The sequence below is a fragment of the Acidobacteriota bacterium genome (assembly GCA_009838525.1).
In the GTDB taxonomy this organism is placed as follows: domain Bacteria; phylum Acidobacteriota; class Vicinamibacteria; order Vicinamibacterales; family UBA8438; genus VXRJ01.
In genome coordinates, this window is record VXRJ01000003.1 from 1 (window position 1) to 57,671 (window position 57,671).

The following is a 57,671-nucleotide window of genomic DNA, read 5'->3' on the forward strand; positions in this document are numbered from 1 at the left end:
GCGGCGCCGTAGCCGCAGTAGCCCGGACCCCGGCGACACCCACCCGCCCCGGAGATCGGAGGAAAGCATGTCCACGAGGATCAGCACGCTGCTCGCTCACAATGGCAGCCTCGTCTTCCCCGGCGTCTACGACACGCTGTCGGCGAGGATGGCGGAGCGCGTCGGATTCGAGCTGGCGTTCGTCTCCGGCTACGCCGTTTCCGCCACCGCCATCGGCGAACCGGACATCGGTCTGCTGACCGGTAGCGAGGTGATCGACGCGGCGCGCCGGATCTGCCGTAGCGTGTCCATCCCGATCATCGTCGACGCCGACACCGGCTACGGCAATGCGCTGAACGTCGCGCGGACGGTGCGCGAGCTGGTCGACGCAGGGGCGGCGGGCTGCTTCCTGGAGGATCAACAGTGGCCGAAGCGGTGCGGCCACATGCAGGGCAAGAAGGTGATCCCGCGCGACGAATACCTGGGCAAGGTCCGCGCCGCCGTCGACACGAAATCGGACACGGACTTCTTCCTCGTCGCCCGCACCGACGCGATCGCCGACGGGGGCCTTGACGAGGCGGTCGCCCGGGCGGAAGCGGCGCGGGCGGCGGGCGCCGATGCGACATTCATCGAGGCGCCGCCCTCCCTAGAAGCCCTCGCCGAAGTGGGCCGCCGCGCGCCGAAGCCAACCGTCGCCAACATGATCGAACAGGGCCGGACGCCGCTGTTGCCACAGGAGGAGTTGGCGGGGCTGGGATTCAACCTCATCCTCTACCCTCTGACCGGCCTCTACGCCGCCGCCCGCGCCCTCGAGACGGTCTACGGCCGGATGCATGCCGACGGCCACACGGCGGCCTGCGAGGATCGACTGATCACGTTCGAGGGCTTCAACGACCTGATCGGAGCGGGCGATCGACAGGCGCTAGCCAAGCGCTACGAATGAACGGTATGGTGCACCGGGCGGACGATATAATGTCGGCCCTTGCCAGGAGGTGACGCGTGAGAGTTCCCGTCAGCATTACCGTCAACGGCCGCCTCTACGAACAGGAAGTGGAGCCGCGGCTGTTGCTGGTCCATTTCATCCGAGGTCTCGGCGGCCTGACCGGCACGAAGGTAGGGTGCGACACCAGTCAGTGCGGTTCCTGCACGGTGTTGATTGACGGCGTTTCCGCCAAGTCGTGCACAACCCTCGCGGTGCAGGCGGACGGTGCGTCCGTGACAACGATCGAGGGTCTTGCGGACGGCGAGCAGTTGCATCCCCTCCAGGAGAGCTTCTGGAACAAGCACGGCCTGCAATGCGGCTTCTGCACGCCCGGCATGATCATGGCGTCCCACGAGCTGCTCCGGACGAACAGCTCCCCGAGCGACGCCGAGATCCGCCACGGCCTGGAAGGCAACATGTGCCGGTGCACCGGCTACCAGAACATTGTGCGCGCCGTGCGTGACGCGGCGGAAACGACGGCGAATCAGTAGCCGGTCACGCGGAGGACAACGATGAGCACCAGAATCTTCGGCTCAGGTATCCGCCGCCGGGAAGACCCGCGGCTAATCACCGGGAGCGCCACCTACACCGACGACATCACACTCCCCGGCATGGTCCACGCGGCGATGCTCCGCAGCGAGCATGCGCACGCGAAGATCACCCGGATCGACACCAGCAAGGCCGCCGGCGCGCCCGGAGTTGTCGCCGTCTACACCGGCGCCGACATCGAAGGCGCGCTCGCGCCGATGCCGTGCGCGTGGCTGCTTCCCGACTCGGATCTCAAGATCGCGGCGTATCCCTGCATCGCGAAGGACGTGGTCCGCTACACCGGCGATATCGTCGCGACGGTCGTGGCGGAGACCCCCTACCAGGCGCACGATGCGCTCGCGTTGATCGAGGTGGACTACGAACCGCTCGAGGTGGTGATCGATCCCGAGGCGGCGCACGACGACGGCGCTCCGCAGCTCCATGACGACATCGAGGGGAACCAGGCGTTCCACTGGACAGTCGCGGGAGGCGGCGACGTCGACGAGGCATTCGCGGAAGCGGAGGCGAACGGCGTTGTCCTGAAGGAGCGGATCCTCCAGCAGCGCCTCATCCCCAACGCCATGGAGACGCGGGGGGCCCTCGCGCAGTACAACCAGGCGACGGGCGAACTGACGCTCTGGAACACCACGCAGAACCCGCACATCGTCCGGTTCCTCTGCTCCGTCGTGACCGGCGTGCCGGAGGACAAGCTCCGCGTCATCGCTCCGGAGGTGGGCGGCGGCTTCGGCTCGAAGATTGCCGCCTACCCGGCCGACTTCATCACCGTGTTCTGCTCGAAGACGCTGGGCCGGCCGGTGAAGTGGACCGAGACCCGGAGCGAGAACTACCAGGCGACGACGCACGGCCGCGACCACGTGCAGGACGTCGAGCTGGCGGCGACGAAGGACGGCAAGATCACCGGCCTACGCTGCACGGTGCATGCCGGCATGGGCGCGTACCTGTCGACGGCGGCGCCCGGCATTCCGACCATCCTTCACGGATTGATGCTGTCCGGCGTCTACGACATCCCGGCGATCAAGGAGGATGTTTACGGCGTCTACACGAACGGCGTGCCGGTGGAGGCGTACCGCGGCGCGGGGCGTCCCGAGGCGACGTTCATGCTGGAGAGGATGGTCGATATCCTCGCCGGCGAGCTCGGCATGGATCCGGCCGACGTCCGCCGGAAGAACTTCATTCCGAAGTTCGACGACGGCCATACGGTCGTCACCACTCTCAACTACGACAGTGGAGACTACCCCGGCGCCCTCGAGAAGCTGCTCGACCACACCGGCTACGCCGACCTGCGGGCCAGGCAGCAGGCCGGGCCGTCGAACGGCAAGCACCTCGGTCTGGGCCTGTCGACGTACGTCGAGATCTGCGGCCTCGGACCGTCGCAGGTGGCCGGCGCGATCGGCTTCCAGGGCGGCCTGTGGGAGAGCGCGATCGTCCGATTCCACCCCACCGGCAAGGTGCATGTCTTCATCGGCGCCTCTCCGCACGGTCAGGGGGAGGAAACGACCTTCGCCCAGATCGTTGCGAGCGAGATCGGCGTCGACGCGGGCGACGTGAAGGTCGTCCATGGCGACACCGACGCCACGCCGATGGGCTGGGGAACCTACGGCAGCCGGACCACGGCGGTCGGCGGCGCCGCGCTCGCCCTCGCGGTCCGCAAGATCCGCGAGAAGGCGAAGGTCCTCGCCGCGCATCTGCTCGAAGCCTCGGTCGACGACATGGAGTACGAGGACGGCAAGTTCTTCGTGAAGGGTTCCCCCGACAAGGCGAAGACGATTCAGGACATCGCGCTGATGGCGAACGTCGCGTGGAACCTACCGGAAGGCATGGAAGGCGGACTCGAAGCGACGACCTTCTACGATCCCCCCAACTTCGTCTTCCCGTACGGCGCGCATCTCGCGGTCGTGGAGGTGGACGCCAGCACGGGCCAGGTGGATCTGACCGGCTACACGGCGCTCGACGACTGCGGACCGCAGATCAACCCGACCATCGTCGAGGGCCAGGTGCATGGCGGCGTCGTCCAGGGCGTCGGCCAGGCCCTCTGGGAGGGTGCGTCCTACGACGAGAACGGGCAGTTAGCGACCGGCTCGATGCTCGACTACGCATTGCCGCGCGCCGACCTCCTGCCCGACATCGACGTCATCTCGACCGTCACCCCGTCGCCGCACCATCCGCTCGGCGTGAAGGGGATTGGCGAGGCGGGCACCATCGCCTCGACCGCCGCCGTCTACAACGCGGTGATGGATGCACTCCGGCCGCTCGGCGTCAAGCGTATCGACATGCCGTTCACGCCGGAACGGGTCTGGCAGGCGATTCAGGACGCGAAAGGGAACTGACCATGTTTGCTGCCAATTTCGACTACTACCGGGCCAGTTCGGTCGCCGATGCGGGCAGGCTGCTCGCCGAGCACCCGGGGGCGAAGCTGCTGGCGGGCGGCCACAGCCTGATCCCGCTGCTGAAGCTCCGACTGGCGGCCCCGTCCGCGGTCATCGACATCGGGCGCATCGCCGAATTGCGTGGCATCTCAGCCGGGGGCGACGGCCTGCGGATCGGGGCGCTGACGACCCACGCCGAGATCGCCGCGTCGTCCGACGTGCAGCAGCACGCCGCCGCCCTCGCCGAGGCGGCGAGTCAAATCGGCGACCCGGCAGTGCGTAACCGCGGCACCATCGGCGGCAACCTGGCCCACGCGGACCCCGCGTCCGACCTGCCGACGGTGTTGGCCGCGCTCGGCGCGACGCTATCCGTAGTCGGCCCGGGCGGCGAGCGGTCCATCGCAGCGGACGGGTTCTTCCAGGGGCTGATGATGACGGCGCTCGGTGAGAACGAGGTGCTCACGGCGATCACCGTTCCCGCAGCGGGCGGCGCCGGCAGCGCCTACGCGAAGTTCCCGCACCCGGCATCGCGCTACGCGGTGGTGGGGGCCGCGGCAAACGTCACGGCGAGCAACGGGACCTGCTCGGGCGCGTCGGTGGCGGTCGGCGGCCTGACGCCCGCGCCGGTGCGCTGTGCCGGCGTGGAAGGCGCGCTGTCCGGCCAGGCGTTGACGGCGGAGGCGATCGCGGCCGCCGCCGAGGCGGTGGCGGGTGACGTGGGCGAGGATCTGATCGGCGACGTGTTTGCCTCCGCCGAATACCGCAAGGCGGTCGCGTCCGTCTATGTTCGACGTGCGCTCACCGCCGCCGCGGAACGGGCCGGATAGGGCCCACCGTGGCCGCCGCAGCGCTACCAGACTCCATCGACGAGCTGCAGTCGCTCCTCTCTGAACAGCTCTACGTGGCCGACGACGGACTGGCCACGTCGATCTATCTGGCCCTGAAGTTGCAGCGTCCCCTGCTATTGGAGGGTGAAGCCGGTGTCGGGAAGACGGAGGTGGCGAAGGTGCTGGCCGGTGGGCTGGGCACCGACCTGATCCGCCTGCAGTGCTACGAGGGCCTCGATGTCACGCACGCGGTCTACGAGTGGAACTACGCGCGCCAGCTCATCGGGATCCGCCTGGCGGAAGCCTCGGACGGAGTGAAGGCCGGCACGAAGGGCGACGACAGGAAGAAGACGAGGCAGGGGCGGGAGGCACTGCGCGCACGCGATCTGTTCGGTCCCGACTTCCTGATTGAACGGCCGCTGCTACGGGCGTTGCGGGGCGGGCGGGAACGTCCGCCGGTGCTTCTGATCGACGAACTCGACCGGGCCGACGAGGAGTTCGAAGGCTACCTGCTGGAACTCTTGTCCGACTTCCAGATCACCATTCCCGAGTTGGGCGCCATCAAGGCGGAGGCTCCGCCGGTAGTCGTGATCACCTCCAACCGGACCCGCGAGTTGCATGACGCCCTGAAACGCCGCTGCGTCTACGCCTGGATCGATTACCCCAGCTTCGAGAAGGAGCTGCGGATCATCACCACCAAGCTGCCGGACGCGCCGGCGACACTGGCCGAGCAGGCAACCCGATTCATCCAGGAACTGCGAGAAGCCGACCTCTACAAGGTGACCGGCGTCTCCGAGACCCTCGACTGGGTCGCCGCCCTCGTCGCGCTTGACCGGCAGGAGCTCGACGCGGCCACCATAGAGCGCACGCTCGGCATGGTCCTCAAGACGCAGGAGGACATGCAGTCCATCCGCGGCGAACGGATTCAGCAGATGCTCAACCGGGCGAAGGCGCCCGGCGCACGAGCCGCCACCCCGGACGCACCCGCGCGCGGGTGAAGCCCCGCGCTTGTTTGCGTGGGGTGTCAGACCGCTCGCGACGGCCCCAGCAGCAGATTGACCTTGTGCAGAACCGTGGATACGGTTTGCCGCGGCAGCGCCGTGATCACCGCCGCGTTCCGCTTGCGCCAGTCCAGGCTCTTCACCTGGTCTGCGAGGATGACACCGGCGACACCGAGCCCGTTCGGGATGGCCACCTCGAAGGGGTATCCCTTGACCTGACTCGTGACTGGGCACAGCAGGGCCAGACCGACCTTGCCGTTGTACGCGGCCGGCGACAGTACGATGGCGGGCCAGCGTCCCGCCTGCTCCCTACCGGTCTGCGGGTTGAAGTCAATCCAGACCGCATCTCCGCGGTCGGGAACCGGCCCCGGTGGTGTCACCACGCTTCACCGCCCACGGGGGAGCCAGTCTCGACCTCACCGTGGAGATTGTCCTCGGTCACGCGGGCGAGGAGGTCATCCAGCGTCGCGGGGGATCGGTCCAGTACCGAGATGACAAGCTGCTCACCCCGCGAGGTCAGCTCTACCGTAGCGTTCAGGGTGATGCCCATGCTGGCGGCGACGGACTGCGGAATCCTGAGCGCCAGACTGTTGCCCCATTTACCGATGCGTGTCTCCATGTCGGCTCCCGATCCCACCACACGAGGAAAAGCGATGTAGATACAATGTATATACGCTTGCCCAGCGGCGGGCGTCAACCCCGCGCCGACACGCCGCTGCGCCGTCTGGGAGAATGTACCCGCAGATGTCTTTTCTGCTCCACAACCTGATCCACTTCACGCGGATGCTGCACAGGTTAGGGCTCGACGTGCAGGCCGGACGGACCCGGGACGTAGCGATGGCGCTCCGGTACGTCGACGTCGGACAGCGGTCGGAGTTCTACCACTGCCTCCGGTGCCTGCTGATTCATCGCGTCGACGACCTCCCGTTGTTCGATGAGGCGTTCCGCGTGTTCTGGCGGCGGCCGCATGGAGACTGGACCGAATCCGATCTCCGCGCGATGGGCGAGAAACGACGATCCGGTCAGCCCGAGTACGAGTCGGAACTGCCGCCGGACGCCTCACCCGGCGGCGACGGGGCCGCAGAGGCGCCGCCGCGCTACCAGGTGGAGCGGATGGCGGCGCTCAGTTACAGCGACCGCGACGGGCTGTGGGCGAAGGACTTCGAGCAGTTCACGGAAGCGGAGGTGGCCGAAGCCGAACGGATGATGGCCACCCTCGACTGGGAGCTGGGCGAGCGGCGCTCCCAGCGGTGGATGCCGGGGAAGGGTCCGGCCCTGGACCTGCGCCGCGCCGTCCGCAGGAACATGCGGCATGGCGGGGAGATCGTCCACCTGCCGTCGCGCCGGCGCAAGACGAAGCGGCGTCCGCTGATCCTGCTGTGCGACGTGAGCGGATCGATGGAACGCTACAGCCGGATGCTGCTGCACTTCGTCCATACGCTGTCCGGCGGCGGGCGCCTTGGACGCGTGGAGTCGTTCGTCTTTGCCACCCGGCTGACGCGTATCACGCATCAGTTGACAGCGCGCCGACCCGCCACGGCCGTGGTGCCGTCGCTCCCCCGGACGATCGGCGACTTCGGCGGCGGCACCCGCATCGGTGATTCGCTGCACACGTTCAACACCGAGTGGGCGCGTCGGGTGCGGGGCCAGGGTCCGGTCGTGCTGTTGATCTCCGACGGCTGGGACCGTGGGGAGCCGGGCCGCCTCCGCACCGAGATGGCGCGGCTGCATCGGTCGTGCCACCGTCTGATCTGGCTCAATCCGCTTCTCGGATCGCCGGACTATCTGCCTCTCACCCGTGGCATGCAGGCGGCGTTGCCGGAGATCGATGACTTCCTTCCGGTCCACAACCTCGCCAGCCTGGAGTCGCTGGCCCGGCACCTGAACAGCCTGCCGGCGCACCGGCCACCCCCGCGCCGCGCAGCCAGCCGGCCCGGCCAGCATCAGGTGAACGCGTAGCGTAGCCCGGGACCTCCGGCACCCGGGAGCCCTGGTCGCGCGGTATGCTCGTTACATGGGGAAGTTGCTGTTGCGCGTTCTGGCCGCCATCGTCGTGGTCGCGGCGTTCGCCGCGGGGGTCATGGTCCTGCTCGTGGTCGCGTTCGACATGCAGATCGAACTCGCCGGTAGCGGCATGCGACCGATCTTCTCGTTCGGCACGCCGGACGCGCACTACGCCGCTCTGGAGGCCGATCGCGACGAGCGCGTCGGGGCCGCCCAGCCCGCAAGCGCGTACGCGAGCGGCTCGGATGGCGCTTCGCCCGGACCCGGCGCCCCGGATCCGGCGCCCATCGCGGACGCCCAGGATCCCCCGGTCGCCGCGGCTGGCGACGCCTACTGGACCGACTTCCGCGGGCCGCACCGCGACGGCCTCTACACGGAGGCCGCGATCCGCACCGACTGGCCCGCCGCGGGGCTGGAACCGCTTTGGAGTCAGCCGGTCGGGGGCGGCTACGCCTCCTTCGTCATCGCCGACAGGCGGGCGTTCACCATTGAACAGCGCCGGGACGAGGAAGTGGTCGCGGCCTACGACATCGATACCGGCATCGAGATCTGGACCCACACCTGGCCCGCGCACTTTCAGGAGGCTATGGGCGGCCCGGGACCCCGCGCCACGCCGACGTGGCACGACGGCCAGATCTACGCGCTGGGCGCCACCGGCCAGTTCGTCAACCTGGACGGGGCCACCGGGGAGGTCCACTGGGAGCGGAACATCCTGACCGATGCGGGGGCCTCCAACCTTCCGTGGGCAATGTCCGGCGCGCCGCTCGTCGTCGACGACCTGGTCGTCGTGCAGCCGGGCGGCACTCGCGGCTGGTCGGTCGCCGCCTACGAGCGCCTGACCGGAGACGTCGCCTGGCACGTTCTGGACGATGTGCAGAGCTACACGTCGCCGATGCTTGCGACACTGGGCGGGGCGCGGCAGATTATCGTGGTGACGGCCGAGCGTGCCGCCGGACTGCGGCCGCATGACGGAGGCCTGCTCTGGGAGTACCCCTGGACCGTTCCCGTCGTCCCGAACATCGCCCAGCCGCTCGTCGTCGGCGACAAGCGGCTCTTCCTGTCGGCCAGCTACGGGAAGGGCGCGGCGCTCGTCGAGCTGACCCGGGACGGCGACGGTCTCGCCGCGGCGACGGTCTGGGAAACGAACCGAATGAAGAACGCGTTCAGCAGCTCCGTGCTGATCGACGGCTACATCTACGGTCTCGACGAGTCGATCCTCGCCTGCATCGACGCCGCCACCGGCGAGCTGATGTGGAAGGCAGGGCGCTACGGCCACGGTCAGCTCCTGGCCGCCGGTGATCATCTGATAGTGCTGACCGAGCGTGGCGAGCTCGTGCTGGTGCGGGCCACCCCGGACCGTCACGAGGAAGTGGCCGGATTCGGCGCCATCGAGGGCAAGACCTGGAACGTCCCCGCCATGGCGGACGGACGCATCCTCGTCCGCAACGCCCGGCAGATGGCCGCGTTCGACCTGTCGCCGTAGCAGCTTCTCGTCCCGGACAGCCACGGCCCACTACATCAACACGCTTCGTGCGCGGAAGGGCGCATCGCCGCCAGCGCGTCCTGGGGCGTCTTCAGCGGAATCGCGCGGGGGTAGCCGGACAGCAGCCGGGAGTTCCCCGCGGCGGCCTCGGCGCTCGCGAATTCCGGCGGATGCACGAGGCAGCCGACGGGTCGCCGTTGTCTCCGCGCGTGGTCGACGGTGATCATCGTCCCGTCGTCGCCTGGCGTTTCGACAACGACGACAAGTTCCGCCAGCGCGGACTGAATTCGATCCCGCTGACCGAACGCACGGCGGCGCGGCGGCGTGCCGGGCGGGTACTCGGACACGAGGCACCCGCCAGCGCCGATCAGCCGGTCCGCGAGATCCGCGTTCTCGGGCGGGTAGATCGAATCCAGGCCGTGCGCCAGTGCCGCGACGGTGATCCCGGCCGCGTCGATACAGCCCCAATGGGCCTCGGTGTCGCATCCGCGCGCAAGCCCGCTGACGACTACAAACCCCTCGGCGGCCAGATCGTGACCGAATGCTCGCGCCCGCCGGCGTCCGAACGCGGAGGGGGTACGCGTGCCGATCACGGCGACCGACCGGCAGTCGTTCAGCCCAGCAGCGGATCCCCGGCAGTACAGGAGTGGAACGTAGCCACCCAGCGCGGCGCCGCGGCGCTCGGGCCCCTGAAGCGCCGCCAGCCGCGTGGGATAGCGAGGGTCACCGTACGCAATGACCGTGATCGCCAGGTCGTCGCAGCGTTCCAGATTCCGTTCGGCGCGCTCCCAGGCACCGGCCGGATCCGTCCCGTCAAGACCGAGACGGTCCGCATGCCAATAGTCGGCGAACTCCCGACCGTCGTTTGGCAGACGTGCAGCGCCCAGCGCATCCACGACCCCGCGCGGCCGACACTTGAGCTCGCGCAAGGCCAGCGCAAGACAGGCACGACTCCGGTCCGCGTAGGTCACGACAGCACTTCGGGTCAGCCCCAATGTATCCTGTTTTGATGGTGAACGAGGTTTCTCTGGCAACCATCGCGCGGGCGCTGGATGCGATGCTCGACGGCGTTATGACGGCGCAGGCGCGCGTACTGTCGCACCTCGTGGCGGCGGGCGAGGCGGCCGGGAAGGATCCCGGGGACATCATCGCCATGCTCGATGGGGTGGCGGCGGAAACCGTGCTTGACGAATGCTGGGTCAGCAACGCGGACGGAGATGTCTACATTACGACCGTCCGCGACGAGGCGGGCGCGCCGCAGGCGTTCCGGTTCGATCCGGATCCGGCGGTCCAGCCACAGGCGTCGGCTTTCTACCCGCTGCTGTCGTCGAGCGTGGAGAGTGACGACGTCGTCGCGCAGGAAGCGCGCGTTCGCGAGATCGACAACGAGATCTTCAAGTACGTCGGCGTCTCCGGTGTAGACCAGCCCCGGATCGTGCAGGTAGGGAACGCACTCGCGTTCGAGGAGCAGGCGGCAGTCGGCGACACTTACGTGTCGCCCGTGATGACGGCGGTGACGGCGGCGTTCGACGAGCCGGACCTGCTGGAGTTCCGGAACACGAGCGCGTACGAGGAAATCCGCAGCGTCTTCGATGGAATCCTCGGCCAGCACATGATCGTGCAGGCCGCCCTCGCGGATCGGTTCCTGGCGAGCGCCGAGGCGGCCGGTTGGTCGGTGGACACCATCAACGGCCGCTTGCAGCGGATTGTTCGCTCGACGCCGATGGCGGAGGTTCACGTGGCCTCGCGGAGCGGTGAGGCGGTCTACTCCAGCGATCCATCAGGAAGGCGCCTGCCCGAACCGCCCTTCGCCGCAGACCTCGAGCGGCTTGCCGGAGAGACGCGGTCGGTCGACCATCCGACCCCTACGGTGGCAGATGGGCCGCTTGTGAAGCATGTCACGGCTCTGGGAGCCGACGGATTGCGGGTGATATGGATCGGCTATCCGATCGACGATGCTTCACCGGTATCGCCGCGATTCGGATCGTAGCGCGGGCGATGCAGCTCGATCTTGGGCACTGCGGCGTCCGGTCATTTCGCGATGCCGATGCCGCGCCGATCGCCCGGCACGCCAACAACCGCAAGGTCTGGGTCCAACTGCGGGATCAGTTTCCGCATCCCTACACCACCGACAATGCCCACGGGTTCATCCGATTCACGCTCGCGCAGGACAGGGAGACGGCGTTCGCCATCACGGTGGACGACCTGCCGGTAGGCGCCATCGGGGTCGTGCTCCGTGACGACGTGGAGCGTTGCTCGGCGGAGATCGGGTACTGGCTCGGGGAGGAGTACTGGGGCCGCGGGATCGCCACGAGCGCACTGGCCGGGTTAACGCGCTTCGCGTTCACCGCCTATGACCTCGAACGCCTCTACGCCCTGCCCCTCGCCTCGAACGCCGCGTCCTGCCGTGTGCTGGAGAAGGCCGGGTACCGGCTCGAGGGCCGCCTCCGCCGGAGCGCGATCAAGGACGGCGTTGTGCAGGATCAGCTGCTCTACGCGATCCTGCGGGAGGAGGCTGGCGTTGGAACCGCCGGTCGGGAGACCGGCGCACCAACCCGCGCACCGGCCGGCCCGACAAGCGGCGGCGGGGACGCCGACGCACGCTGACCGGCGCACCGCGACCGCGTGAACCACTACGGGTTCCGGGTCAGGTCGTAATACTCGAGGGCGGCGCCAAGAACCATCGCACCCCCACGGTCGTCGGCGCCGTTGACGGCGGGCCGATCCAGATAGTACCGCTCTGTCGGTCCCGCGCCGGTGCTGAAACAGACGTCGACCAGCGTGCCATCATCCGCGACATGCGCCAGCAGGGCGCGCCAGGCGCGATCGACGACCGGGAGATAGGAATCGTCGAGCCAGCCAAGCCGCATGCCGCGCGCCATGGCCGTCAGCGTCATCGCGGTGACGCTGGTCTCTCGGTAGCTCCCGGGCACGTCGACTATCTGTCGCCACATGCCGTCCGGGGCCTGCTGGGCACGCATCCCCTCCAGGTGCCGGCGGTGGACATCGAGGATGTCCGCGCGATCCGGATGGTCGTCCGGCAGAACCGTCAGGAGTTCCGAAAGGCCCAGCGCGCCGAAGCCGTTGCCGCGTCCCCAGGCGACCGGCGCGTCGGCGTCATGGTGGAACAGGCCGTTCGGCTGCTGCAGGCGGGCGGCGGTCGCCAGGACGAGGCGGACGGCGGCGGCCATCCCGTCCGGGTCGCCGGCGCGCACCGAGGCGATGGTGCCGAGGTAGAAGTCGTCGCTCCAGCCGGAAGCATGCTCCCCCACGCCCGGCGACGTTTCGGCCGCCGCGAGCGCCACGCCTTCCGCCGCAAGACGTTCGGCCGACTCTCGCAGGACATCGTCGTCCGACTGCCGGGCGATCTCCGAGAAGATCATCGTGCCGGCGATGGCGGCGTACGACACACGGTCACCGAACAGGACCTGCTCGCCCGAGAGCCACGGCTGGATGTCCGTCATCACCTTCTCACGCAGCGATGCGTCATCGTCCATGTCCGCTACGCGCAGCGCGTGAATCCAGGCGAGGGCCGGAATGTAGCCGATGCTGGCCGTGCCGGGATATCGCCGCGCCATCAGGCGCGCAACCTCAAGCGGGTCGCGCGCCATCCGGTCGAGGATGTTGGTCCGCAGTGTCGAGCGGCTGGCTGCGGCGCGGGCGAGCACCGCCCGCATGACTTCCGGTCCGTCCGGAGCGCGAGCGGTGACGAGCAACGTGTCGACCGGGCCGAGGCCTGGCTGGCTTGCGGGATCGGCCAGCGCCGCGGCAAGCGATCCCGGCGGGAGGTCATCGCCGTCGGCGCTCGAATAGACCTGCAGATCATCGCCGACCCGCACCTCCACCACCAGGTCCGGAGCCTGATAGCTGACCCAGCGCCAGACATAGCGGGTGCCGGGTCGGTCGGCGTGATCGAAGTAGCCATCGACCGGCGGGAACGCGTCGGGCGAGCGCAGCGAACCGTCGTTCGAGGGCGCCGCCAGGGGAAGCCCGCTCACCAGCCATGCGGAGCGGGCAACGTCGGACGCCTCGCGCTTGAACCAGTAGATAGCATTGCTCACGATGCGGGCGCTGTCAGCGTTGCCGTCGAGTCCGCCCACCAGCACGATGCGCGGTTCGGAGCGTGCCGGATCGAACGGCGCGCCATGCTCGAGCGTCCGGATCGGCTGGCCGTCGCGTGAGGTGCCGGCAGCGCTGACGATTCCGGGTTCGCCGGCTTCGGCGGCAATCTCGCCGAGCGTGGCCAGAGGCCTCTCTGGCGCGCATGCAGCCAGACCGAGACTCAGCGCCGCGACGGCAATAGCCGACGTGAGGCGACGGAGACGGCCGGCCCGGCGGCCGGCGCACCAGTTCATGGACGAGCGGCTACGGCTGATCGGTCGCCTGGTCCCTCGCGCGCTCGCCCGCCAGGATGTTCGTCATGCTGTAGTTCCCCTCGTGGCAGGCGTACTCGAACAGGTACGGCAGCTCGTCGGAAGGGAACGTGACGAACGGGAACTCGCCAGAGAAGGACTCGGTCCAGTGCGTCGGGTCCTCGACGCTGAACTCGTAGTTCACGGTGTCGGCATCGACGCGGGTGAACCGTTCCGTCACCGCAATCGTGTCATCCGCCCGGCCGTTCGCCATCCGGAGGAGCACCGGGTCGCCCCCAACCGCGCCGGCATTCGCCGTGGTCCGGCGGATGTTCGTGGTCTCGACCACCAGCGTGTCACCCTCCCACCGGCCGCGCGCGTCGCCGTGCCACTGGCGCACGCTCTCCGGCAGATGGTCGCGCCCGTCGAGCGGAATGATCCGCGTGTCATGGATCATCTCCGCGTAGATGACGACGTGGGTCGGCGTCTGCAGGATGATGAAGTTGTTGTTGTAGGCGCTCGGGAACATCGGCGGACCCGCCGACCAGACCAGGCAGCGGTCGTTCAGCTCGAGGTCCTCCCAACTGTCGAACGGCCCCTCGACCGGGTAGGCGGCATCGTGCGCCACCTTGCGATCCGCTGCGTCCGCCGTGCGCGCCGGCAGCCTGCCGTTGGGCGGATCGGTGATTAGCGACGTCCGGTTCGTCGGCCGTGTCCCTCCGTCCAGCCAGAAGTTGTTGTAGCCGCCAACGTTTCCACCGGCGACGGTCCGCCGCGGCGGCGCCACCAGCAGGTCCTGGTTGCGCTGCACGCGCGCCGCTTCCTGTTCCGCGACTTCCTCGTCGGTCAGGAACACCTTGTCACCGACTGAATCGGGGCGCTCGAGCGGCGTGATCGTCTTGTTCGTGTATGTCCCCTGCAGATCGGGATCACCCCAGGGGGTCCGGGGACCGTCCTGCGCCGCCGCAGCCGCCGGCAGCAGCAGCACGCAGGCGAACACACCCGCCAGCGCGGCAAAAGTTGGCCGAGTCATCTCACACCTCCCGTATCGCTTTGGGTACCGTCGCACGCGTTGTTCACAAGGACAATCAGTGCCCCAGTATACGCCCGTCACCGGACCGCTGGTAGTTGCAATCGCCGCGCAGGACGGCGTCGGAGTCGCAGACTGGCGCGCGGCATGCTATAAGCGTGTGCGGTGTTCGACGCCGCCAGTCTGCAAGTCGCCATGGATGCCCGCGCCTACGCCCGGCCCTCACGGGAAAGCGCCGCCGATCTGGCGCGGACGACCGATCTTCGCGCCTTGATGCAGCGGGCCGCGTCGCTGCGTGACGCCGGCTTCGGGCGCCCCGTCAGCTATTCGCGCAAGGTCTTCATCCCGCTTACGAAGCTCTGCCGCGACGTCTGCCACTACTGCACGTTCGCACAACCGCCGCGCCCGGGCGAGCGTGCCTATCTGACGCTTGACGAAGCGGTCGACATCGCCCGCAGCGGCGCCGCGGCCGGTTGCCGGGAAGCCCTCTTCACGCTGGGCGACAAGCCGGAGCTGCGCTACCCGCAGGCGCGCGCGGAACTTGCGGCGCTCGGCTACCCCACGACGGTGGCGTACCTCGTGGCGGCCGCACGTGCCGTCTTCGAGGCGACCGGCCTGCTGCCGCACGCCAATCCCGGCGTGATGACGCGGTCGGAGTTGCTCGCGCTGCGCGAGGTCTGTCCGTCCCAGGGGCTGATGCTCGAAAGCGTCTCCCGGCGGTTGCTCGAGCCCGGCGCGGCGCACCACGGATCGCCGGACAAGGACCCCGGCGCCCGGCTGGAGACGATCCGCCTCGCCGGCGAACTGGCCATCCCGTTCACGTCCGGCATCCTGATCGGCATCGGCGAAACCCGCCAGGAACGCGTGGACTCGCTCCTGGCGCTGCGCGATCTGCACGACGCCCACGGACACCTGCAGGAGATCATCGTCCAGAACTTCCGCGCGAAGCCGGGGACGCGGATGGTTGATGCGTCCGAGCCAACCCTTGAGGACCTGCAGTGGACGATTGCCTGCGCACGGATCCTCTTCGGTCCCGAGATGGCGATTCAGGCGCCGCCCAACCTGACTCCGGAGACCTTCCGCGAGCTGATCCGGGCCGGCATCAACGACTGGGGCGGCGTCTCTCCCGTGACGCCGGACCACGTCAATCCCGAGGCCCCCTGGCCGCATCTCGATCGCCTGGCGTGCGAGACCGCGCGCGAGGGAAAGGTGCTCACCGAGCGGCTGACGGTCTATCCGGCCTACGTGCGCAGGCTGGACACCTGGGTGGCGGAACCGCTGAGAACGGCCGTGCTGCAGGCATCCGACGCGGAGGGATTCGCCCGCGACAGCCGATGGGCGCCCGGCGACCCGGAGGCCGTGCTACCCACGGGGCTGCTCGATGAACTGAGTGAGCGGCCGGCCACGGCGACGCCGATCACGGAGTCGGCCACCGCGTCAATCTGCGCGAAGGCGGCGCGCGGCGACCGGCTGGACGAGACGGAGATCACGCACCTCTTCACGGCCCGCGGCGACGATCTGACGACCGTCGTGCGGGCCGCCGACACCCTCCGGCGGGAAGTGAACGGCGAGACGGTCACCTACGTCGTCAACCGCAACATCAACTACACGAACGTCTGCTACTTCCGCTGCCGGTTCTGCGCCTTCTCGAAGGGCAAACTGAGCGAGAACCTGCGCGGCGCGCCGTACGACCTGGACCTGGACGAGATTGCCCGCCGCACGCGCGAGGCGTGGGAGCGCGGCGCCACTGAAGTATGCATGCAGGGAGGCATACATCCCGACTACACCGGCGCGACGTACCTGGCGATCTGCCGAACGGTGAAGGAAGCCGTCCCCGCAATCCACGTCCATGCCTTCTCGCCCCTTGAGGTGTGGCAGGGAGCGGCGACCCTCGGCCTGCCGCTCAAGGCGTTCCTCCAGCAGTTGCGCGACGCCGGGCTCGGCACGCTACCGGGCACCGCCGCCGAAGTGCTCCACGACGAAGTCCGGCAGGAACTCTGTCCCGACAAGCTCAATTCCGAGCAGTGGCTCGAAGTCATGGAGACGGCGCACCGGGTCGGCTTCCGGACCACCGCGACGATCATGTACGGGCACATCGACCACCCGCATCACTGGGCAAGGCATCTGGCCGCGGTCCGGGACCTCCAGACGCGGACCGGCGGTTTCACGGAGTTCGTGCCCCTCCCCTTCGTCCACATGGAGGCCCCGATCTACCTCCAGGGACGCGCCCGGCGCGGGCCAACGTTCCGGGAGTCGCTGCTGATGCACGCGGTCGCGCGGCTGGCCCTCCATCCGGTCATAACCAACATTCAGGCATCCTGGGTCAAGATGGGACCGCGCGGCGTTCATGCCCTGCTGAACGCCGGCGTCAATGACCTGGGAGGCACCCTGATGAACGAGAGCATCACGCGCGCCGCCGGCGCCGGTTTCGGTCAGGAACTGCCGCCGGAACGGATGGAGGCGCTGATCATTGAGGCGGACCGGACCCCGCGTCAGCGGACAACGACGTACGGCGTACCGCCAGCGGAACAGACGGACCGTTCGTACCACGCGGAAGGCCTGTCGCCCGTGATTCAGACGCCGGCGCCGGCGTGGGCCCACCGCGGTCCGCGCGAGGCCCTCGTACGGCCGGGCCTGGGAACGGACATGGGCGAGACCGTGGTGGACCACGCGGGATAGCCCGGTGAGACAGGAGGGAAGTCGATGTCGAAGTTGACGCAGCGTACGGCGCTCACCGCGGTCGCCGTCGTCGTGATCGTGCTCGCCGCCGGGTTCGTGGGCTGGTCGGCCACCTGTCCGTGCGAACGGACGCCTGGCGGCTGGCTGTTCGGCACGGCGCATGACGACGCGGTGGACGACTGGACTTTCGCCAACCAGGTGACGCTCTGCCAGATTCAGATTCGTACCGGGCTTCTACCGCACGCGATCAATCTGAACTGCTTCGCCAACCGCGACGGCCACCTCTATCTGAGCTGCTCGAACTGCGACGGCAAGCGCTGGTCCGGCTACGCGGTGGACGACGGGTGGGCGCGGCTGCGGCTCGACGGCACCGTCTACCCGGTGACCCTGACCCGCGTGCTCGACGCGGCAGAGCTCGATCAGGCATGGGAAGCGCGGCTCGACAAGCTGCACAGCCTGGAGGAGCCGGCCAACCCGCCGGCGCCGCTCGGCTCGCCGCGCCCCGACGGCTGGTGGACATTCCGCGTCGTCTCGCGCGGCTAGCGCGCCTGCGGGCGCAGGCGGCGCAGGTCCCAGGAGGACGGCATGGTGATCACTCGACGACAGTTCGTCCGCACCGCCGCCGCCGCGGCGGCGGCGGTGGGAGCGCGACCCGCGGACGTGGCCGCCCAGAGCCCGGATCTCGTCGTCAGGGGCGGACGCGTGCTCGATCCGTCACAGCACCTCGACGCGATCCGTGACGTGGCGATTTCCGCCGGCCGCATCACCGCGGTTGAACCGAGCCTCGGGACCAACGGCGCCCAGGTAATCGACGCCCGGGGACGGTTCGTCGTACCGGGCCTGCTCGACGTCCACACGCACTACGCGAGGGACGCCGAGGGTCAGCGAATCTGTCTCGAAGATGGGGTCACCGCGTGGGTGGACGCCGGTTCGGCGGGCGCCGACTCGCTCGACGACCTGGCCGCCCTCGCGCGCTCGTCGCCGCAGCAGGGCCGCATCCTGATCAACATCGGCCGGGCCGGGATTCTGCGCGACGGCGACACCATGGACCTCGCGCTGGCCGATGTCGAGGTCGCGAAGGAGGCAGTGGGCCGCAACCGCGATGTCGTCGTGGGGGTCAAGGCACGGCTGACCGAAGGTGTCGCGGCCGACGACGTGGAGGTGCTGCGCCGGACGCAGGAGGTCGCGTCATTCTTCGATCTGCCCGTGATGATCCACATGGGGCAGACCGCCTCGCCAATGTCGACGATCCTGGACCAGCTCAAGCCGGGCGACATCGTCACGCACATGCTGGCCCCGCCCCCGAACGCCATCGTCAACGACGACGGCCGGATCGACCCGAGCGTGCTCGCAGCGCGACGCCGCGGCATCTGGTTCGATGTCGCCAACGGCCGGACCGGCCACGTGCGATGGGACACCGTCGACCAGATCATGGCGGCCGGCTTCTGGCCCGACACCATCTCGACCGACGGCAACACCACGAGCCGCAGCGTGCCGGGCGTGGTCGACCTGCCGAATGTCATGTCCAAGTTCCTGAACTTCGGAATGACCCTCGAACAGGTAGTCGCCTGCGCCACCGTCAACGCGTCGCGCGTCTTCCCCCACCTGAACGACCTGGGCACCCTGCATGTCGGCGCCCGCGCCGACGTGACGCTGCTCGAGCTCCGCGTCGGCACATTCGAATTCGTCGACAATTACGAGAACATCCGCACCGGACCGCAACGGCTCTTCCCGGCCGGCACCATCCATGGCGGCGAGTGGATCCCGCGCGCCTGACGGCTAACATGACTGCACTGGCTCGAGTCGCAACGCCAGCCGGCGCGCTGCTCGCGCTGTCGATTGCCGTGGCCGCGCCGTTCGTGGCGCCGGCAACCGCGCCGTTCGCGGCGCAGGACGCGCAGGTGGATGTCCATCGGTTCGTCACGCACACCATCGCCGCCGAAATGACGAACGGCTATCAGCCGATCGTGGTGGACCTGAACGCCGACGGCCGGCTGGACGTGATTGGCCTCTCGACCCGGCTCCCGGATCTGGTCTGGTTCGAAAACCCCGACTGGCAGCGGCATGTCATCACCACCGGCCTGAACCGATCCATCAACCTGGCCGCCCGCGATCTGGACGGCGACGGCATACCGGAACTGGCAATCGCCCACGCCTTCGGCACCACGCACCCCAACAGCCTCGGGATCCTGTCGCTGCTGACCCATCAAGGAGACCCGACGCGCCCCTGGCGCGTCCGCGAACTGGACCGCACGCCAACCGTCCATCGACTGCGCTGGGCGGACATCGACGGTAGCGGCCGGCCGGTCCTGATCAGCGCTCCGCTCTCAGGTCCCGCCGCGACCGCACCCGACTACCGCGACGACGTGCCGCTCTACTGGTACCGCCCGGACGACTGGACGCGCCGCACCCTGGCCGAGACGGGCCAGGGCGTCGTCCACGGCCTGCAGGTGAAACCGTGGGACGACCCGGAACGGGACGCCGTCTTCAGCGCGAGCTTTGGTGGCGTGCAGGTGCACCGCTACATCGACGGCGAATGGATTCCTGAACTGCTCGTTTCTGGCGATCCCGCGCCGTGGCCGGAGAGCGGCGCCAGCGACGTCGATACCGGCCGCCTTGGCGAGCGCGCGTTTGTCACCACCATCGAACCGTGGCACGGCCCCCAGGTCGTCGTCTATCGCGAGGACAACGGCGGCTGGACACGCCAGGTAATCGACACGATCGGAAGCGGCCACACCATCGTGACCGCCGACTTCGACAACGACGGTCGGGACGAAATCGTGACCGGTGACCGTGGCGACAGCGAGATGCTGTACCTCTACGCATCAACGGACCCGAGCGGCGCCAACTGGTCCCGTCAGACGCTCGACGACGACATGTCCCCCTCCGCCTGCGTGGTGGCCGATCTCGATGCCGACGCCGACACGGACCTCGTCTGCATCGGCGGCCGTACTGCCAATCTCAAGTGGTACGAGAACGTCTCACCCTGACCGCCTGCCCTGGCGGGCGCGTTGCTTCTACTGGCTCCGGCGAACGGCGGTGGCGCGATCGGCGATGGAGACCAGTGTTGACACAACCAGTAGCCACGCCACGGCGCTGGCGAGGAACAGCAGTGGTGACGTCAGGACGGGTACGAGATCCAGGCGCGCCGTGGCGATGATGACCAGCGGGGCGAAGTAGGCGATACCGTTCCACCGGCCAATCCGGCTCATGCGGAGGCGCGCCTGACGCTGAATCCAGTACGAGTCGACGACGTACTGCGCGAACGCGATCGCAATCAGGACCGGTAACAGCCATGGGACGTGGCCGGCGACCGCCGCCCCGCCCAGACAGGTCGTGACGAAGAAGCAGTCGACGGCATGGTCGAAGAGCTGTCCGCGAGGTGAAGCGGTGCCCTGCCGGCGGGCGACCATGCCGTCAAAGTAATCGCTCGCAAGCGCTACCGCGAGCAGGAGTCCGGCCAGGCCGGCGTGGAAAAAAGTCGGACGCGCGAAGGCGACGGCTAACGGAAGCGTCAGGCCGAAGCGGAGCGCGGTCAGGAGATGGGCGATCACCTAGCAGTCCGTGGTGAAACCCCGCGTAGCACCGAGAGCGGCGAGGCACCCGGCTGACAAGGCGCGACGAGGGAGCATATTGGCCATATGGCGACCGCGGGCTGACGCAGTCCGTGGAGCAACGCCGTTCAGCCGGGATGCATCGCCGCTCGAATGTAGCGGGGGTTTCACCACGGGCTGCTAGCCGAACAGTTCCCGCTGGGCGCGGGGCCAGAACGCAGCGCCGATGAGGGCGTTGAAAAGGATGAAGAAGTTGTGCTGCACGAAGCCGAATGCGGCCATCTGGCCCTCGTTCTCGGGGAACAGAATGACCCAGAAAGTGATCGCGGCGGCCCGCATCGGCGTAGGTACGGCGGCGGCAAAGAAGACGACCGGGAGGTAGCCGAGCAGCGACAGAAACGACGCATCCACGCCGAACAGCCGAAGCGCGGTCGTGTAGACGAGTACGGCGGCCAGCAGCGCCGGTGACCGGAGCGCGAGGAACAGGAGATAGTGCCGCAGCGTCGCGACCCGAAACGCATGGAGGATCCGCTTGCTCCGCAACGGGTTGCCGGCCAGGATGGCGCCGCGGAAGTAAAGAAGCCAGACCGCGAGGACCGGCACCGCGGCGCCGGCCAGCCACGGCATCAGGCCGAATGCCGCGGGCAAGTCGCCGCCGCTCGCGCCGTACCCCACCGTTGCCCAGAACAGCAGGTAGAAGACCTCGCAGAACATGATGAACAGCATCACCGATCCCACTTCCCAACCCGGCACCTGATGCCGCCGGTGGAGGTAGTAGGCCATCGCGCCCTTGCCGATCTGCTCGTTGAAGATGGAGATGATGTAGGCGCTCGCCCGTACCGGCAGGAGATCGCGGTACCGGATGGACGTTACGAACCAGTTGAGGGCGCGGGTCACGACGAGCGTGTCGATAAGGAAGTAGAAGCCCGAGTAGGCCATCATCAACACGATCCATGAGATCCAGTCGACACCGCTGAAGACGCGCGTCATGTAGTCGACGAGGGAAAGCCCCTCGCGTGCCGCGGCGCCGTTCAGCCGCACGTAGAGGTACGCGAAGCAGGCGATGCTCAGCGCCAGGAACGCGGCGCGGCCGGCGCGGCTCGCACCGGGCCGCCCGGGGGGCGGCGGGGCGGCGGAGTCAGCCGGTTCGACAGCCGGCGTGCTCATGCGGAACCCTCCCGTGACGCGGCAGCCTTGCACAGGCGGTCGATCGATCCCGCGAGCGGCGTCAGCGTCACGCCCAGCTCCCCGTCGGCATTCCGGTCGACCGCCTCATCGGAGGTGATCACGTCGATCACGTCCGGCGTGAGACCACCGCTGCGAACCAGACCGGCGAGGCGCGAGACAAGCCTGGCCAGCCAGACCGGCGTCGATCCAATCGCAACCTCGCGTCCCAGTCGCCGCGCCGTCTGCTCCACCAGATCACGGTAAGTGACGGTGGTCGGTCCGACCAGCTCGCAGGTCCGTGCGCCGTCCTCGGGCCGCCGGCAGCAGTTCAGGATCGCGCGGCAGAGGTCATCAACGTCCAGCGGACGCAAGTGATGCGTCCCGCCGCCCAGCAGCCGGGTCGACGCGCCCGAGGCGTCGCGGAGTAGCGCCCGGCCGCCCGCCGTGCCGGGACCGAGCAGCAGCGGCGTCCGCACGTTGGTGGCGCCGATGCCCGCCTCGGCCACCAGGCGTTCCGCCTCTCCCTTGGACCGGAAGTACCCGTTGGGGGATGCAGGATCAGCGCCTACCGAGCTGATGAAGACAACGTGCCGAACGCCTGTCGCCCGGGCCGCCGCGACGACCGCGCGCGTCGACTCGACATTTCCCCGGCGGTAGTCCGACGTCGGGGTTTCGAACAGGATGCCGGCGAGATGCACCACGCAGTCGGCGCCGTCGAACGCGGTCTGCAGGCTGGCCGGATCACCGTAGTGAATGACGTGCGGCGTGATGCGGGGCGACCGCGGCAGAACGTCGACCGCCTCCGGGCGCCGCACCGCCGCGGCGGCCCCGAGGGTGTCGTCCAGGGCGACCTGCGCCAGCAGCTCGCAACCAACGGCGCTGTTGGCGCCGGTAACGGCGAGTTTCCTGCCAACACGCGCGTCGACTGCCTGCGGGTCCGAGGCCATGCCGTGGTATGCTACGGGAATCCTTCCGTACTGTGTGTCACTGGAGGTCATGAGATGACAGGTGAACGCTCGGCAACAAAGCTCTTTACCATCGCGCTGGCTGGCCTGCTGGCGCTGCCCGTCCTCGCGATCGCGCAGGAAGCTCCCGAGACCGCATGGGGCGCGCCTGACCTGCAGGGGGTCTGGGACTTCCGGACCATTACGCCGCTCCAGCGTCCGTCGGACCTGGGCGACAAGGCGTTCCTGACCGAGGAAGAGGCGGCGGAACGCGAGGCGCGGGCGGTTCAGCGCGACCTCGATCTGTTGGAACGGGACGCCCAGCGGACCGAAGCGGGCGGGAGCATCGGAGCCTACAACAACTTCTGGATGGACCGCGGCACACGTGACGTCGGAACGCGGCGGACCTCGCTCATCGTCGACCCGCCGAACGGCCGCCTGCCAATCGCGACCGAGCGCGGACAGGCGCGCAACGCCATGGGCCGCGGTTCCTTCGGCGCCTACATCCCGGCGTCCTACACCGCGCTGAGCAACGCGGACCGCTGCATGATGGGCTTCAACGCCGGTCCGCCGATCACGCCGGGCGGCTACAACCAGAACGTGCAGATCTTCCAGACTCCCAACGAGGTCGTGCTCCTGACCGAAATGGTCCACACCGTCCGCGTCATCCCGATCGAAGACGGACGCCCGGCCATTCATGACGAGCGGCTCGCCCAGTGGTCCGGCGTATCGCGCGGTTACTGGGACGGCGACACCCTGGTGGTCGAGACGACCAACTTCGACGAGAAACGCAACTGGCGCGGCACCAGCTCGACCATGCGGCTGGTGGAGCGATTCACCCGCATCGACGAGGGGACCCTGGAGTACGAGTTCACGGTGAACGACCCGATGACCTGGGTCCGCCCCTGGACGGTGAACCTCCCGATGGTCAAGAACGACCTGCCGCTCTTCGAGTATGCCTGCCACGAGGGGAACTACTCGATGGAGACGATGCTCACCGGCGCGCGCGCCGATGAAGCCCGGTAGGCGCCGACCGCGAGTTCGGTTTTGGTTTCGTCAGTCCGTGCAGTCAGGCAGTTGAGGGAGAAGTGCAATGGCGCGTAGGTATTCGGCACTGTTGATCATCACGTTGGCTGGCCTGCTGGCGCTGCCGGCGGCGTCTCTGGCGCAGGAAGCGCCCGAGACCGCATGGGGCGCGCCCGACCTGCAGGGGGTCTGGGATTTCCGCACCATTACGCCGCTCCAGCGTCCGTCGGACCTGGGCGACAAGGCGTTCCTGACCGAGGAAGAGGCGGCCGAACGCGAGGCGCGGGCATTGGAGCGCGAAGTCGAGCTGTGGGAAGCGGATGCCCGGCGCACCGAAGCCGGTGGGAGCGTCGGCGGCTACAACAACTTCTGGATGGATCGCGGCACCCGCGACGTCGGCACGCGGCGGACCTCGCTCATCGTCGACCCGCCGAACGGCCGCCTGCCCATCGCCACCGAGCGGGGACAGGCGCGCAACGCCATGGGCCGCGGCTCCTTCGGCGCCTACATCCCGGCGTCGTACACCGCGCTGAGCAACGCGGACCGCTGCATGATGGGCTTCAACGCCGGCCCGCCGATCACGCCGGGCGGCTACAACCAGAACGTGCAGATCTTCCAGACTCCCAACGAGGTCGTGCTCCTGACCGAAATGGTCCACACCGTCCGCGTCATCCCGATCGAAGACGGACGCCCGGCCATTCATGACGAGCGGCTCGCCCAGTGGTCCGGCGTATCGCGCGGTTACTGGGACGGCGACACCCTGGTGGTCGAGACGACCAACTTCGACGAGAAACGCAACTGGCGCGGCACCAGCTCGACCATGCGGCTGGTGGAGCGATTCACCCGCATCGACGAGGGGACCCTGGAGTACGAGTTCACGGTGAACGACCCGATGACCTGGGTCCGCCCCTGGACGGTGAACCTCCCGATGGTCAAGAACGACCTGCCGCTCTTCGAGTATGCCTGCCACGAGGGGAACTACTCGATGGAGACGATGCTCACCGGCGCACGCACCGATGAGGGAGGCCGGTAGCTGGAAGTTTCCGCCAGCTACACGTTCGACGCCCCGCGGCAGCGGGTTTGGAACCTTCTCGTTGACCCTTCGGTAATCGCCTCGTGCCTACCCGGGTGCGAGGCGATGGAGCAGACCGCGGAAGATACCTACCGCGCGAAGCTCACCATGGGAATCGCCTCGGTCACCGGTCAGTACGAGGGGACCGTCCGGATGAGCGAAAAGAACGCCCCGGCCGGCTACACCTTGCTGGTTCAGGGAAGAGGCTCGCCCGGCTTCGTAAACGGGTCAGCCACCGTCACCCTCGCGGAATCTGACGGCGGGGCCTCAACGCGGGTCGACGTCATCGGAAAGGCGCAGGTCGGGGGAACTATCGCGCGCGTCGGCCAGCGCCTTCTGGGCGGCGTTTCGAAGATGATGATGGACCGCTTCTTCGCCTGCCTGCAGGAAAAGGCGGCACAGTAGAGCCGCCGGCGTGACTACGCGCGCTTCCGCCTGCGGGCTGGAGCGGCGCGCCCACTCCCCGACGACGCGCGGGCGCCCCGCCGGGCTGACGTCTTCGCCGCGGAGGACTTCGCCGCCGCCTTGGCCGGCTTCTTCTTGCCGGCGCTCACCTGCTCGAGGCTCTTGCGTAGAGCGTCCATCAGGTTGACCACCTTGGCGGGCGTCTCCAGCTCCTGGACCACCACCTCTTCGCCAGCGATCTTCGCATCGATGATCCGGCGCAGTTCCGCCTGGTAGTCGTCGGTGAACTCCGACAGGTCGAGCTCGCCGGCAAAGGTGCCGATCACCTGCCGGGCCAGCTTCACCTCGTCCTCGTTCACGGTCTCCGGCAGATCGTCCAGCTCCTCGATCGCCGACATCCGTCGAAGCTCCCGGGCCTGACGGAGCGTGAACATCACCAGTCCGTTGTCCCGCGGCTGCACCGCCACGACGTACTCCCGTCCCAGGAGGGCCAACTTGCCGATTCCGGCCTTCCCAACCAGCGCCTCGCGCAGCACGGCGAAGGCGCTCGCCGCCACCTTGCCGTCGGGGGCCAGATAGAAGGGCCGCTCGACGTACATCGGATCGATGGTCTCGATGTCGGCGAACCGAAGCAGGTTGATGATACGGGTCGATTCCGGCCGCGCCTTTGCTATGTCCTCGTCGTCCATCACGACGTAGCGGCTTTTCTCGAACTCGAAACCCTTGACTATCTCGGTCTTGTCCACCTCGCGGTCGCACGACGAGCACCACTTCTTCTGCTGAATGCGAGTCTGGCACTCGCCGCACAACTGGTTGAAGCGGACCTGCCCGGTCGTATTGGTCGCCGGAAAGACTCGGACCGGAACGGTCACCAGGCTTACCTTCAGATAGCCCTTCCACGTCGGACGTGCAGCCATTCTCTCCCTCTTGCCTCGTGAATTCGCTCCCAGTCTATCGGCACGACACGCCGACTGCCATATGCTGGTTGGCCGTGGCGAAACGGACGGCGGGAACGGGCGCGCGGCCGGCACGAACGCCAAACGCGGCGATCTGGCGCGAAGACCCGCGGGACGTCCGCCCCATGCTGGCGGAACTGGCGCCGCCCGAAGCCCACTTCCGCCTCCTGCGGAACGAGCGGCTGATCTTCGAACCGAAGTACGACGGCATCCGTGCCCTCGTCGCGCTCGACGGCCCCGCCCCACCCGCGATCTATACCCGGCTGGGACGCAACAAGACTCCCGAATTCCCCGATCTCTTCGATCCGCTCCGGCGCCTCGCGCGCCGACTGCGCCGCCCCGTGCTGCTGGACGGCGAAGTCGTGGCAACCGGGGACGACGGCGCTCCCCTGGCGTTCCAGTACCTGCAGGATCGACTGCAAAGGACGGGCGCGGCGGCGGAAGCGGCGGCGCTCAAGGTGCCGGTCGCACTCATCCTCTTCGACCTGCTGCGCGAGGGCGACGAGGACCTGCGGCCCCTCCCCTGCCATGAGCGGCGGAAGCGGCTCGAACGCCTGTTGCGGGGACGGCGGCGCGACCTTCAACTGATCCGTCTGGCCGACAGCCAGGTCGGCGACGGTGAGGCGCTGGCCGCCGACGGCGAGGAGCGCGGTTGGGAAGGCGTGATCGCCAAGCAACCGGCGAGTCGCTACTCCTCCGGCCGCCGGAGCGCGCAATGGCAGAAGCTGAAGTTCACCAGCTCGGAGGATTTCGTGGTCGGCGGCTGGACCGCGCCGCGCGGATCGCGCCGGCACATCGGCGCCTTGCTCCTCGGCTACTACCCCGCCGACCGGCGTTGGACCCGGGCGACGCCGCTCATCTTCGCCGGTCAGGTCGGATCCGGCTTTACCGATGCCGAGCTCGACCGGCTGGCCAGTCGGCTCACGCCGCTCGTCACGGAGTCGTCGCCGTTCGCGGAAGTGCCGGCGCCGCACCGCCCCGAGAAGCGTGGCTGGGTCAAGCCGGAGCTGGTGGCGCGCGTTGCGTTCACGCAGTGGACGCGGGACGGCATCCTCCGCAACCCCGTCTACCACGGTCTGCGCGACGATGTCCGTCCCGCCGCGGTCCGCCATGACGACCAGCGGCCGGACACCGGCCCGCCACCGTCCGCCCCGCGCCGGCGCGTCGCACCCGAAGCGGGGCCGGAACCGGCTGCCGCGGATCTGTTGGCGGAGCTGAACGCGCTTGAAGCGAGCCGCCGGAAGGGCACGCTCGTCCTGGCCGGCGGCGCGCGCGTGCCGGTCGGCAATCTCCACAAGGTGTTCTGGCCCGAACCGGAACTCACGAAGGGCGACCTGCTCCGCTACTACCTGCGCGTTGCGCCCTATCTGCTTCCGGTGGTGGCGGGCCGGCCGCTCGTCATGAAGCGCTTTCCGAACGGCGTGGACGGGAAATCGTTCTATCAACACCGTGCGCCGGATCCGATCCCGGACGGCGCCCGGGTCGCGATCGTGGCGGAAAAGCTGGGCGCCGGGGCGGATCGATCGGCCGACTCCGAGGTGCCCTACCTGATCGGCGGTCAACTTCAGACACTGATCTACATGGCGCAGCTCGCCGTCATCTCGCAGGATCCGTGGTTCTCGACGCTCGACCGGATCACGGAGGCCGACATGACGGCGCTCGACCTCGACCCGATGCCGGACGCGCCGTTCACGCGCGTGCTCGACGTAGCCCGCTGGCTGCACGACGAACTGGAGCGGCTCGGTGTCCCGTCGTTCGCCAAGACGTCCGGTTCCGAGGGTCTCCACATCTTCATCCCCCTGCCGGCCGGGACGCCGTACGAGGCGGGAATGATCTTCTGCCAGATTGTGGCGACTGTCGTCGCCGCGCGCCATCCGGAAGCGGCAACCGTCGAGCGGACCGTCCGCCGACGCCCGGCCGATGCGGTTTATATCGATACCCTGCAGAACATCTACGGCAAGACCCTGGCCTGCGCCTACAGCGCGCGGGCCAGTCCGTTCGCCGGCGTCTCCGCGCCGCTCACCTGGGCCGAGGTGCATGACGGTCCGAAGTCCGGCCTCCAGCCGCGCGACTTCACGATGCGGTCCATCCACGCGCGTCTCGACGAGGTGGGCGACCTCTGGGCCGGCACGCGGTCGGCGGCGCCGGCGAACCTCGAGGACGCCCTGGCCAAGCTGGAGGCGGCAGTCAGCGGGGGGTAGGACGCCGTGGTGAATCCCCCGCTACATTCGAGCGGCCGCGCCACCCGGGTGGTTTGAACTCTACGGCTCGACGAAGTGGAAGTCCGCCGGCCCGTCCCGGCGCGCGAGGAGCACCACGTCCGCGTCCGCGTGCGTGTACCAGGCGTGGTGCGCACCGCCCGGGATAATCACGTAGCTGCCCGTCGTCGCCGTGTAGCGCGTGCCGTCCATGACGATGTCGACGGCGCCTTCCAGCACGACCACGGTTTCGGTGTGGGTGTGCCAGTGCATGGCGAATTCCGATCCGGCCGGAAACCTTGCGAAGTAGGTCGGACCGCCGGTGGCCGGGTCCGTTGCGACCGCCGCGTTGCGCAGACCGGCGGGAAAGCCCGGCCGGTCGGATGGCGGTCCCCAGTCGGCCTCTTTCCACGGCAGCACGAGCGGTGATTCGCCGTGCCGCACCGCTTCCTGCGCCAGGGTTATCGAGGGAACTACCGCCAGGAACATCGCCGCCAGCAGACACAGACGCATCCAGTTCATTGTCCTCACCTCACGAAACCACACTCATACGCGACCCATCAGTCGTCGAACGGACTCCATGTCCGCTCGAATCCAAAGTCCTGAAAGTCCCTCACGTTAGCGGTTGCAAACTCGGTAACGCCCTGCCGCCGCAGCGTGAAGGCCAGACGGGCATCGTAGACACGGCGACGCCCGAAGACGGACTCGGCCGCTCGGGACCACAACTCTTCGTGCACCGCCACGCTGTCCGTGTCGAAGCCGAGCAGCATCCAACGCGGGTGCCGCCGGTAGGCCTGAACGACCTCGACCGCCTCGCGCGCCGACAGAGGTCGGGCGAGCACGGCGGGGTTCCGGAGAAGCGTATAGAACTCCACCAGTACGAGTTCCGAGACTGCGACGTCCTCACGCGGAGTCCAGTCCTCCAGCAGGCTGCGGGCGCGATTGTGAAAGGGACTGTCCCGACTGAAGCCGTAGAGCAGGATGTTGGAGTCGAACGACGTCACGGGCGCCGCACTCCTGACAGCCCCTGCCCTTCATCGGAACGACTGACGCCAGTCGGCTCGACGTCATCGTGAGCAGCGTCGCGAACTGCTTCGTGGCTCAGTCCGCGCCAACCCACGGCGTCCGACACTGGTGGACGCCAGGGCGGATACGCCGGCCCCGCGGCCAAGGGATACCGGGCAAGGAACTGCTCCGACGCGCGCCGGATGGTCTCCGCGAGCGACCATTCTCGAGTCGCCGCCAACCGCTTGAGATCGCGATATAGAGCGTCAGGAAGCTGCACCTGCGTCTTTATCATGCCATCATATTTACATCTACATCATAATGATGTCAATCAGCAAAAAAGCCAAGCCAACTCCCATTCCCTGAACCCGCGACGGCCATCGATGCGAGTAACGGCTGCAAGGATCGGGCTACTCCACGATGATCTGCCCGATCGTCCATGGATGCTCGGTGCAGATGTACTCGTGCTCGCCGGCCGCATCGAGGACCACGGAACCGGAAGCCCCCGGGCCGATAGGACCGGTGGTCCACGAGCCGTCGCGCGCCGAGAGGGTGTGGCTCAGCCCGGTCGGATTCGTCCAGGTCACCTCGGTTCCCGCGGCGACGGACGCCCGCGTCGGAGTCAATCCGTAGTCGTCGTGCCACTCGTCGTTGCGCCCGGTGTTCTGGTTGCTCTGGGTGATCACGCGCTTGAGCTCGATAGTGTCGGTTTCGGCGACCGGCCCCTCGAACGGCAGCACCGTCGGCGGCGGCTCCGGCGCCGGCCGCGGCGGAACCGTCCCGCCGAGCTTGAAGCCCCAGACGAGGCGTCCCATGGTCAACGCCACGTACTGCTCGCCGTCGATCGCGTAGGTCACCACTGGCCCGCCCCCGAAGCCGTTCGAGCCAAAAAGGCCGATCTGGCCGGTCTGGAACTGCCACAGCACCTCGCCCGTCCGCTGATCGAAGGCGCCGAGGTTGCCGTCCGCTTCGGTGTGGAACATCAGGCCGCTCGCCGTAGTCAGGGCGCCGCTGCTGTTGCAGTCCGACCAGGGCACCTCGTGCTGCCAGACAATCTTGTTGGTCCGGCTGTCGAGCGCCACGTGGAGGCCGTGCTGCTTCAGGCCGGGCGCCCGGACGGTGGTGCCGGTGAAGAACCAACCGTTCTCGGGGCGCTTGATCCAGCGAGGATAGACGCATGCCATGCCGTAGAAGTACCCGGTGACCGGGCTGTAGGACATCGGTGCGAACCGCATCGTCATGTAGGGAATGAACTTGTTCGGCAGATCGGGACCGATCGGGTCGTAGTAGCAGCCGGCCTCGAACCCCGGCGGAATCATGTCCGGGTCGACGCAGTCGGAGCCGACCTTGTCGGCGCCGACCGGGAAGGGTTGCGTCGGCGAGGTCCGCAGGAACTCGTTCTGCGGCACGGGCCGTTCTTCGATCTCGAACACCGGTTCGCCGGTCTCGGCATCGAACGCGAAGAGATACCCGTCGGTACGCATCGCGGCCAGCGCCTTCCGGGTCTCCCCGTCCACCTCGGTGTCGTAGACGATGAGCGGCGTCGCCAGGTCGTGCTCCCAGAGTTCGTGGTGCACGAGCTGCTGGTGCCAGCGGTATTCACCCGTATGGAGGTCGAGCGCCACCACCGACGAGGTGAACAGGTTGTTGCCCGGCCGCAGCTCGCCGCCCCACATCGGGACCGCATTGCCGGTGCCGACGAAGAACAGGCCGAGGTCGACGTCGACGGTCGGCGTCATCCAGACGCCGCCGCCGCCGAATCGCCATACGTCGCTGTCTACCGGCCACGTTTCCGAGCCGAGGGCGCCCGGCTCGGGAATCACGTCGAAGAGCCACCGCCGCTCCCCGGTGCGGGCGTCCACCGCCACGATCCGCCCGCGCAGATAGCTGTCGCCGTTCGCCATGCCGGTTATCACCAGCCCCTCGGCGTAGGTTGACGGGGAGGAAATCCACTGGCCGAACTGGCCCTCCACGCCCACCAGGTGCTCCCAGACCTGCTCGCCGGTCCGCTGATCGAGCGCGATTAGGCGCGAGTCGCTGAGCCCCGCGAAGACCAGCCCGGATCCCAGGGCCACGCCCTTGTTCATCCGGCCAACCGGTGCGAGCACTCGCCACTGTTCCTCGCCGGTGGCGGCGTCGAGGGCTCGGATGCTGCTTCCGGTGTTCAGGAACAACAGCCCGTTGCGCACCACGACGGTGGAGCGGGACACTTCGCCTCCGCCCAGCTCGGTGACCCAGGCCCCGCCGAGCTGCTCGACGTTGTCAGGGGTGATCTGCGTCAGCGACGAATGCCGAGTCTGGCCGAAGTGGCCGCCCGCGAGCGGCCATTCGTCGCCCGGGTAGCCGCCCCAGTCTTCGTTCTGGGCGTCCGCGGCGCCCGTCAGGAGGAACGGCAGCAGACAAAGGGAAACGGCCGGAACGCGGATGCGACGAAGGAAGTCAGCCATGCCGCGAGCTTAGCAAACCCGGGAACCCGTAGCGTCACTGATCGTCGGCCCGGTACCAGATGGGCGAGGTCCAGGCGCGCTCCTGGATCCTCCACGGCAGGTCGGGATTGGAACACGCCGCCGGACGCTCCTCGGCGGGCAGCGCGGCGCACTGATAGCCGTTCCAGCGGCAGCTTGGATTCTCCACCACCCGGGCGTAGTAGACGGCGGAACGGGACGGATCGAAATCGGGATCCGTCCAGACCGTGCACAACGACGCCGCGCCCTCCCCACTCAGCGCGCAGGTTTCCCGAGAGACGCCGGCGCCGTTGTCCGGATCGCCGGCTACGTCGTAGATCGCTTCGTGAAACCGTCCGTCATCCCCCACCCAGCCCTTGATGATCTGGATACGCTGAAGCGGGGTCCCCGGACGTTCCGGCGTGCCCGGATCGGCGAGGGCGGTCACGAACAGGCGGGGCGCGCCGGAGCCTTCGCGGGCCGGCAGCACGCTTCCCATCGGCACGCCGGTCTCGTACGCCTCGGCGATCATGTCGTTGCTGGAACAGAGATCCGGCAGGTCCCAGCCGCCGAAGAGCCGCGCCTGGATCCGGACGCCGCTCGTGCCGAACGTCTCCTTCCGCTGCATCGCGTCGAACAGCGAGTCGCGCGAGTTTTCCTCGGCCCAGACGCCGATCAGCCCACCGGGATTCCGGAGCGGGTGCGGGGCGTAGGCCTGGGTCGTGAGCCGCTTCTCCAGGTCCGAGTCGACGTTCGAGTTGTGACCCTGGTAGTCGTACTCGTCCGTGTCGCCCGGCAGGCCGTTGTGTCCGTCGGTGCTGGCAATCAGACCAAGCTGGATCGGGTTGATCCCGAGGCGTTCTTCCTGGGCGATGCCTTCGATGAGCGCATAGCGCACGAAGTCGAGGCGCGACTGGCACCCCTCGCCGCGGAGGCCGCCCTCACCCGTGCCGTCCTCGCAGTCGGGGGGGCGCTGGCCGTCGATGTAGCGGACCTTCTCGAAGTCGCACAGCTCGTCCTCGCCGCCGACCACGTCCCACATGCCCCGCCGGCACTCGGACTCGCCCTTGGCCTGCATCATCTCCACCAGCGGCTCCATCTCGCTGCGCAGCGCGGCGCGCTCCCGCTGTTCGTCGATGGGCAACCCGCCCCAGTCCAGGGTGAACATCTGGCCGTTGGAGATGTTGGGATTGTGGGGAATGGTGAGCGCCTCGCAGCCGGTGCCGGTGTCGTTGCAGCGCGCCTTCAACCGGGTCCACAGGTCGCGGGGCTGGTCCGCGTCAATCCAGGAGATCGGCAGTTCCGGTCCGATCTCGTTGCGGAGAATGACGTTGCGGTGCACCTTGGAACGGCCCGGCGCGCGAGTGTACTCCCAGGCGTGGAACGTCGTGAACGAGCAGTCGCTGGAGCGGTCGTAGTAGCGCTCGGCCGCCTCGCGGGTCGCCTCCCACGCGGTGAGGAGGCCGTCGCGGCAGTCCCGGCCGTCGTCGCCGCAGACCACCGGGCCCCGTCCGGCAAGCCGGTCCGCCTGCCAGGCTGCGCGTTCCTCCGGTGTGCCGCCCGGTCGCAGGCCGCGGCAGGCGGCCGAGTCGTAGACGGGGGAAGACGGGTTGGTGCAGACCGCGACCTCGCCCAGCCATTCGGAATGATCCGTGACCGCGGCGAAATCGAGGGGGCGGACAAGCCGCGCGGCCCGCGCCGGCCGGCCGTCGGCGTCAAGCGGACTGAGGCCGATCTCCTCCCCGCGGGCGAACCGGTAGGCGTCGTCGGGCGTCTGGAATCCACCGCGTCCGAGGGCGTCGAGGGAAAAGGCGGTGTGGGTGTGCAGGTCGCCGAAGAACGCCTGCCGGAGCGGATCGTGATGGGTGCACGGCTCCCGCGTGACCAGGTCGGCCGGCTGCGCGGGGGCGCTCGGCGGGTTCCACTCCTGCACGACGCGGCCTGGCGCGGGCGCCGCAGGCGACGGCGTCTCCCCCGCGGGCTCCTCCGCCGCTCCGCAGGCGAGCATCGTCGGGATCAACAAACACGCCGTCAGCCGTGCTGTCATGCGAGACTCCCCACGCGTCCGGGACGCGTCTGTTTCACTTCAGTCGCTCGCTGCTTCCCGCAGGTAGCCGCACCTCGTAGCTCTCGCGCAGTTCCTCGTAGCCCGCCAGGCTTCGCTCGCGGCGGCGCTCCTGTCGCAGATCCGCGACGACGCGGTCGCGCAGCTCGGCAAGCGCCGGCGCGCGGGCAGCGGTTCGGCCGTTCACGCGCACCAGATGCACGCCGTAGGTCGATACCACCGGACCCTTCCAGTCGCCGGTGGGCAGGTCGGCTACGGCTTGCGCGAAGTCCGTTCCGAAAAGCCCGGCGATCTCCTGATCCGAGCGCTCGACGTACGACCGGGCCAGCATGAAGGGATCGCCCAACCGTTCCCAGCCATCATTCCCGTCGGCGCGCACCGGGTCGAGCAGGGCCCGGGCGTCGCGCGCCGCGTCGGTCCGGCGATCGCCCGAGAGGAAGACGTGATCGAAGCTCGTCCGCGCCGGCCTCCGGTAGCGTTCGGACTCTCGCGCGAAGTACTCCGCGATCTCCTCCTCGGTCGGCGCCACCGCGTCGCCGGCGTCCTCCAGCAGGAACGTGAGCTTCTGGGCGAGGCGGCGGCGCACGATGGCGTCGTCCCGGCCGAGCCCCAGCCGTTGCGCCTCGCGGTAGAGGATCTCCTCGTCGACCGCTTCGTCCACCAGCCCCTGCAACTCCTCCGGGTTCGGCGCCCTGCCCCACTGCGCCATCCAGCGCACGCGAAGCTGCTCCACCTGATCCGCGGTCACCTCGACGACCGGGCGCTCGTCCGCGCGGTCGCCCAACCAGTAATCGACGGCGAACACTGCCGCCCCCAGCAGCAGGAAGGTCAGCAGCAGGGGATCACGCACCGGATTCGAACTCCTCGTCCTTCAGGCGGAAGCCGTCCGCCAGCTCGGGTTCGCGATCGTCATCGAGCACACGGTGCGCGATGTAGTCCCCGAGCACCGGCCCGAACTTGAAGGCCTCGGCCGATCCGCCGCCGGCCAGCCAGACGTTGTCCAGATCCGGGTGGACATCGATGATGAAGTTCCGATCGACGCTGCTCTCGTAGTGGCAGGCCCGGGTCTCGTTGATGGGCGCACCCACCAGATCCGGAAAGTGCCGCGTCAGGATCTCCCGCGGGCGGTCGTGATACTCGGGGGCGATCCAGCGATCCGAGAAGTCCGGATCCTCCGGCGGGCGGCCGCCGGTGCGCACGCGGAATCCCCGGTGGTCGGGCGGCAGGGCCGGCCAGCCGGTGCACCCCGGCACGCCGTAGCTCGGCATGTAGGGATACGAGAAACGGGTATCGGCCGATGGGACCGCGAAGTAGAAGACGTGACCCATGGCGATGCGGACCCGCTGCCCCATCAGCCCCGGCAGGACCTTGGGGAACCAGGGGCCGCAGGCGAGGACGACTGTCCCCGCCGACAGGCGCTCGCCCGAGGCGAGTTGCAGCGAGCCGAGCGACCGCCCGTTCCGCGCGCCGAACTCGGCACGGTCTATCCTGATCGTCCCGCCTTCGTCCTCGAACACGCGGGCCACCGACTCTATCGCGCGTCGCGCCCGAACCACGCCGGCGCCCGGTTCGTAGAGGGCGACACCGAGATTCTCGAACCGGATCCACGGCCAGCGGTAGGCGACCTCGTCCGGCGCAAGCACTTCGTAAGGGGTGCCGAGCGCGTCCCAATGTTCGCGGGTCTCCGTGAAGTACTGGTTGGTCTCCTCACGCAGAATCAGGTCCCCGGTCCTGAAGAAGAGGCGCGGCAGCAGCCGCGCGCGGTGGTCCTCGTCCCAGGCGAGCCAGCCCTCGATGGCCCTCTGCGCCCAACCCGTCCACTGCCGCCCGTGGGGCCGGTCGCCGTACGACGTACGGACCCCGCGGGTCTCGCCACCCGAGGTCTGCCGGGAATTCCCCGCGCCGTAGGCGTCGACCACCGTGACGCGGGCGCCGAGACGCTGCAGGTAGAGCGCCGTCCACATGCCGAACGTTCCCGCGCCGACCACCACCACGTCGGGCGACGCCTGCCCATGAACCGCGTGGGCCCGCCCGGAGGCGCCTGCGGCCAACGTGGCGCCAGCGCCCAGGAGCTGCAGGAAACGGCGCCGACCGACGCGTGCGACGGATTCCGGCTGGCGAACCGGAGTGCGGGTTGGGTTGCTCAACGCGTCTTCCTTTCGGCTGAACAATGAAGAACCGCCACGCGCTCTGGCCGGCCATCATAGCGCACCGGGTCTGTCGTGCCATGATGGAGAGAATGCTCCGAGACCTCCGCCAGGCGGTGCGCGCGCTCCTCGGCCAACGCGGCTTTACCCTGACCGCGTTGGCAACCCTTGCCCTGGGCATTGGCGCGAACGTGGCGATGTTCGGCATCGTCTACGCCATGCTGCTCCGGCCGCTGCCCTATCCGGATTCCGACGCGATCGTGCGTATCGGCGAAATGGTCGGCCCGGCGGCCCGAGCGTCGCTGTTTCTGAGCAATGCGACGATGCCGCGGATCCAGGAGGAAGCCGATTCGTTCGAACAGGTCGCCGGCTATCGAGCGACGGAGATGCAGTTGGCAGGTTCGGACGGCGCGACTGCGACGCGCCTCCGCGGCGCGGAGGTCTCGCCGTCGATGTTCCCGCTGTTGCGAACGCGGCCCCACCTCGGCCGGTTCTTCATCGCGGATGAAGCTTGGGAGGGCGAGGATCAGGTCGTCGTGCTGAGCTACGGCGCCTGGGCCCGACGATTCGGGTCGGATCCGGGCATCGTAGGGGCCGTCCTCGACCTCAACGGCAACCCGCACACAGTCGTCGGAGTCACCGCGGAGGACTTCTATTTTCCCACCCCGGAGACCGAGGCCTGGACACCATTCGTGATAACGCCCTTTACGTCGCCGGCGCCGCCGGAGCCGGGCGAAGAGGCGCAGGGTGCCGTAGTCGTTTTCTTCAACGCACTGGGGCGTCTCCGCGCCGGCGTCTCGCCGCAGCAGGCCGCCACCGAGGTTCGCACGATTCTGCAACAGGGGAGCACTCCGTTCTTGCGAGCCCTTGCCAGGACCGGCACCAGCCAGGGAGGTTCAGGCGCGGGAGACACGCCGGAGATCGACGCGGTGGTGATTCCGTTGCGGGAGGACCTGGTGGCCGAGTACCGGCCGGCGCTCCTGGCGCTTACGGCGGCGACCGCGCTCGTCTTGCTCATCGCCTGCATCAACGTCGCGGGGCTGCTGCTTGCGCGAGGAGTGACACGGCAGCGGGCGCTGGCGGTCTGCGCGGCGCTCGGGGCGGGTCGCGGCCGCATGGTTCGGCAGGTCCTGACCGAGAGTATCGTGCTCAGCCTCAGCGGCGGGGCGATCGGACTGGCCGTGGCAACCGCCGTGTTGCGGGCTGTGCCGGCGCTGGTGCCAGGCGACATCGCGCGCCTCGACGAGGCGGGCGTGGACGACGTGGTGCTGGCGTTCACGCTCGGGTTGTCGGTGCTGGTGGGCTTGGTGTTCGGCGCCGTGCCGGCCTTCCAGTGGTCGCGCGTGCCACTGTTGCGGACACTGAACGAAGGAAGCCTGCAGTCGACCGGCGGTTTCCGGCTGCTGCGAGCCGGCCGGACCCGCGCCGCGCTGGCAACCGCGCAGGTGGCCTTGGCCCTGGTCTTGCTGGTCGGGGCCGGACTGCTGCTGCGCAGCTTCGTGGAGCTGGTGACGGTCGACCGGGGCTACGACCCCGCCAACGTCGTCACCGCCCTGACCTGGAACCCGGACCTGCGTCTTGAGTCCGGCGCGGTCGATGCGGAACGGATGGAGCTGATCAGGTCCGGAGGCCAGAGCTTCGCCGAGCCGCTGCTCGACGCGGCGGACCGGTTAACGGCTCTGCCGGGGGTGGAGGCAGTCGGCCTCTCGACCGGACTGCCGCTGGTCAACAATGCCTCCGGGTTTGCGAGCGTGCATGTCGAAGGCCGCCCGCCGGCGAGCGATCCGGCGGAAATGCCCTTTGCGTCAGTCCGGGTGGCGAGCCCCGGTTATTTCGACGCGTTGCGGCTACGCCTGCGTAGCGGACGCTTCTATACCCGTCGCGACAGGGCGGGCAGCCCGCAGGTCTGCGTGGTCAACGAGACGTTCGCTCGTGAGGTCTTTCGCGGTGAGCCCGCGGTTGGGCAACGGATCCGGTTCGGTCACGCCGAGGCGGGGGGCGAGCCGTGGGAAGTGGTCGGGGTGGTGGCGGACATGCGGTACGAGGGTATCGCGGTCACCCCGTCGCCGGCCGAGGTGTTCGTCCCCACCTACCAGATGGCGGGTGTGCCTACTGTCTTCCTCCACCAGTTCGTTGCCGTGCGGACGACCGGTGACCCGCTGCCCGCGGTCCCGTTCCTTCGCGAAGCGGTGGCCGAGGCACACCCGAGCGCGACCATCGACAACGTCTCGACCCTGGCCGCGCGGCTGTCCGCCGCAGTCGCTCAGCCCCGCTTCTATGCCAGCATCGTCGGCTTCTTCGCGGCGCTCGCGCTTTTCCTCGCTGCATTCGGCTTGTACGGCCTGCTCAGCTATGTCGTAGCCCAGCGGCGGCGGGAGATCGGTGTCCGGATGGCGCTCGGGGCGCAGCGCGGCAGCATCGTGGCGCTGGTGGTCCGTCAGGGGGCGATGCTCATTGCGGCCGGGGCCGTCGCCGGCCTGCTCGCGGCGGCCGCTTCGAGCCGCGTGCTGGAGGGCTTCCTGTACGGGGTCAGCACGGGCGACCGCCTGACATTCGCCGTAGCGCCGCTCGTGCTGGTGGCCGTCGCGCTCGTCGCCTGCTGGCTTCCGGCCCGGCGGGCGACGCGCATCGAGCCCATGAACGTCCTCCGCGTGGAGTAGGAGCCCGTAGCAGACCGAAACAATCCCCCTTGACGTATCGTCTGAACTCTTGACGTAATCGTTCAAGGCACGGGATCCGCATGGTCGAGTCCCTCGTGACCCAGGAGGCAAGATGTTCCGACGATTCCAATTCCTGATGGCGCCCTGCGTCGTCGGCATGTTGGCGGCCACGGTGGTTCCGGCCGCCGCCCAGACGAAGCTGCTCCGTTTCCCCGACATCCATGGCGACCGCGTGGTCTTCACATACGCCGGCGATCTCTGGCTGGCGCCGACCGCGGGCGGCCAGGCGACCCGGCTGACCGCCCATCCGGGGCTGGAACTCTTCGCGCGGTTCTCACCGGACGGATCCCGCATCGCGTTCACCGGGCAGTACGACGGTGACGAACAGGTCTACGTCATTCCGGCCACCGGCGGCGTGCCGCAGCAGATCACCTACTACCCCGCCCGCGGTCCGCTGGCGCCACGCTGGGGCTACGACAACCAGGTCTACGACTGGTCGCCGGATGGGCAGGCGGTGCTGTTCCGGTCGCTGCGCTACAGCACCGACCTTTCCGACAGCCGGCTGTTCCTGGCGTCCGTCGACGGCGGATTGCCGATCCCGCTGGAAATGCCCGAGTCGGGCGCCGGCGATCTCTCCCCGGATGGAAGCCGCGTGGTCTACTCTCCTCTCTTCCGGGACTTCCGCACGTGGAAGCGCTACGAGGGAGGATGGGCGCAGGAACTCTACATCTTCGACCGCGAGACCCACGTGGTCGAGCGGGTGACGACCCACCGGCGGGCCGATCGCGACCCCATGTGGATCGGCAACGCGATCTACTTCACGTCGGACCGGGACGGCACCCTCAACCTCTACCGTTACGACGTCGGCTCGCGCGAGACAACGCAGTTGACGGAGAGTGACACCTGGGACGTCCGCTGGCCGGGGGATGACGGCGCCAACCGCATCGTCTACGAGCTGAACGGCGAACTGGAGATCTACTCCATCGACGCGGGGACATCGCAGCCCATCGCGATCACCGTGCCCGACGACGGCCTCGCCATGCGGCCTTCCCGCGTGGCCGCGGCGGCCCTGATCGAGGACGCGGAGCTCAGCCCCGGGGGCGAGCGCGCGCTCTTCGTGGCCCGTGGCGACGTCTTCACGGCGCCGATCGAGAACGGCCCGACCCGCAATCTGACGCGCAGCTCGTCGGCGCACGACAAGTGGGCGCGCTGGTCCCCGGACGGACGGCGCATCGCCTACGTCTCCGACGCGAGCGGCGAGGACGAGATCTACCTCGTCGCCCAGGACGGCTCCGGCGAGCCCGAGCAGCTTACGACCGGCGGGCAGGCGATGCGCTATGCGCCGGAATGGTCGCCGACCGGCGACCACCTCGCCTTCAGCGACAAGGACGGCAGGCTCTACGTCATCGACGTCGAGACCCAGGAGGTAATCGATGTCGCCGATGAGGAACGCGGGCTGCTGCGCGACTACGTCTGGTCGCCCCGCGGCGGTTACCTGGCGTTCTCGATGACCGACGCGACGGGCTTCAGCTCCATCTACGTCTGGAGCCTGGCCGAGGGCGAGCTGCATCGCGTCACCGGCGAGTACTTCCACGAGTGGAACCCGGCATGGGACCCGGACGGCGACTTCCTGTACTACCTGTCCGACCGGCAGTTCACGCCGCAGCTCGGCTCGTTCGAGTGGAACTACCTGGTCGATCGGGAGACCGGGATCTACGCCGCGGCGCTGCGTCGCGACGTGGAGCACCCGCTGCCGCCGGAAAGCGACGAGGTCGAGCTGAGCGGCGACGATCCCGACGCGGACGAGGATGACGGCGAGGGTGACGATCCCGACGCGGATGACGAGCACGAGACGGCGGATCCCGACGATGACGCGGAAGGCGCGGGCGAGGGCGGGCACGAGAACGGAGACGAGGACGAGGAGGGGCCCATCGCGATCGACTTCGACGGGCTCGCCCAGCGCGTCGTGCGGCTGCCGGTCCCGTTCGACAACTACGTCGGGCTGAGCGGCGCTGATGACGGCGTCTTCTTCATCCGTGGCGGCCCGCAGTACTACGGGCGCGGCAGCAGCGTTCAGCCGGCGCTCCGGCGCTTCACGTTCGCCGACCGGGAAGCCGAGACGATCGCCGACGGCATCGGCGGCTACGCGGTGTCGCGCGACGGCGAGAGGGTGCTGGTGCGCGAAGGGAACGCCTGGAACGTCTATCCGGCGGGCGGCGGCGACGCCACGCGAGTCTCGACGAACGGCCTGATGGTGGATCGCGTGCCGGCCGAGGAGTGGGCGCAGATCTTCGACGAGGTCTGGCGGCGATTCCGCGATTTCTTCTACGTCGATAACATGCACGGCTACGACTGGGACGCGCTGCGCGACCGGTACCGCCCGATGCTGGAGCACGTCGGGCACCGGTCGGACCTGAACTACGTCATCGGAGAGATGGTGGCGGAGCTCAACGTCAGCCACGCCTACATCGCGGGCGGCGACTGGGAAACGCCCGACCGACCAGAGGTCGCCCTGCCCGGCGCGGTCTTCGAGCTCGACGCCCAGGCCGACCGCTATCGCATCGTCGAGATCTTTGCCGGCCACAACGAGGAGCCTCGCTACCGGTCGCCGCTCACGGAGATCGGCGTCGATGCGCGGGTCGGCGACTACGTGCTCGCGATTGACGGCGAGGATCTGCTGGGATCGGACAACCCCTATCGCGTGTTGCGCCATCGCGCGGATCGGCCGGTCCGGCTGACGCTGCACGCCGAGCCGACGTTCGAGGGGGCGCGGGAGGTCTCGTACACCCCGGTTACCCAGGAGCGGAGCCTGCGCTATCTGACCGAGGTGGAAGCCAACCGGCAGAAGGTGGCGGAGATGACCGATGGCCGCGTCGGTTACCTGCACGTTCCGGACATGGGCGCCGAGGGGATCCAGGAGTTCATCAAGTGGTTCTACGGGCAGATCCGCAAGGAAGGCCTGGTGATCGACGTCCGGGGGAACGGCGGCGGTAACGTCTCGCAGATGCTCATCGAACGCCTCCGCCGGGACGTTCTCGGCACCAGCTTCTCGCGAACCTACGACACTCCGGAGACCTACCCCCAGTGGGCGTTCCACGGGCACCTCGTCTGCATCCTCGACGAGGACTCCGCCTCCGACGGCGACATCTTCCCCTACCGCTTCCGCGAGGCCGGGCTGGGGCCGCTCATCGGCAAGCGCTCCTGGGGCGGCGTCATCGGCATTACCAGCCACGGGCCGCTCATCGACGGCGGCTCGGTCAACGTGCCGCAGTTCGGCACGAACGGCGCCGACGGCAGTTGGGTGGTGGAGAACGTCGGCGTGGAGCCGGACATCGAGGTCGAGAACGACCCGCGATCGGTCATCGCAGGGCAGGACCCGCAGCTCGAGCGGGCGGTCGAGGAAGTGCTGCGCATGATGCGGGAGGATCCGAAGGCGCTGCCCCAGCGGCCGGCCCCGCCGGTCAAGACGCCGTAGCGGGCGCGGGAGGCAACAAAACATGTTCGACACCGGCACGCTCGACAGGGCGGTCCGGGAGCGGCGACGAAGGCTGGCGGCGGAGCAGGCCGAACTGTTGCGGCGTGTCCGTGGCGCCCTGGCGGAGCTGCGGGAACCGCTCGGCGTGAAGGCTGCCTACGTCGTGGGATCCTTGCGATCACCGGAGCTCTGGCGGGAGTCATCCGACATCGACGTGGCCGTGGCGGGTTGCTCGAGCGTGGTCCTGGAGGTGATGAAGGCGCTGGAGGATGCGACCGGCAGGGAGGTCGACGTCATCGACCTCGATCTCCACCCCGACCCGCAGGCCTTCATCCGATCGGGAGTCAGGGTGTATGGATGAAGCAGCCTTCGCCGTTCTCGATGCGGAGTTGCGCGCGCGCCATCGGGACATCCAACGCATCGGCGACCGCATCGAGGAGCGACGGGGGTCGTTCGTCAGCGGAGCCGAAGCTGTCGACAGCCTGGGCTACCAGCTTCACAATCTCTACGGCGCCGTCGAACAGCTCTTCGAAGAAGTCGCACGCTCGTTCGAGAACCGCATCGAGGCAGCCGGCTATCACGTGAACCTGATCCGGCGGATGCAGCTCGACATCCCGGGTATCCGCCCGGCGCTCCTGTCCGAACGAACTGCATCGGATCTGGACGAATTGCGACGATTTCGCCATCGCTTCCGCCACGCCTACGCCGCGGAGCTGGATTCGGAGAAGATCGCGGCGTTGGCAGGCAAGACCCGGCAGATCCGGGAAGACTTCGCCCGGGACCTCGAACGCTTTCTGGCGCGGCTGCGGCCGCAATAGCTGACTTTCTTCATCGGCACGCGGAACGCCGCGCGCCTTGCCAGCACTCCGCGCAGGCGTCCGGCGCCTGCACGCGACGGAACACGAAGCGGTCGTTGGCAATGAAGTTCAGCACCGAACAGGACGCAATCGCCATCAGGTTGGCGAATGCGTAGTGGATGCCGAACGCCTCGGCGTAGAGCCCGGTGAACACGACGTTGGCAGAGATGGACAGCGTGCCCGTCACCAGGTTGAACCGGAGCAGCCGGCCCGCCCAACCAGGCATCCCGATGCCCCGGTCGCGCCACGTCCAGCGCTCGTGCCAGACAAAGTTGTGCAGGATGGCGCACTCCACCGCCAGCCCCGTGGCGACCAGGTAGTCGAGGGTCGCCACCTCGGTCAGGGTCACCAGCACGAGCAGTTGAACCGCCACGCCCATCGAGCCGACGACGTTGAAGACGAGCCATCGCCGCAGCCCCTTGATGGTCATCGCGGGAGTGGTTCCGCCCGGTAGAGAGCAAGCCCGTTGCGTAGGGCCGAGAACGCCAGCGCCCCGAACAGCCCGGCCGCGCCGATGGCCCCGCCCATGTCGAATAGCCGCCAGCTCGCGCCCAGCAGTTCGACATCTGGCCCACCCACGAGCAGGCGGACGGCGCCGGCTGCGAGCAGGATGCGGAGCTCGGTAGGACCGATCTTCATCAGCGATAGCCGGAAGACGCCGCACGCGTGCGTCGCGAGATAGGCCTCGGCGGAGACCATCAGGTAGGCGGCCAGCAACACCAGCGCCACGACCGGACTCATGTGCGGCGACAGCGCCATGCCCGCGCAGAGCAGCAGCATGCTGGCGATGTCGACCACGTGGTCCACGTAGAAGCCGTAGCGCGGCCGCTCGTGCTTCCGGATGCGGGCGACCGTTCCGTCAAGGCTGTCGCCGAACCAGCTGAGGGCGAGGCCGACGACAACGCCGATCAGGGCCAGATCGCTCCAGCGCGACGCCCAGAACGCCGCGCCCACACCGGCCATGGCCACCAGCCCCAGCACCGTCAGATGGTCTGCGGTGATCCAGCGTGGAAGGCGAGCCGCCATCCACAGCAGCGCGCGCTTCTCCACGCCTGCCAGCAGGCTGTCGTTCTCCCGCGCGTGGCGCGCGCGCGCCATGGCCGGTGACGCCGACGCCATACCTCCCGTTACCGTTTGCGTTGCCGTCATGGTTTCCTCCATCGCCCTGCCACGGGCTACCCCGGAGTGTGCAGACGGCGGAGAAACTGGCTCACGGCACCCATGCCGGAAACGAGCCCCGATGGAGGCGGTCGGACGCGCAGTTCACAACGTCCGGCTGATTAGGGGTTGCCGCACGTGCCGGCAGGTTGCACAATGGCGCAAGCGCGCCAGTGCGGGCGCGCAGGCTCCGGGCAGGGGGAGACGACATGACCACGAAGCGGCACATGATCGGCGGCTGCGCGGCGGCGGCGTTCCTGGCGGCGGGCCTCGCCCTACTCGGCCCACCCGTTGCGGCCCAGGACGAGGACATCAGCGGTGTCGTGACCAGCGCGGCCGGCCCCGAAGCCGGCGTCTGGGTCATCGCCGAGACGGACGACTTCGAGACCGGCTTCCGGAAGATCGTCGTGACCGACGACGACGGGCGGTTCCTCGTGCCGGATCTCCCCGACGCCAACTACGAGGTATGGGTCCGCGGCTACGGCCTGTCCGATTCGGACAGGACGCCCGCGCGGCCCGGCGACGACCTGGCGCTGACCGCGACCGAAGCGGCCTCGCCGGCCGAGGCGGCGGAGATCTATCCCGCCAACTACTGGTATTCGCTCCTCGAGGTGCCGCCGGCCAGTGATTTTCCGGGCACCGGGCCGCGCGGAAACGGCATCGGCGCCACCATGCATACCCAGGCCGACTGGATCGACCGGTTGAAGGACGGCTGCCAGCTCTGCCACCAGCTCGGCAATGAGGCGACCCGCGAGATGCCGATGCTCGATCTCGACGAGTTCGACTCGTCGGCCGACGCGTGGGAGTACCGCCTCCTGGCGGGCGGGGCCGGGCCGGCGATGTCCGTCGAACTCAACCGCATGGGCCGGCCGCGCGCGCTCGAGCTGTACGCCGAGTGGAGCGACCGGATCGCCGCCGGAGAGCTGCCCCCCGTCCCGCCGCGGCCGCAGGGGCGTGAACGCAACATCGTCCTCAGCATGTGGGAGTGGGGACACCCGCGCGGCATGGTGCATGACGAGATCACGACCGACAAGCGCAATCCGACGCTCAACGCGAACGGCCCCATATACGGAGTCGGCGGGGCCGGGTTGGTGATCACGGACCCCCGCACCCACGAGTCGGTCCGGATGGACCTGCCGACGCGTATCGAGCGCCCGCGGCGGCCCGTCTCGTATCAGGGGTCGTCGACCAGAATTCCGTCGCTCTACTGGGGCGATGAACCGGTCAACATCCAGAGCCGGAGCGCCCACAACCCGATGCTGGACGACAAGAACCGCCTCTGGATCACGCAGGCGGTGCGGCCGAACGACGTGCCGGACTGGTGCCTGGAGGGTTCGGACAACCGGTTCGCGCAGTACTACCCGATTCAACATCAGGACGAGACGCGCCAGGTGTCCTACTACGACCCCGAGACCGGCGAGTTCGAGCTGATCGACACGTGCTACTTCACGCACCACCTGCAGTTCGCGGACGACGCGGACGACACGCTGTGGCTGAGCGGATCGACCGAGGCGATCGGTTGGCTGAACACGCGGCTGTACGACGAGACCGGCGACGAGCAGGTGTCGCAGGGCTGGTGTCCGACCGTCATCGACACCAACGGTGACGGCGTCATCACCAGGCCGTGGAACGAGCCGGACTGGAACGGCGACGTCGAGATCGATCCGGCGCGCGACACGCGGGTCGGCAGCCTCGACAAGTTCAAGCGCGCCTACGGCGTCATCCCGCATCCGGACGGATCGGTATGGATCACGCGGCGCTTCCCGGTGCCGGGGAAGCTGATCCGCCTGGAGCTCGGGGACAATCCGCCGGAGACCTGCATCTCCGAGGTCTACGAGCCGCCGTACGATCCGGGTGGCGACCCGAACGAGTGGGGATACGGCCCCCGCGGCATCGATGTCGACCGCAACGGCGTGATCTGGACCGCGCTCGGCGGCAGCGGGCACATGGCCAGCTTCGACCGCAGCAAGTGCGCGGTGCTGAACGGACCGACCGCCACCGGCCAGCACTGCCGCGAGGGGTGGACGCTGTATCCGACCCCCGGCCCGAAGCTGAAGGGCGTCGAGGGCTCAGCCAACGCCGACTACCACTACTACAACTGGGTCGACCAGTTCGACACCCTCGGCCTCGGCGCCAACACGCCGATTGCCACCGGCACGACGTCGGACGCGTTGCTCGCCCTCGATCCGGACAGCGGCGACTGGGTGATCATGCGCGTCCCGTATCCGCTCGGCTTCTACAGCCGCGGTCTGGACGGCCGGATCGACGATCCGGACGCCGGCTGGAAGGGGCGCGGGGTCTGGTCCAGCTTCAATACGGGGTCGCCGCACCATCTCGAGGGCGGCAAGGGAACGACGAGCGAGATCGTGCGGTTCCAGATACGGCCGCACCCGCTGGCGAACTAGCCCGTAGATGCGCAAGGCGGCGATTACGCTCGCGGCGCTGGCCGTGCTCGGCGGGCTGTTCTGGTGGACGGTGCAGAGCAGCCTGGCCGAGCCCTACGTCGTCGACTCGGACCTGGTTTCCGATTGGGAGGTCGCGCTACGAGGCGGGCCGGCGCGGGGCGCCGGCCTGCTCGTACTGGAAACCGCGGATCAGCTTCGCGCCGAGCTTTTCCAGCAGATTTTCACCCGCACGATGGAGTCCATGGTGTCGCCGCCGTGGGCTTCGGTGCCGCTGGTGCTCAACGCCGAGTACGCCGACTCGCTGCGGAGCGCGCTCTCGCCGGAGGATCTGCTCCGCGCGGCGGAAGAATCCGGATTGTCGGACGCCGTCCCCGCGCCGATCTGCATCGGCGTGATCCGGGGTGAAGGCGCCCAGAGCACGCGCCAGCTCTACTACGCGATCTTCGAGGCCCCCGAGGTCGGCCGCTTCCGCGAGACGCTGGCGCGGCGTTACGCGGAGGCCGGCGGGACGGCAGCCTTCGAGCCGGGCGGGTTCCCGCTGGTCATGCCGCTCGCGGCATCCGACGGGAACTTCGCGAGCTGGTGGCCGCTTGACGTCAGCGCCGCCGACTGCCTGGCGCCGCTCGTGGCGCAGTAGGCCCGAAGCGGTCACAGCCGGCCAAGGGCTGTCAGTCGACGATGGCCTGCATCACGGCGTTCTGGAAGTCGACCCGGAGCGGACCGCCCGGCGTCTGCACCATCAGAATGGCCGTCAAGTCCTCCTTGGGATCGACCCAATAGGTCGTGCCGAAGGCGCCGCTCCAGCCGAAGCTGCCGGTCGATCGGTGGTCGTTGCGGGCCTTGACGGCGTCGAGCACGACGTCGACGGTCAGCCCGAAGCCTTTCCCGGGGCTACCGCCGGTGCGTCCGGCCTTCGCGTAGAGGTCGCCGACGTGATTCGAACCCATCAGATCGACGGTCCGTGAACCGAGCAGCCGCGTGCCATTCAGCTCGCCCCGGTTCACGAGCATCTGGGCGAACTGCAGGTAGTCCTCGGCCGTCGACCAGAGACCGCCGCCGCCCCCATGCAACGTCTTCGTGGCCACCCATTCCGGCACGGGGCGGCGCTCCAGTCCGTCGTCCGTGCGACCGTAGAGCGTGACGACACGCGGCATGTTCTCATCCGCCACGTTGAACGCCGTGTCCTTCATCCCGAGCGGCTCGAAGATCCGCTGCCGCAGGAACTCGTCGAAGGTCAGCCCCGAGGCGACCTCGACGATCCGGCCCAGGGTGTCGATCCCCGCCAGCCCGCTGTAGGCCCAGCGGGTGCCCGGCTGGAAGTCGAGGGGGGCCGCTCCGAGCGCGGCCGTCCAGTCCGCGACGGTGCCGGTCAGGTTGCGAGGCGCGATGCGTGACGTCGCCTCGCTTGCCACGCCGCCGCTCCCGAGACCCGATGTGTGGGTGATCAGATCCTGCACCGTGACCTCGCGGTTGGCGGGCACGGTATAGACGTCGTCTTCCTCGCCCGCGGCATTCGTTCGCGGCATCGCCACCTTCGTACCGTGGAACTCCGGGATGAAGCGGGACACCGGATCCGACAGGCGGACCTTCCCCTCTTCGACCAGCATCAGGATGGCGACACCGGTCACCGGCTTGGTCATCGAGGCGATCGGGAAGATCGTGTCCTTGCGCATCGGCGCATTAGCTTCGATGTCCATCAGGCCATGCGCCTCGAAGTGGGCGACCTGCCCGCGCCGGGCGACGACGGTGACGGCGCCCGAGATCTGGTCCGCGTCGATGGCGCGCTGGACCATCTCGCCGATGCGCTGGAGACGCTTCGCGGACAGCCCCACGTCTTCGGGCGTCCCGACGGGCACCTGGGCGCCGGCCGGGGCAACCGTGAGCAGGACAGCGAGGATGAGTATCAACGACACGCGGGGAACGAGGCGGACCCGGTCACGGGCAGTGTTGGCGCGCATGAGTAACTCCTTTGATCGCGAATCGACTGCGGTTGCCCCGCAGCATACCGCAGCACCGCGGTCCCTGCTCCAATCGGACGCACCGGCATCGGCGCGACGCTACGCGGCCAGAAGCGACGCTACGCGGCCAGATCGCTGTTTCGCACAACAATCGCCATATAAGCCTTGAAATACTCCCTTCAGTAGGGTCAGTCCATGATGTCGAGTGGGTTGAAAGCGAATGAGACTTCGCATCGCAGGGACTCGAAGACATGTTGCGGAACGGATCGAGCATCACAACGGGTCGGCCAGTGCGGGGTGTGGATGGGCCAATCGCCTCGGTGTGGAACGGGCTCACCGCTTCTCGGGTCTGGGCATGCGGTAGCCAACGCCGCGCTCATTGCAGACGTAGGCTGGGTTGGCCGCGTCGTCGCCCAGCTTGCGGCGTAGAGTCTTCACGATCGCACGTACCAGCTTCGGATCGCCGGAGCCACGGTCCCGCCTGCTCCACGCCCGGTGCAGCAGCGAGTCGTATGTCACGGTCCGGCCAGCGTCGGTCGAGAGCACGCGGAGCACCTCGTACTCCGTAACCGTCAACGTGACTGGACGGCCGGCCACGGTAACGCGGCGTTCGTCGTAGTGGATCGCCAGCTCCCCCAGCAGGAAGGCTTCCGGCTCGGCCCGTCGGCGTAGCGCCGCGCGTACTCGCGCCGTCAGCTCCGACGGTGAGAAGGGCTTGACGATGTAGTCGGCAGCTCCTGCATTCAGCGCCCTGACGATGGTCTCGTCCCGGCCGTAGGCCGAAATGAAGATGACCGGCAGATCCTCGAGCTCGCGCATCTCTTCCATCAACTCGATGCCGTCGGTGCCCGGCAGCATTAGGTCCAGCAGGACGAGCCGAGGCTTGTGCTTCCTGATGAGACCGGGCACGGCACTCGGGTCGCCGGTCACAACCGGGGCGTAGTCTGCCTCGGTGAGAGCGTCCCGAACGTACCTAAGCGTCTGCGGGTCGTCGTCTACGGCGAGGATGCACGTCTGCTCCTCCCCCTTCCGAAGTCCGCGAGGACGGCTCCGAGCGGAGCCGGTAGCCCCAGCGATGTCCTCTGCCACCGGCAGGGTGAATGTGAACCGGGTGCCCCGCCCCGCCCCGTCGCTCTCGGCCCAGATGCGGCCTCCGTGCGCCTCCACCAGTCCCTTGCATATCGACAGCCCCAGGCCGTAGCCCGCAAACCGGTGTTCCCCCTCTCCAGCGGCCGCGCCAGCATACTTCCGGAACAAATGCGGCAGACGGTCCGGCGGCACGCCCCGGCCCTGGTCGGACACCGAGATCGCCACATGCAGCCCGTCCCGCGCGGCGCCAACCCGGATCGGAGACGACTCTGGAGACTGTCGCGACGCGTTCGAGAGCAGATTGTTGAGGACCTGAACGATGCGGCCCGGGTCGGCCATCACCCGCGGCAAGTCCTCCGCAAGGTCGATTTTCAGGTCGTGCCCGCCGCCGCTGCTGAGGAGGGTGTTCCTGGCCCGCTCCACCAGGCTTGCCACCCTCGCCGGCTCGACCGAAACCGACAGCGTGCCCGTCTCGATGCGTCCCTGGTCCAGCAGGTCGGCGATCAGGCCAAGCATTTGGTCGGCCTGTTCGTCGATGACCCGGAGAAACTGTAGCGTCTCAGCCGGGTCCGGCGCCCGCGAGGAACCCAGCAAGGCGACTGTCGAACCCTTGATCGAGCTCAGCGGCGTTCGCAGTTCGTGGCTCACCATACCCAGGAACCCGACTCGCAGGCGCTCCAGCTCCTCCAGCGGCGCCAGATCCTGCATGGTGACCACCATCGACTCGACCGTGCCGTCCGCCGACCGGATCGGCGTGGCATTGACCAGCGTTGTGACGCTCGGGCCGTGAGGGACCGAGAGCGTAATCTCCTCGGCGCGCACCGTTTCGGCGCTTGTCAACTGCTCCGCATTCGGAAACTCCGCCAAGGCGACTTCGCGCCCGTCGCCGAAACGGCAGGTAGTCACGTCCAGCAGATCCTCCAGCGCCCGCCCCGGCACGCGCAGGCGCTCGACGATCCGTCGCGCCTCTCGGTTCAACGACACGGGGCTGCGGCTCTTACCGTCGAAGACGACAACGCCTACCGGCGAGGTCTCGACGAGAGCCTCCAGGTCGGCCCTGGCCCGCCGTTCGTCCCGGTGCGTGCGGGCGTTGGCGATCGCCGTCGCCGCCTGCGACGCGAACAGGACCAGAACCTCCTCGTCGGCACTCGTGAACTGCTGTCCGCCCTCCTTCCCGCCCAGAAAGAAGTTGCCGACGTACACATCGCGGTGGCGCATCGGCGTGCACTGCATCGCCCCTGACACCATCAGCTCCCAAGAGAATCCGAGCTCCCTGACATAGGCTGGCAGATCGGCCACCCGCAACGACTTCCGTAGATTCCGGAAGTGCTCGAACAGCCGCGGTCCGTCGGGCCACGCAGCCATTTTCTCGTGCTGTCCTGGCGCGAGGCCGACGGTCACGAAGTCCTGCGGCTGCCCGGCTTCATCAACCGTCGCGATCACGCCGTACCGGGCGCCGGTCAGCGCGCGGGCGTTGTCGACGATCTCCCGCAGGACGGTTTCGAGGTCGAGGCTGGCGCTGACGCGCAGGACCGCGGCGCATAGGTTCGAGATGCGGTCCTCGAGCGTCTTGATCCGTCGGCGCAACTGGTCGGGACTCTCCTGCACGTTACCCCCTCCTTGCCGGACGTGGCGCGCGAGGCATCCCGAGACGCGAGGCGGCTCCTCACGCGTTTCGTCGCCGCAGATTATTGCATACTCGCACAATAATCGTCATACGGCCTTTCACCATCTCCCAAACCTCACACACGATCTGCGATCCTTTTGGAAGTATGTCCTACAGCGTCGAGAATTGGGCCACGTTCCGGTGATTTCGCGGGCCTGTTCGGCGGGCATAGTCCTCCTCGGGGAACCTCCCGTCAAATGGGGGTTCTCCCCCTGACCCACCCGTCGGGCAGGCCCGCACTTCGGGACATCGGGGAGAAAAGCGTGGCGCGCCCGCTCATGCCCGAGGGCTCGGCAGTCTAACGCCGCCTGTTTCTAACCTGGCAGAGGAGAGAAGCTCCAGATGAGTAGTGAAGACGATCGCTCACCTGTTGCGCCCCACGTTCTACGTGCTGAAGTTCTTGATGGGAAGGTGTGGATCGAGGTTCTGACCCCTGTTTATCAGGTTGGTCAGCCGGGGATGACTCGTGTGCTTCATGTGCCGATGGAGGTTCAATCTGCATTGGAGGCGGCATACGAACTTCTGCAGGCAGCGGGAAAGGCGGCGGAACAGCGCCCCCGCAGTTGACGCCCCGGTCCGAAACCGTAGTACGCTTGTTGGGTAGTTCCGTAAGTCGTTCATTCCAAGAGTACGCGCCCGTAGCTCAGCTGGATAGAGCGTCGGCCTCCGGAGCCGAAGGCCACAGGTTCGAATCCTGTCGGGCGCGCCAACCCCCATTCCCCGGCAGCAACACAAACAACTTGCCTGTTTCGTTCACAATCGGTGCTTCCCCATCAGGATGCGACGGATACGCTCCTCCCGCTCCTTTCTGCTTCGGTGCGCCTCGCGGAATGACCGGACCAACACCACGACGAGCCAAACGACCACGCCGGCAGCAACGATGAACGGGACGTACTCCATACCGTCGAAATGTGCTTCAGTGGCTGTACCTAAGGGAGTATCTCAAACAACGTGTGATCTTTGGGAGATGAAGAAACGCCATATGGTGATAGTTGTGCGAAACAGCGACTTGGCCGCGTAGCGCCGCGTCGAGCGCGGCGATACTGCCGTCGTGCATGTAGGACGCCGTCACCGAGACGTTGCGGAGCGTCCGAATTCGACGCCGGCCGGATGCTCGTCGACCGGGGCCGCGGACGGAAACGCCGCGCCTTGTCAGGGAACGAGCGCGAACAGGACTTCCGAGCGCCCCCCGCTGCGATGATCGCCGCGCGCGTTCACGTTGTCTTCGTTCCACGCCAGCGCGAAGCGCGAGCCGGCGGCCCGGATGGCGGGAATGAGCGACGCCGTAGGGTTGTCGGTGAGCCGGCGCGGCGCCCGGACGGGGATGCCCGCCGCCGTGAACTGCTGGAAGTACACCTCGTGGGGCCGGCCCGGCTCGGACTCGTCCGACCATGCCAATCCGAACCGCGCGCCGTTCCAGGCGATGTAGGCGCCCAGCGATTCCCCCGCGGTGTCGGATACACGCGCCGCCACCGGCTCGATGCCGTGAGGCAGTTCCTCCTCGTCGACGACCGCGAGATAGACTTCCGCGTTCCCGTCGCGCGTGTCCCACCAGGTGACGGCGGCTCGCCCGGCGCCGAAAGCGAGGTCGGGATAAACGGAGGATGCGCCGTCGTCGGCGCTCAGCCGATGGAGTGCCACCCGGTCACGGCCGAGGCGCGCGACGAAGAGCTCGGAAGCGCGCGTCCCCAGTTGCGCATCGAAGGCAACCCACGGAACGCCCTCGGCGTCCACGCGCAGATTCAGGTTCCACGTCGTGCGGCTCGCATCGGCGATGCGGCGCGCCGCTCCGACGGGCTCGCCGTCCAGATCGAGCTGCTGTGCCCAGATGGCGGCCGAAGGCTCTCCCTCCGCAGGCGTCCGCGGGTCGTCGGCTGCAGGCCTCCGCGAACCGTCGCTTTCCGACTCCCGCGCCTCCTCGATCCAGACGCACTGAATCCGGTCGTCGGCCGCCGCGACCACCGTCGCCCGCCCGTGGCGGCGGGGATCGGACAGCGTTCTCTCCCAGAGGGGCGCGCCGTCGGCCGTCCACGCGCCGACCTTGGCGAACGACGTGGAATCGTCTGCGGCAACTTCGTACCAGCCGACGACCAGGTCGTCCGAGACGCTCGGGCGGGAAACCGCGAGGCTCGGCTCGTACGAGCGCCCCGCGCCCGTCGTTAGTCGGTACTCCTGGGAGACCGGCCTGCCGCTTCCGTCGACGAGCCGCGCATGGATCTCCGGCAGCCCATGGCGCGTGTCATGCCACGCGATCGCGAAACCGCGGGGATGCGGCGCGAGGCTTGCTTCGTAGGCCCCACGCCCACTCCGGCTGACCTGTACGGCGTCCGACTGGGCGCCAGCGGGCGACGCGGCGGAAAAAAGAGCGGACGCCAGCAGTATGGCAACCGACGGCCTCATTGAAGCATGTCCCCGATGCGGCGCGCGATCCGCCCTAACGCTGCTCGAATGCAGCGGGGGCTTCACCACGGCCTCCTAGCCGCGCCGGCGCCAGCGCCACAGGGCGAGCAGGCCCAAAACCGGGACGCCGACCCAGAGCGGGGTCCACACGCGGTCATCCGACCCCGTGGCCGGTGGCGCGGGCAGCAGTTCGGCGGCATCCGCCGATTCCTCCATCCGGTAGCCCTCGATGTTCATCGTCGTCAGACTCGGCCGCGATTCGTTCCAGCGGACGAACTCCTCGGCCTCCGCCGCCGCGGACTCGATGTCGGCGCCGATCGCCTCCTCCATTGCCGTGCGGTAGGCCTCGAGCGCCGGACCCGGAATGTTCATCACGGCCCCCTGCTCCAGAACGTAGCGCAGCAGCCGGGGATTGCCGCAGGTGTGTGTGGAGCAGCCGACCCCGTGCGCGGCGACGCTGTCGACGTGCTCGCGGAGCAGGCGATCGAGCGTCGCATCGTCCGCCGACCAGTACCCCTTGCGAATCGTCTCGACCATCCGGCCGGTGATGTCCTGGTAGGCGTGAGGCGAGTGCTCGTCGAAGAACGCCTTCAGGTCGAGGTCGTGCTTGTCCTCGACGTACACGGCGAACGACTCGTTCCACATCGCGTCGTCGACAGTCTCCGGCACCGTGGCGTCCCAGCCCCACAGGTACTCGACAAACGCGCGCATCTCGCCGGCGCCGGCGTAGCCCTCGCGCTGCATCCCCTCGATCCAGACGGGGTTGACGTAGCGCGTCCGGAACTCCGCGCCGAGGAACTTGTCGATGCCCGTCATCTCGGGCCGGCCCGGGTCGCGCGTGTTGGTGACGACCATCTGCGGGCTCTCGCCGTCGATGTTCCGGACGGCCGCCGCGAGGCCGCCCGCGTACATGAAGAAGTCGTCGTTGTCGAGGGCGCCGTAGAGCATGGTGGAGCTGCTGTGCACCACCTTCTCGGTACCGGAGAGGGCAAGACGGAACACGTCCTCCATCGGCTCGCCCCAAAATCCGTTGCCGTAGCCGTGGCCCATCTTCGACAGGTACTCGTCGGTCATCGGCCGGTCGCTGTCCCAGGTGCCGCTCGCGGCGGCGATTCGCGACGTGTTCAGGTTGAACGTCCCCGGTGGCTCGTCGAAGATGCGCACCCCGGCGCGCCTGTCGGCTTCCTCCTCCGCGTATCCGCGGTCGATGAGCGCCGCACGCGTCGCCAGGTAGTGACGACGGACGAAGTTCTCGGCTTCTTCGAGCACCTTCACCCGCTGCACCGCTTCGTCCATCAGCCGCGTGACGTTGTTGAACATCCCCTCGGCGGCCGAGGCAATCACGATGTCCACGCGCGGCCGGCCGAGTTCGCGCGCCGGAACCACCTCGACGTCGACTACGTTGCCGCGAGCATCCCAGACCGGGCGCGTACCGAGAAGGTGGAAGATCTGGGACTCCAGCACGCCCTCGTGCCGCATCGTCTCGGTGCCCCAGATCACGAACGACACCTTCTCCGGGTACCGCCCGTGCTCGGCGACGTGGTCCTCCAGCATCTGGTCGGCGAGAGAGACGCCGAGTGTCCACGCGGCCGGCTTCGGCACCTTGTCGGGGTCGATGCCGTAGAAGTTCTTGCCCGTGGGGTAGGCGTCCGGATTGCGGATGGGCTCGCCCCCGTTCCCCACGGGGACGTAGCCGCCGTCGAGCGCGTGCAACAGGTGGCCGAGCTCGCGCGGCCCGGACTCCACGATGCGCCGCTCCATGTCCGCCGCCATCACCGTCGTGTCGTCCGGCAGCAGGTCGCGGTCGACCGACACGATGGCGTCCACCGTGCTCGCGCGCATCTCCGCCCCCGGCGTACGGCCGAAAGCATGCAGCCCATAAGGGATGTTCTGCCCCCGCAACTCGATCAGGTAATCCTCGATGGCGTGCAGCGTGTCGTGCTCGATCTCCGCCCCGGTCCCCAGGTCCAGGCCGAGGTCCTTGACCATCCCCAGGTCCTGCGCCTGCCGCCGGATCTCGTCCGCGTACGCCCCGGCGAGCTGCACGTTCTTGTGGACGTTGTTGTGATAGTCGTCGACGCTCTCGCTGAGCACGGCCAGCTCGGGCAGCAGCCCGCTCCTGACGAACGGCGGCACCATGTGGTCCACCAGCGTCGCCATGCCGCGGCGGCGCGCCACCAGTCCCTCCCCCACCACGTCGACGTTGTAGACGTACAGGTTGGGCAGGTCGGCGATCAGCGCATCCGGCGCGTCGGCCGCCGACAGTCCCAGGTCCTTGCCGTCGAGCCATTCGAGGGTGCCGTGCGTCCCCAGGTGAATGACCGCATCGGCGTCGAACCCGACCGGTTCGGGCGCCCGCAACCAGGAATAGGTCGCGACATACTGGTGATGCGGCGCCAGATCCTTGGCGTGATACAGCTTCTCGCCGTCCGCGCCCCACCCGCGCGCCGGCTGCGGCAGCACGGCGACGTTGCCAAAGCGCAAGGCCGGGATGATGAAGCTGCCGTCCCTCGCCATGAGGTTCACGTCCTCCGGCCTGCCCCAATCGGCGACCACCTTCTCGCGCAGCTCCGGCGCATAGCCCTCGAGCCAGCGGAGATAGTCACCCATCCAGGCGCGCGCGGCGCCGCGCCGGGTCAGCATCGCGTCGAGCTCGCCGGGGGCGTACCCGCCGACGTTCCGCGCCCGGGCGATCATCTGATCGAGAAGCCCTTCCGACGACAGGTCGATATCGTCTCCGCCGAGGTCGTACCCGGCCGCCTGCATCCGCTGAAGGACGTTCGCCAGCGACTCGGCGACGTTCAGGTAGCTGGCCCCTATGCCGGCCTTTCCCGGCGGGTAGTTGTAGAAGAGGATCGCCACCCGCTTCTCGGCGTTGTTGGTGGCGCCCAGCACCGCGTAACCCAACGCCCGCCGGACGGCCAGCGTGATGCGCGAGGAGATCGGCTGACTGGAGATGATGGTCAATCCCGTGTCCGGATCCGTGCGGCGTTCCTTGCTCCCGACGACCGTCGGCGCGACCAGCCCGGCCAGCTCCGGCGCGGCGATCTGGAACGTCCCCTCGAACATCGACAGCCCCTGCGCGGAGGCGCGCCACTCGGCCTCGCTCCGGCCGTAGAGGCTGATCAGGCTCAGAACCGGGATGTCGAGCTTTCGCAGCGACTCGCCGGCGTCGGGGCCGGCGAAGCGGAACAGGAACGTCAGCGCCACGTCGGCGCGCGCTGCCCCGTCCGGATCGCGGAGCAGCGTCTCGAAAGCAACGCCGGCCGGATAGCCGAAGATCGGAATCGCTTCGGCGCCCTGTCGCTCGATCTCGGCGATGATCGCATCGACGAGCGCGGTGTCTCCGTCGTCGTAGCTCGATCCGTAGAAGCCCACCGCCACTCGCAACCCACCCGGCCGGTGCTTGCCGGCGGCCCGGCGCCAGGTATCGAACGCCTCCCAGTCGGCAAACGCCCTGCCACCCGGCTCGGCGGCGTCTCCGCCCGTGCCTGGCAGGTCCGGGTAGTAGTAGCCGGCCTCCAGGCTCGGCTGCGGCTCCGGCACGTCGAGACCCGGCACGCCGGCCGCCGACAGCACGTACTTCAGCAGCCCCACCTGGTTCGCGAATCCCGAGTACTCCCAGAACGCCCGTGCGCGGAGATCCCAGGCTACCCCGCGTTCGACGTAGTGCTCCCGTGGCAGCAGACCCTCGCCGACGCCGAGCACGAGCCCCTGACCGGTGATCTGTTCGACAAGGTCGACGTCGTAAGTGGCGTCGAAGCGGTC

At 68.4% G+C, this 57,671-nt stretch carries 46 protein-coding genes and 1 tRNA gene (1 of these 47 running past the window's edge); 25 read left to right on the forward strand and 22 right to left on the reverse strand.

Going from position 1 to position 57,671, the window contains the following annotated elements; genetic code table 11:
* Window positions 1-67 precede the first annotated feature (67 nt).
* From F4Y45_00395 to F4Y45_00415, 5 genes are read left to right on the forward strand one after another with little or no spacing between them, the layout of a single operon-like run.
* Window positions 68-922: a carboxyvinyl-carboxyphosphonate phosphorylmutase gene (locus tag F4Y45_00395; GenBank protein MXY22971.1), complete on the forward strand. Its 855-nt coding sequence runs from the start codon at window positions 68-70 to the stop codon at window positions 920-922.
* A gap of 56 nt (window positions 923-978) precedes the next feature.
* Entirely contained in the window at window positions 979-1,452 is a 474-nt protein-coding gene (locus F4Y45_00400) for a (2Fe-2S)-binding protein (GenBank protein ID MXY22972.1), read from the forward strand.
* Window positions 1,453-1,473: 21 nt separating this feature from the next.
* Window positions 1,474-3,837 (forward strand): molybdopterin-dependent oxidoreductase, encoded by a 2,364-nt coding sequence (locus F4Y45_00405; GenBank protein ID MXY22973.1) that lies wholly within the window; start codon window positions 1,474-1,476, stop codon window positions 3,835-3,837.
* A gap of 2 nt (window positions 3,838-3,839) precedes the next feature.
* Window positions 3,840-4,703 carry a xanthine dehydrogenase family protein subunit M gene (locus F4Y45_00410; protein MXY22974.1) on the forward strand — a complete coding sequence of 288 codons (864 nt, stop codon included), beginning with the start codon at window positions 3,840-3,842 and terminating at the stop codon, window positions 4,701-4,703.
* 8 nt (window positions 4,704-4,711) lie between these two features.
* Window positions 4,712-5,701 carry a MoxR family ATPase gene (locus F4Y45_00415; protein ID MXY22975.1) on the forward strand — a complete coding sequence of 330 codons (990 nt, stop codon included), beginning with the start codon at window positions 4,712-4,714 and terminating at the stop codon, window positions 5,699-5,701.
* Between the two features lie 26 nt (window positions 5,702-5,727).
* Here F4Y45_00415 and mazF read toward each other — a convergent pair whose 3' ends face one another.
* Window positions 5,728-6,087, reverse strand: a complete 360-nt coding sequence (mazF, locus tag F4Y45_00420) for an endoribonuclease MazF (protein MXY22976.1) — start codon at window positions 6,085-6,087, stop codon at window positions 5,728-5,730.
* The gene (locus F4Y45_00425; protein ID MXY22977.1) at window positions 6,081-6,323 is read right to left on the reverse strand and encodes an AbrB/MazE/SpoVT family DNA-binding domain-containing protein; all 243 of its coding nucleotides are present in this window, start codon (window positions 6,321-6,323) and stop codon (window positions 6,081-6,083) included. The genes mazF and F4Y45_00425 overlap by 7 nt, the downstream gene beginning before the upstream one ends.
* A gap of 125 nt (window positions 6,324-6,448) precedes the next feature.
* Between F4Y45_00425 and F4Y45_00430 the strand changes: the two genes are divergently transcribed.
* Entirely contained in the window at window positions 6,449-7,663 is a 1,215-nt protein-coding gene (locus F4Y45_00430; protein MXY22978.1) for a VWA domain-containing protein, read from the forward strand.
* A gap of 55 nt (window positions 7,664-7,718) precedes the next feature.
* Window positions 7,719-9,191: a PQQ-binding-like beta-propeller repeat protein gene (locus F4Y45_00435; GenBank protein ID MXY22979.1), complete on the forward strand. Its 1,473-nt coding sequence runs from the start codon at window positions 7,719-7,721 to the stop codon at window positions 9,189-9,191.
* Between the two features lie 35 nt (window positions 9,192-9,226).
* On the opposite strand, the gene F4Y45_00440 is transcribed toward F4Y45_00435, so the two are convergent.
* Window positions 9,227-10,225: a DNA-processing protein DprA gene (locus F4Y45_00440; protein MXY22980.1), complete on the reverse strand. Its 999-nt coding sequence runs from the start codon at window positions 10,223-10,225 to the stop codon at window positions 9,227-9,229.
* Here F4Y45_00440 and F4Y45_00445 point away from each other — a divergent pair.
* Complete coding sequence (locus F4Y45_00445; GenBank protein ID MXY22981.1) at window positions 10,201-11,181, forward strand: hypothetical protein; 981 nt, start codon at window positions 10,201-10,203, stop codon at window positions 11,179-11,181. The two genes, F4Y45_00440 and F4Y45_00445, sit on opposite strands and share 25 nt — an antisense overlap.
* 8 nt (window positions 11,182-11,189) lie before the next feature.
* Window positions 11,190-11,798 (forward strand): GNAT family N-acetyltransferase, encoded by a 609-nt coding sequence (locus tag F4Y45_00450; GenBank protein MXY22982.1) that lies wholly within the window; start codon window positions 11,190-11,192, stop codon window positions 11,796-11,798.
* Window positions 11,799-11,824: 26 nt separating this feature from the next.
* On the opposite strand, the gene F4Y45_00455 is transcribed toward F4Y45_00450, so the two are convergent.
* Together F4Y45_00455 and F4Y45_00460 are read right to left on the reverse strand one after the other, a co-directional pair.
* Complete coding sequence (locus tag F4Y45_00455; GenBank protein ID MXY22983.1) at window positions 11,825-13,546, reverse strand: hypothetical protein; 1,722 nt, start codon at window positions 13,544-13,546, stop codon at window positions 11,825-11,827.
* Window positions 13,547-13,556: 10 nt separating this feature from the next.
* The gene (locus tag F4Y45_00460) at window positions 13,557-14,576 is read right to left on the reverse strand and encodes a hypothetical protein (protein MXY22984.1); all 1,020 of its coding nucleotides are present in this window, start codon (window positions 14,574-14,576) and stop codon (window positions 13,557-13,559) included.
* Between the two features lie 192 nt (window positions 14,577-14,768).
* Between F4Y45_00460 and cofH the strand changes: the two genes are divergently transcribed.
* From cofH to F4Y45_00480, 4 genes are read left to right on the forward strand one after another with little or no spacing between them, the layout of a single operon-like run.
* Window positions 14,769-17,252 carry a 7,8-didemethyl-8-hydroxy-5-deazariboflavin synthase subunit CofH gene (gene cofH / locus F4Y45_00465; GenBank protein MXY22985.1) on the forward strand — a complete coding sequence of 828 codons (2,484 nt, stop codon included), beginning with the start codon at window positions 14,769-14,771 and terminating at the stop codon, window positions 17,250-17,252.
* A gap of 24 nt (window positions 17,253-17,276) precedes the next feature.
* The gene (locus tag F4Y45_00470) at window positions 17,277-17,795 is read left to right on the forward strand and encodes a hypothetical protein (protein MXY22986.1); all 519 of its coding nucleotides are present in this window, start codon (window positions 17,277-17,279) and stop codon (window positions 17,793-17,795) included.
* Between the two features lie 42 nt (window positions 17,796-17,837).
* A complete protein-coding gene (locus F4Y45_00475; GenBank protein MXY22987.1) occupies window positions 17,838-19,028 on the forward strand; it encodes an amidohydrolase/deacetylase family metallohydrolase in 1,191 nt (396 codons plus the stop codon).
* Window positions 19,029-19,036: 8 nt separating this feature from the next.
* The gene (locus F4Y45_00480; protein MXY22988.1) at window positions 19,037-20,242 is read left to right on the forward strand and encodes a VCBS repeat-containing protein; all 1,206 of its coding nucleotides are present in this window, start codon (window positions 19,037-19,039) and stop codon (window positions 20,240-20,242) included.
* 27 nt (window positions 20,243-20,269) lie between these two features.
* Here F4Y45_00480 and F4Y45_00485 read toward each other — a convergent pair whose 3' ends face one another.
* From F4Y45_00485 to F4Y45_00495, 3 genes are all read right to left on the reverse strand, one after another.
* Window positions 20,270-20,806 (reverse strand): CDP-alcohol phosphatidyltransferase family protein, encoded by a 537-nt coding sequence (locus F4Y45_00485; protein MXY22989.1) that lies wholly within the window; start codon window positions 20,804-20,806, stop codon window positions 20,270-20,272.
* Between the two features lie 180 nt (window positions 20,807-20,986).
* Entirely contained in the window at window positions 20,987-21,973 is a 987-nt protein-coding gene (locus F4Y45_00490; GenBank protein ID MXY22990.1) for a hypothetical protein, read from the reverse strand.
* Window positions 21,970-22,971 carry an NAD(P)H-binding protein gene (locus tag F4Y45_00495; GenBank protein MXY22991.1) on the reverse strand — a complete coding sequence of 334 codons (1,002 nt, stop codon included), beginning with the start codon at window positions 22,969-22,971 and terminating at the stop codon, window positions 21,970-21,972. Before F4Y45_00495 ends, F4Y45_00490 begins: the two co-directional genes overlap by 4 nt.
* Window positions 22,972-22,974: 3 nt before the next feature.
* Here F4Y45_00495 and F4Y45_00500 point away from each other — a divergent pair, with 3 nt between their 5' ends.
* The 3 genes from F4Y45_00500 to F4Y45_00510 all read left to right on the forward strand — a co-directional run bounded on the left by F4Y45_00500 (window position 22,975) and on the right by F4Y45_00510 (window position 25,420).
* Window positions 22,975-23,943 carry a hypothetical protein gene (locus F4Y45_00500; GenBank protein MXY22992.1) on the forward strand — a complete coding sequence of 323 codons (969 nt, stop codon included), beginning with the start codon at window positions 22,975-22,977 and terminating at the stop codon, window positions 23,941-23,943.
* Window positions 23,944-24,010: 67 nt separating this feature from the next.
* Window positions 24,011-24,976, forward strand: coding sequence for a hypothetical protein (locus F4Y45_00505; GenBank protein MXY22993.1), 966 nt, complete (start codon window positions 24,011-24,013; stop codon window positions 24,974-24,976).
* Window positions 24,977-25,420, forward strand: a complete 444-nt coding sequence (locus tag F4Y45_00510) for a carbon monoxide dehydrogenase subunit G (protein ID MXY22994.1) — start codon at window positions 24,977-24,979, stop codon at window positions 25,418-25,420.
* 14 nt (window positions 25,421-25,434) lie between these two features.
* Here the strand turns inward: F4Y45_00510 and F4Y45_00515 are convergent, their stop codons facing one another.
* Entirely contained in the window at window positions 25,435-26,337 is a 903-nt protein-coding gene (locus F4Y45_00515) for a Ku protein (protein MXY22995.1), read from the reverse strand.
* 74 nt (window positions 26,338-26,411) lie between these two features.
* Between F4Y45_00515 and ligD the strand changes: the two genes are divergently transcribed.
* Window positions 26,412-28,577, forward strand: coding sequence for a DNA ligase D (gene ligD / locus F4Y45_00520; protein MXY22996.1), 2,166 nt, complete (start codon window positions 26,412-26,414; stop codon window positions 28,575-28,577).
* 60 nt (window positions 28,578-28,637) lie between these two features.
* On the opposite strand, the gene F4Y45_00525 is transcribed toward ligD, so the two are convergent.
* The 7 genes from F4Y45_00525 to F4Y45_00555 all read right to left on the reverse strand — a co-directional run bounded on the left by F4Y45_00525 (window position 28,638) and on the right by F4Y45_00555 (window position 36,235).
* Entirely contained in the window at window positions 28,638-29,096 is a 459-nt protein-coding gene (locus tag F4Y45_00525; GenBank protein ID MXY22997.1) for a cupin domain-containing protein, read from the reverse strand.
* A 38-nt stretch (window positions 29,097-29,134) separates the two neighbouring features.
* Complete coding sequence (locus F4Y45_00530; protein ID MXY22998.1) at window positions 29,135-29,578, reverse strand: PIN domain-containing protein; 444 nt, start codon at window positions 29,576-29,578, stop codon at window positions 29,135-29,137.
* Entirely contained in the window at window positions 29,575-29,874 is a 300-nt protein-coding gene (locus tag F4Y45_00535) for a hypothetical protein (protein ID MXY22999.1), read from the reverse strand. The genes F4Y45_00530 and F4Y45_00535 overlap by 4 nt, the downstream gene beginning before the upstream one ends.
* Window positions 29,875-29,989: 115 nt before the next feature.
* Window positions 29,990-32,026, reverse strand: coding sequence for a PQQ-binding-like beta-propeller repeat protein (locus tag F4Y45_00540; GenBank protein MXY23000.1), 2,037 nt, complete (start codon window positions 32,024-32,026; stop codon window positions 29,990-29,992).
* 34 nt (window positions 32,027-32,060) lie between these two features.
* Window positions 32,061-34,070, reverse strand: coding sequence for a DUF3604 domain-containing protein (locus F4Y45_00545; protein MXY23001.1), 2,010 nt, complete (start codon window positions 34,068-34,070; stop codon window positions 32,061-32,063).
* A gap of 34 nt (window positions 34,071-34,104) precedes the next feature.
* Window positions 34,105-34,938, reverse strand: coding sequence for a peptidyl-prolyl cis-trans isomerase (locus tag F4Y45_00550; GenBank protein MXY23002.1), 834 nt, complete (start codon window positions 34,936-34,938; stop codon window positions 34,105-34,107).
* Complete coding sequence (locus tag F4Y45_00555) at window positions 34,931-36,235, reverse strand: FAD-dependent oxidoreductase (GenBank protein MXY23003.1); 1,305 nt, start codon at window positions 36,233-36,235, stop codon at window positions 34,931-34,933. Before F4Y45_00555 ends, F4Y45_00550 begins: the two co-directional genes overlap by 8 nt.
* A gap of 23 nt (window positions 36,236-36,258) precedes the next feature.
* Between F4Y45_00555 and F4Y45_00560 the strand changes: the two genes are divergently transcribed.
* The 4 genes from F4Y45_00560 to F4Y45_00575 all read left to right on the forward strand — a co-directional run bounded on the left by F4Y45_00560 (window position 36,259) and on the right by F4Y45_00575 (window position 43,188).
* Complete coding sequence (locus F4Y45_00560) at window positions 36,259-38,895, forward strand: ABC transporter permease (protein ID MXY23004.1); 2,637 nt, start codon at window positions 36,259-36,261, stop codon at window positions 38,893-38,895.
* A 112-nt stretch (window positions 38,896-39,007) separates the two neighbouring features.
* On the forward strand, window positions 39,008-42,370 hold the full coding sequence (locus tag F4Y45_00565; GenBank protein ID MXY23005.1) for a peptidase S41: 3,363 nt from the start codon (window positions 39,008-39,010) through the stop codon (window positions 42,368-42,370).
* 22 nt (window positions 42,371-42,392) lie between these two features.
* A complete protein-coding gene (locus tag F4Y45_00570; GenBank protein MXY23006.1) occupies window positions 42,393-42,731 on the forward strand; it encodes a nucleotidyltransferase domain-containing protein in 339 nt (112 codons plus the stop codon).
* Window positions 42,724-43,188 (forward strand): hypothetical protein, encoded by a 465-nt coding sequence (locus F4Y45_00575; GenBank protein MXY23007.1) that lies wholly within the window; start codon window positions 42,724-42,726, stop codon window positions 43,186-43,188. Before F4Y45_00570 ends, F4Y45_00575 begins: the two co-directional genes overlap by 8 nt.
* 10 nt (window positions 43,189-43,198) lie before the next feature.
* On the opposite strand, the gene F4Y45_00580 is transcribed toward F4Y45_00575, so the two are convergent.
* Window positions 43,199-43,657, reverse strand: a complete 459-nt coding sequence (locus F4Y45_00580) for a GtrA family protein (protein ID MXY23008.1) — start codon at window positions 43,655-43,657, stop codon at window positions 43,199-43,201.
* On the reverse strand, window positions 43,654-44,325 hold the full coding sequence (locus tag F4Y45_00585) for a hypothetical protein (GenBank protein MXY23009.1): 672 nt from the start codon (window positions 44,323-44,325) through the stop codon (window positions 43,654-43,656). Before F4Y45_00585 ends, F4Y45_00580 begins: the two co-directional genes overlap by 4 nt.
* Window positions 44,326-44,594: 269 nt before the next feature.
* Between F4Y45_00585 and F4Y45_00590 the strand changes: the two genes are divergently transcribed.
* The gene (locus F4Y45_00590; protein MXY23010.1) at window positions 44,595-46,790 is read left to right on the forward strand and encodes a carboxypeptidase regulatory-like domain-containing protein; all 2,196 of its coding nucleotides are present in this window, start codon (window positions 44,595-44,597) and stop codon (window positions 46,788-46,790) included.
* A 7-nt stretch (window positions 46,791-46,797) separates the two neighbouring features.
* Window positions 46,798-47,427: a hypothetical protein gene (locus F4Y45_00595; GenBank protein ID MXY23011.1), complete on the forward strand. Its 630-nt coding sequence runs from the start codon at window positions 46,798-46,800 to the stop codon at window positions 47,425-47,427.
* 31 nt (window positions 47,428-47,458) lie between these two features.
* Here the strand turns inward: F4Y45_00595 and F4Y45_00600 are convergent, their stop codons facing one another.
* Both F4Y45_00600 and F4Y45_00605 read right to left on the reverse strand, forming a co-directional pair.
* Window positions 47,459-48,748 (reverse strand): beta-lactamase family protein, encoded by a 1,290-nt coding sequence (locus F4Y45_00600; protein ID MXY23012.1) that lies wholly within the window; start codon window positions 48,746-48,748, stop codon window positions 47,459-47,461.
* Between the two features lie 333 nt (window positions 48,749-49,081).
* The gene (locus F4Y45_00605) at window positions 49,082-51,544 is read right to left on the reverse strand and encodes a response regulator (protein MXY23013.1); all 2,463 of its coding nucleotides are present in this window, start codon (window positions 51,542-51,544) and stop codon (window positions 49,082-49,084) included.
* Between the two features lie 301 nt (window positions 51,545-51,845).
* On the opposite strand from F4Y45_00605, the gene F4Y45_00610 reads away from it, so the two are divergent.
* Together F4Y45_00610 and F4Y45_00615 are read left to right on the forward strand one after the other, a co-directional pair.
* Window positions 51,846-52,070 (forward strand): hypothetical protein, encoded by a 225-nt coding sequence (locus F4Y45_00610; GenBank protein ID MXY23014.1) that lies wholly within the window; start codon window positions 51,846-51,848, stop codon window positions 52,068-52,070.
* Between the two features lie 65 nt (window positions 52,071-52,135).
* A tRNA-Arg gene (locus F4Y45_00615) sits at window positions 52,136-52,212 on the forward strand.
* Window positions 52,213-52,655: 443 nt separating this feature from the next.
* Here F4Y45_00615 and F4Y45_00620 read toward each other — a convergent pair.
* Entirely contained in the window at window positions 52,656-53,903 is a 1,248-nt protein-coding gene (locus F4Y45_00620) for a hypothetical protein (protein ID MXY23015.1), read from the reverse strand.
* A 75-nt stretch (window positions 53,904-53,978) separates the two neighbouring features.
* Window positions 53,979-57,671 carry the 3' portion of a cobaltochelatase subunit CobN gene (locus F4Y45_00625; protein MXY23016.1) on the reverse strand. Its footprint extends 378 nt past the window's final position, so only the last 3,693 of its 4,071 coding nucleotides appear in the window; its start codon lies beyond the right edge, outside the window; its stop codon occupies window positions 53,979-53,981.

What these genes read in the sequence shown, in the direction of transcription:
- F4Y45_00620 (MXY23015.1), bottom strand. Translation starts at nt 53,903, where the DNA reads ATGAGGCCGTCGGTTGCCATACTGCTGGCGTCCGCTCTTTTTTCCGCC.
- F4Y45_00495 (MXY22991.1), bottom strand. Translation starts at nt 22,971, where the DNA reads ATGACCTCCAGTGACACACAGTACGGAAGGATTCCCGTAGCATACCAC.
- F4Y45_00525 (MXY22997.1), bottom strand. Translation starts at nt 29,096, where the DNA reads ATGAACTGGATGCGTCTGTGTCTGCTGGCGGCGATGTTCCTGGCGGTA.
- F4Y45_00590 (MXY23010.1), top strand. Translation starts at nt 44,595, where the DNA reads ATGACCACGAAGCGGCACATGATCGGCGGCTGCGCGGCGGCGGCGTTC.
- F4Y45_00490 (MXY22990.1), bottom strand. Translation starts at nt 21,973, where the DNA reads ATGAGCACGCCGGCTGTCGAACCGGCTGACTCCGCCGCCCCGCCGCCC.
- F4Y45_00600 (MXY23012.1), bottom strand. Translation starts at nt 48,748, where the DNA reads ATGCGCGCCAACACTGCCCGTGACCGGGTCCGCCTCGTTCCCCGCGTG.
- F4Y45_00450 (MXY22982.1), top strand. Translation starts at nt 11,190, where the DNA reads ATGCAGCTCGATCTTGGGCACTGCGGCGTCCGGTCATTTCGCGATGCC.
- F4Y45_00395 (MXY22971.1), top strand. Translation starts at nt 68, where the DNA reads ATGTCCACGAGGATCAGCACGCTGCTCGCTCACAATGGCAGCCTCGTC.
- F4Y45_00455 (MXY22983.1), bottom strand. Translation starts at nt 13,546, where the DNA reads ATGAACTGGTGCGCCGGCCGCCGGGCCGGCCGTCTCCGTCGCCTCACG.
- F4Y45_00535 (MXY22999.1), bottom strand. Translation starts at nt 29,874, where the DNA reads ATGATAAAGACGCAGGTGCAGCTTCCTGACGCTCTATATCGCGATCTC.
- F4Y45_00425 (MXY22977.1), bottom strand. Translation starts at nt 6,323, where the DNA reads ATGGAGACACGCATCGGTAAATGGGGCAACAGTCTGGCGCTCAGGATT.
- F4Y45_00430 (MXY22978.1), top strand. Translation starts at nt 6,449, where the DNA reads ATGTCTTTTCTGCTCCACAACCTGATCCACTTCACGCGGATGCTGCAC.
- F4Y45_00570 (MXY23006.1), top strand. Translation starts at nt 42,393, where the DNA reads ATGTTCGACACCGGCACGCTCGACAGGGCGGTCCGGGAGCGGCGACGA.
- F4Y45_00575 (MXY23007.1), top strand. Translation starts at nt 42,724, where the DNA reads ATGGATGAAGCAGCCTTCGCCGTTCTCGATGCGGAGTTGCGCGCGCGC.
- F4Y45_00445 (MXY22981.1), top strand. Translation starts at nt 10,201, where the DNA reads ATGGTGAACGAGGTTTCTCTGGCAACCATCGCGCGGGCGCTGGATGCG.
- F4Y45_00475 (MXY22987.1), top strand. Translation starts at nt 17,838, where the DNA reads ATGGTGATCACTCGACGACAGTTCGTCCGCACCGCCGCCGCCGCGGCG.
- F4Y45_00540 (MXY23000.1), bottom strand. Translation starts at nt 32,026, where the DNA reads ATGGCTGACTTCCTTCGTCGCATCCGCGTTCCGGCCGTTTCCCTTTGT.
- F4Y45_00480 (MXY22988.1), top strand. Translation starts at nt 19,037, where the DNA reads ATGACTGCACTGGCTCGAGTCGCAACGCCAGCCGGCGCGCTGCTCGCG.
- F4Y45_00585 (MXY23009.1), bottom strand. Translation starts at nt 44,325, where the DNA reads ATGGCGCGCGCGCGCCACGCGCGGGAGAACGACAGCCTGCTGGCAGGC.
- F4Y45_00405 (MXY22973.1), top strand. Translation starts at nt 1,474, where the DNA reads ATGAGCACCAGAATCTTCGGCTCAGGTATCCGCCGCCGGGAAGACCCG.
- F4Y45_00610 (MXY23014.1), top strand. Translation starts at nt 51,846, where the DNA reads ATGAGTAGTGAAGACGATCGCTCACCTGTTGCGCCCCACGTTCTACGT.
- F4Y45_00595 (MXY23011.1), top strand. Translation starts at nt 46,798, where the DNA reads ATGCGCAAGGCGGCGATTACGCTCGCGGCGCTGGCCGTGCTCGGCGGG.
- F4Y45_00410 (MXY22974.1), top strand. Translation starts at nt 3,840, where the DNA reads ATGTTTGCTGCCAATTTCGACTACTACCGGGCCAGTTCGGTCGCCGAT.
- F4Y45_00435 (MXY22979.1), top strand. Translation starts at nt 7,719, where the DNA reads ATGGGGAAGTTGCTGTTGCGCGTTCTGGCCGCCATCGTCGTGGTCGCG.
- F4Y45_00505 (MXY22993.1), top strand. Translation starts at nt 24,011, where the DNA reads ATGGCGCGTAGGTATTCGGCACTGTTGATCATCACGTTGGCTGGCCTG.
- cofH (MXY22985.1), top strand. Translation starts at nt 14,769, where the DNA reads ATGGATGCCCGCGCCTACGCCCGGCCCTCACGGGAAAGCGCCGCCGAT.
- F4Y45_00545 (MXY23001.1), bottom strand. Translation starts at nt 34,070, where the DNA reads ATGACAGCACGGCTGACGGCGTGTTTGTTGATCCCGACGATGCTCGCC.
- F4Y45_00580 (MXY23008.1), bottom strand. Translation starts at nt 43,657, where the DNA reads ATGACCATCAAGGGGCTGCGGCGATGGCTCGTCTTCAACGTCGTCGGC.
- F4Y45_00500 (MXY22992.1), top strand. Translation starts at nt 22,975, where the DNA reads ATGACAGGTGAACGCTCGGCAACAAAGCTCTTTACCATCGCGCTGGCT.
- F4Y45_00515 (MXY22995.1), bottom strand. Translation starts at nt 26,337, where the DNA reads ATGGCTGCACGTCCGACGTGGAAGGGCTATCTGAAGGTAAGCCTGGTG.
- F4Y45_00565 (MXY23005.1), top strand. Translation starts at nt 39,008, where the DNA reads ATGTTCCGACGATTCCAATTCCTGATGGCGCCCTGCGTCGTCGGCATG.
- F4Y45_00560 (MXY23004.1), top strand. Translation starts at nt 36,259, where the DNA reads ATGAAGAACCGCCACGCGCTCTGGCCGGCCATCATAGCGCACCGGGTC.
- F4Y45_00460 (MXY22984.1), bottom strand. Translation starts at nt 14,576, where the DNA reads ATGACTCGGCCAACTTTTGCCGCGCTGGCGGGTGTGTTCGCCTGCGTG.
- F4Y45_00470 (MXY22986.1), top strand. Translation starts at nt 17,277, where the DNA reads ATGTCGAAGTTGACGCAGCGTACGGCGCTCACCGCGGTCGCCGTCGTC.